This is a genomic window from Neobacillus sp. NRS-1170 (assembly GCF_050468025.1).
Genome location: NZ_JBITPF010000027.1, coordinates 57,672 through 115,342, shown reverse-complemented (window position 1 = coordinate 115,342; position 57,671 = coordinate 57,672). Strand labels below are relative to the sequence as shown.

Below are 57,671 nucleotides of genomic sequence, written 5' to 3'. Positions count from 1 at the left end.
CCGTAAAGTTTTACGGATTTCATCCTTTTTTCCTTCTTTTATGCACTCCAAAACTTTCCTTTCCACCAGTGGATTGCGATAAGTTCTTGAATTTTGTCGTCTTTCAGAGACAATGACCTCTGGATGTTCGAGCTCGAGCTTTACCTTGTTCTGCTGGATATCAACCAAGTCTAATTTTTCCTGATAAAGCATGTAATAGAGGAGCATGCTCATATTGATAAAATTTAAATTGCTTATGACAGGGAGAGATTGATAGTACTGAATCATTTCATCCTGTTTTACTTTGAGCTGCAAATCGTTGATGAGCCCTCGAATCGATTCCTCCTGCAGCCTTGAGGTAAGAACAGGGCCGACAATCAGGCTCCCGTTAAATTGTTCAGCAGACCGGAGGCTGATTGAGAAAAAGGTTTCAAGCAGGACAGTCGTTCGAAATACTGGAAACGGATGGGGGTCATCTTTAAAAAATAGCTTGCCTACCAAATCCTTTTTTGAGGGATATAACGGATTAGGCTGACTATTATGTGAGATTTCAAATAACCAGTCCCCCTTGTCATCTACGTAATAGATGGGGATTTTATATGTGTCAAAAATTAGCTTACTAACAAATTCTAAATCTTCCACTACAAATTCCTCGCTTTTTATCTGTATTTTTTTAATTTTTCTGAAAACAAATCTAGTATTTTTACTATTTTTCTACAAAATATACCATAATTTTTAAAAAATAAAAAATATAATAAATGGAAGAAAACGCTATCTAACACGAAGATGATAAGCATGAAAAGGACTTGAAGAACATTCGTGAAATACACGTAGAAAATCGTATTGGAGGACATAGTTATTTATGAATAATGAAACAGGAACCGAAATTCCATGGTACAAGCGCACTTTCCGCTGGGTTCAAACAAATCTTTCAGAAATGGATCCCATCCATTGTGACCTGAACTGGTGGAAAGAGTATTGGCATAAAACGAGAGCGCAAGGAGTCATTATTAATGCTGGCGGGATCGTAGCTTATTATCCTAGTTCTATTAAACTTCAGTATCAAGCGAAGGGGTTAGGCGATAAGGACTTGTTCGGTAAATTTGTTACGGAAGCTAGAAAAGAAGGGTTGACTGTTTTAGCCAGAATGGATAGTAGCAGTGCAATGCAGGAGTTTTATAACGCTCATCCCGACTGGTTTGTAGTGAAGGCTGACGGTGAACCAGTCAAAGCAGGCGGACGCTATATCACCTGTGTCAACGGTGCTTACTATAAAGAGTATATACCTCAAGTACTCAAAGAAATTATAAGAACCTATCAACCAGACGGTTTTACGGATAATAACTGGACTGGAGCCCCCTATAAGATCGTTTGCCATTGTGAAAACTGCAAAAGGAAATTTAAGAAGGATTCTGGCTTCGATCTTCCAGCATCTACAGACTGGAATGATCACATTTATCAGAAATGGATCAAGTGGAGCTATGCTTGCCGTATGGAGAACTGGGACCTGTTTAATCAAGTTACACAGGATTTCGGCGGCCCTGATTGTTTATGGTTGGGAATGTTCAATGCCAATGCAATCATGCAAGCAAACTCCTTCTGTGACCTGAAAGTAGTCGGAGAACGGGCAAAAATGATCATTTGTGACCATCAAGCTAGGAGAGATAATGTAGGTTTTGAGCAGAACGGTCTTAATGGCCATCTTTTGCATGGTGTTGCAGGGTGGAATATCGTCATTCCCGAATGCACGGCTAATTATGTTTTACGTGGAGAACGGGTGTTTCGACAAGGCAGCAACCCTCCAGAAGAAACTAGGTTATGGATGATAGAAGGAATTGCCGGTGGGATCTCTCCTTGTTTACATCACATTGGCGGAGTTCAAGAGGACAGACGACAGTTTGACAATGCACCTCCCGTCATGCAATGGCAGGAGAAGAATGAAGCCTATTTGTATAATAGACTACCAGTCGCGAATATTGGACTGGTTTGGTCTCAGGAGAATACGGAGTTTTATGGACGTGATGATGTAGAGGAAAAAGTTTCACTCCCTTGGAAAGGCTTTGTCAGGGCATTGACTCGTGCGAGGATACCTTTTATCCCAGTACATGCTGACCACATTACAAGAGATGCGAAACACCTGGATGTCTTAATTTTACCTGATCTGGCGGCAATGACCGATTCTCAGTGCCAGGCAGTCCGGCAATTTGTAGAATCCGGCGGCAGTTTGCTCTTTACCGGGGCTACAGCTACACGAGACGAGTGGGGAAATGCTAGAGATCAATTCCCGCTGCAATCGATTACCGGTATCAACCATCTAAACAGTGTCGTTGGAGCCGTTGGTAAGCATACTTTTAGTTTGGAAACTTTAGAAAACTTTGAAGCACACAATTATTTCAGACTTCCTCATGATCGCCATTCTGTTTTAAGCGGGTTTGAAAATACAGATATTCTCCCATTTGGAGGAAATGTCCATAGAGTACATGCAAACGAACAGATGAAAACAATCGCCACCTATATTCCGTCATATCCAATCTATCCGCCGGAATTCAGCTGGATGAGGGAGCCACAGACGGATATCCCAGTTATGTTTGCGGGAGAACACGCTTCAGGTGGACGTATTTTTTACTTTGCCGGGGATGTGGACCGTTGTTATGGACGCACACATTTGCCGGATCTTGGTGATTTGCTGGCGAATGCAGTAAAGTGGGCAGCTGATGATAATTTGCCTTTTCGAGTTGAAGGACCAGGATACTTAGACTGTAAACTATATCGTCAAAACGGGAGACTGATTTTCCACCTGATTAATCTCAGTGGGTGCAATCAGAATCCAGGCTATTTAGAGGAATATCTGCCGGTAGGTCCTATTACCATTTCTTTGAAAGTTGATGAGTTTGTTCCGACATATGCCCGTATGAAAGTTAGTGGCGTGGAAGTAAAACCTGAAATCAAAAATTCCTTGATAACGATTCGTATCGATAAACTACATGACCATGAATTAATCGTACTAGAGTAGAGAGACTCCGTTCCTACAAAAGCATTTCGCCAAAGGCGTCATGCTAGGTTTGGTCAAAGGGTTATTTCAATATAAAAGGGGAGTAACAAAATGAAAAGTAAAGCATCGAACCTATGGTGGCAAAAACCGCTGCGTACCATACAAATGAATCTTCAGGTAAAAGATACTGCCTTAATCAATCCGGAAAAGCTGGCCGACCAGGTGAAGGAAATGGGGGGCAACTCGCTCGTCTTTAATGTCGGAGGCATTTATGCCTGGTACCGCTCCGAAGTGGCTTACCATCATGTGAATGAGTTTTTGCCCGAATATGATCTTCTTGCCCGTGTAATTGAAGCTTGTCATGAGCGGGATATCAAATTTATAGCCAGATTTGATTTCTTTATGGCCGACGACCGTATATATCTCGAGCGTCCTCAATGGTTTGCGCGGAACCCGCAAAAGGAGCCGGTCTCTCTCGGCTCCAAACGCACCGGGCAATGGTCTCAACTGATGCTTACCTGTGTCAACGGCGCCTATCGCAATGAAGCAGTCGCAATGCCGGTGCTTGATGAAGTTATATCGAAATACAACATCGACGGCATTTTTTTAAATGCTCCGTTGTATGTTCCTTGTAACTGCGAAGTCTGCCAAATAAAATACCGCCAAACCTATAACAAAGAGCTTCCGACGAATCCAGCAGACCATGAGGAATCGTGGGAGTCGCTTTGCGTGACTGATCACATGGAAAATATTTATAGTCTAATCAAGCAAAAAAACAAAGACTTACCGCTTATCCTTTATTATATTCCCAAAACAGTCACAGGAATTGCCGGGTCCTTGCTTGGCTATGTTACACACGAGAATCTGCTTGAGCGGGAACGAACGGCCGATATGCTGTGTACTGAGTACCAGAACGCTCTTTCGAAAGGGCACAAGAACATTATGGAAAATTGGTATCCTGCCGTAAGTATTAAATTGGCCAGATCCTTGCCGCATAAGCCTGCTCCATATGGCATAGTTCATTCAAGTCCTGGTATGGACTGGCGCCATACCGGCCTTCCTTCAGCAGAATATCTGTTCTGGTTAAGCCAAGTCCCAGCTCACGGAGGCAATATCTTGCATTCGCTTACAGGGATTCCGGATACGATCTTAGACAAGCGCATCTTGAAAACCATATCGGCTGTAAATCACATGGTCGCAAAAGTCGAAGATATGTTGGAAGAAGCGGAATCCGCGTCCCAGGTAGTGCTCATGTGGAATTCTGACCAGCCAGGGGAGGGATGGGCGGACGGATTGCTCAATAATCAAGTACCGTTTGACGTCCTGCTTAAGGAGCAGGCTACTGTGGACAGACTGAAAGGCTTTAAAGTGGTCGTAATTCCGGACAAATTCGCGTTTACCGAATCGTTTGTCCAACATTTAAGCGAATATGTGCGGCAGGGCGGGAATGTAATTGTTGAAGGAAGCGTACCAGGCGAGTTCAGCGAGCTGTACGATCTCCTCGGGATTAATCGCGATGTGATAACAAGCGAGGCCTTGGCCGCATCCTATTTGCGGTTTGAAGGAAGCGAAAATCCGCTGCAGAGAAATCTGGAGGAAACGGAGCTGATCGCCCATCGCGGCAGTGTCGCTTACTGTAGTACTCGGGATGGAGCAACGGTGCTGGCTACCCTTGTTCCTCCGTTTTCGCCGCTGGATGGCGTAGGGACTCCTCCGGAAAGAGCCTCTATCCCTGTGACTCATACCAATCTTCCGCTTTGTATCGTTAACAGCTATGGACAGGGTAAAGCGATCTATCTGACATTTTCCCTTAGCCGTTTAATCACCGAATTCAGGATGGAAGATCACTACAAATTAATGAAGAATACGATTGATTTTCTGTTGGGCGAGGACAAGTTTATTGAGGTTTCTAGCTATCAGGGATTACAACTGGCCGTTTTCAGAAAGCATGACAAAATACTAGTCAATTTGGTTAACGGTGTTGGACACAGACCGCTGTCTGTAAATGTTCCGCTTCATCAAATCAACATCGCGGTCAGGCTGAAGCCGGAAGAAACGGTACAAGGGGTTCGGCTGCTTCAATCGGAGCAAAAGCTAGAATTCACACAAACCGGCAGGGACCTGACCATAACGCTTCCAGAATTGAAAGTATGGGAAGCGCTGCTGATTGAGTTGGAGCAATAATGCAAATTTTTTTATAAGCGAATTTTTAGGAGAGGTAAACGTTATGAAAATCGGATTTATTGGTCTCGGCATTATGGGCAAGCCGATGGCGAAAAATTTGCTCAAGGCCGGATTCGAGCTGATCGTATACAATCGCAGCCGTCCGTCTATGGACGAGCTCGTGCTGCTTGGTGCTCAAACGGCGAGCGGACCGAAAGGCGTCGCAGAAGCGGCGGATGTGATCATCACGATGCTCCCCGATTCACCACAGGTGGAAGAAGTGTTAGCAGGCAGCGGAGGTGTGCTCGAAGGTATTCGTGCGGGAACAATTGTGATTGAAATGAGTTCGATCAATCCGGTAGTCATTCGCCGACTGTCTCTGCAGCTAGCTGAAAAAGGCTGCGCTATGCTTGATGCGCCCGTCAGCGGCGGTGAAATCGGGGCAATCGAAGGGAAACTCGCGATTATGGTCGGCGGTTCAGCGGACATCTTCGAGCGTATGAAACCAATCTTAGATAAGATAGGCGCGACAATCACCCGAGTCGGTGAAATCGGCGCAGGTAACACGGTGAAGCTGATTAATCAAATCATGGTCGCGGTCAACATCGCCTCCGTTTCGGAAGCGCTTGCCTTCGGCAAAGAAGCAGGCATAGATCCACGTATTGCTTACGAAGCGATCAAGAGCGGTCTCGCTGCCAGCCGTGTTCTAGATAACAAGATCAACAACATGGCGGATGGAACGTTCATACCCGGGTTCAGAGTTGATCTGCATAAGAAGGATTTGAATAACGCATTGCTGCTCGCAGAAGAAATCGGAATTCCTCTTAGTTTGACCTGGCAGATGGCCGATCGCTTCGACAAGCTCATTGAGCTCGGCTTTGGCAGGGAAGATCACAGCGCTTTATATCGATTAGCTAATGGAGGTGAAATAGCATGAAGACATTTGCCGTATTTCTACGCATGAAGGATCCGGAGTTAAGTCAGAAGTTTCGGCCCGAGCATCTGGAGTATCTAGCGAAGCGCAGGTCGGAAGGGACCGTTTTCGCCAACGGCCGATTCGTGGACGGTGCCGGCGGTCTCGTCATTTACAAAGGCGAGAATCAGGCACAGGTGGAAGAAATGGTCATGCAAGATCCGTATATTATGTTGGGGGCCCGAGAATACGAAATCCATGAGTGGGAGATCGTACTAGCTTCTGAAGGCAATTAATGCTCCCCATAATTAAGAGTGCTTCCAAATACTAAAGTGATCTTGGACAGGTTGCTTATACATCTCAATACAACGAATTTGCAGAAATAAAAATTGATTAGTAAAGGGTGTTAGATCAATGGATACATCAAAAATTAGATTTAAAGAAAGAGTTGGATATGGACTGGGGGATTTTGCCTCTACCCTCATATTTACGGCGATGACTACGTTTTTGACTTACTTTTATACTGATGTTGCAGGAATAGCAGCTGCAACCATTGGTACAGTTTTATTCGCTTCACGTATCTTAGACGGTCTGATTGATCTTGGGATAGGTGCAGTCGTTGATAAAACCAAATCGAGACATGGCAAAGCACGTCCTTGGATTAAATGGATGGCCATTCCGTTCGCTGCTTCTGCCGTACTATTATTCTCCGTTCCTGAAATGGGGAGTACAGCGACAATTGTTTACGTCTTCATAACCTATAACTTAGTCAACATTATTTACTCGGCTATTAATGTTCCGTACGGTGCCCTGACTTCATTAATGACACAGGATCAACACCAACGCACACTACTGAACATTTTCCGGGTGCTATTCTCTATCGCAGGAACCCTTTTAGTTAGTACTGCAACGATACGCATTGTTGAAGCATTTGGAGGTGGAGGACTTGGGTGGCAGCTCACTTTCCTTTTTTATGGCGTATTGGGGGCTTTGTTGTTCTATGTGACATTTTACTCAGTTAAAGAGCGTGTTAAACCGGTGGATGAAACTAAAAACGTTCCAATCAAGGACGGAGTTCAAGCCCTGTTTAAAAATAAATATGGGGGTATTCTAGTATTAACTTTTATTTTAGTAACTTTATATCAAACTATTACAGTCGGTTCCACCATTTATTATGCCCAATATGTCTTTCACAATAAAGATTTGGTAGGATTGCTTACCATTGTCAAGCTTGTGCCGGTGCTAATTGGGATATTCCTTTCTGCTCCATTATTCAAAAAATTCGGAAAACGAAACGTAGCCCGAGCCGGTTTAGTTCTTGCGGTAATTGGATCTATTATCATGTTGATTAATCCGAATAGTCTTAATTTCATTATCGTAGGTGCCGCTTGCAGAGGTCTGGGGTATTCTGCAATTGCCGCTTCGGCATATGCAATGTTTGCTGATACCATTGAATACGGAGAATGGAAGACTGGACTTCGAACTGAAGGTTTGACGTACAGTGCGACTAGCTTTGGTTCAAAAGTCGGAGCGGGCATCGGAGCAGCACTTATTGGCTGGGTATTGGCATGGGGAGGTTATGCCGGAAATCAGGCTGTTCAATCGGACGCCGCAATTACATCCATTAAGACATTGTATATTTACATCCCACTTGCGTTGACGAGTATTCAGATTATTCTACTTTCGTTCTATAAATTGGATAAGGAATTTCCTCAGATTTTACGTGATTTGCAGGAAAGGAATTTTTTGAATATTAATAAAATTAAAAACGAAGGTGCATCATCAACAAATATTAATGAAGGATTCTAAGGGATGACAGAGATGATAATGAATGATTAAGCACTATGGAGGAAATTGAATGAAAGATCTAACGTCAAAAAAACTAGAAGGGCTCTATGAGTCACAACTAGCCGCATCCTTAGCTAAAGCTAACTTTCTACAGCATCCGGGAGCAGGGAAAACATATAATAAATTTGGACATGAACTAGTATGAGTAAAATCATTCCGCTGATTAAAGGGGTTCCGGTAATGGGCAGCGACGGGGCCCTCGGATGGTCCAGCGTGACGTACGTGGAGGAACAGGATCTAAGAATCCTGGTTGATACCGGATTTTACGGAAATCGCCACTTGGTCATGAAAGCTCTACGGGATCATGGTATTCAACAGGAGGATGTTAACCTCCTTTTTTTAACTCATTTGCACTTCGATCATTGCCAAAATGTTGACTTATTTCCGAATGCACAAATTGTCCTTAGTCAAGCAGAATTTGATTATGCAGTTCAAGGCCAAGCAGCTGCTGTAGGTGATGAATTCATTCCTGAGTACATTACGGAACGATTGCAACAGCGGGAACTCACTCTTTTTAAGGAGGAAATGGCCCTGAACGAAAACATCAAGGTGGTTCTGACTCCAGGTCATACCCCCGGGAGTGCCACTCTTTTACTCAAAGAAAATGAAGAAACACTGACTGCCGTTTGCGGTGATTTGTTGAAATACGCATGGGAAGTTTATCCCGGAACGACAGCTCCAAAAGGAACGTTTGGGGGAGAGGAGCAGCTAAAATCGAGCCAGCATAAGATTTTGAAGTCAGGGGTAACTAGAATCATTCCCGGCCATGACCGTCCATTTCGGATGGTGAATCACAAAATACATTATGAATCGTCTGGTGAAGTTCAATTCTCATTTTATTTGAACCGGATGAAAGCGGAAGAAACCCATTTTCGGATTACATTACCAGATTAGAAGGATATTATGGCGAAGAGTGTGGGTCCGATATATTTGATCAATAGTTGAATTCCGAAAATCGAAGAATAGTTCATTATATACGGTCCAGTTCAGCCGACATCGCTTAATAGGTTATTTAGGCTATAAAAGTGTTAACAAAACAAAAATGGTTCCATTAAAAGAGGCCGATTTCAGCAGAGATTAAATATTTATTATTCATCATTGGCAGTAACGCCTTGAGACTTCAAGGTATTATTGCTATTTTAAGCCAATCTTGTTTTACAATCATTCACGGGTGCGTTAGTTGTGCGAAATGTTCCTAGTTTAAATGGAGGATGGTTACATTACTCTGATAAAGCCTAGGCAGTTCCTTTCGGAACTGAAGGGTTATATCGAAGAATCAAATGATGGGGTAACGCCCTGAAGGGTTCTATCTTAGTCGAATAGCACTGGATTTAGTAAGAATAATAGTGTTATAAGCTCGGCGAAAAGGCGTGAGAAACTACCGTAGCAGTTAGGCTGCCGAAATCCAACTCCAGGGAGTGGTGTAGTTCATGATGCTTGAGTTGATTGAATATGGTGAGGATGCAGATACTCCTAAAAGAAAAAGGTTAAGCTGACGAACTTCTGAATGTACGGGTCTATACGCACAATACACAGAAATGTGTATATCACCAAATTGTGAGGTTAGCCGTGGGTGAGTAAGAATAACTAATATAAAAATCCATGATACGTTACAGGCGTATGAGTGCTAACAGGCTTACAGGAAGCACCTAAGTTCCTTCTATAATAGATATAACTCAACGTTGTAAGCTGATAACGTGGATGGCTTACTCCCAGTGAAACGTTGGTAAGGAAAGCAGTGGCGAGAATAACCGCTGTATAACTTATCTTAATATCAGTGAAAGTGGTGGCACAGTACCAATGAAATGTCTAATCAACATGGAGGGATAGCCACTAGACTAATGAAGATTCATTCAACCATGTAAGACAGATCTTTATCGATTAATAAGGTTCTTGTGAGACTAAAAGAGGTTTAACTCCGTAAGGAGTTGCCGACTTATTGAAACGGAAGAAGCTGAGGCACAATGAGTATTACAACTTACAGGAGTGCTTTGACGCTCTATATGCTCAAAGTGTCAGTGGTAAAAAGTTTTATGGATTAATAGAATTGATGAGTTCTAATGAAAATATTCGTCTTGCCTACCGAAACATCAAAAGGAATACAGGTAGTAAAACGGCAGGTACGGATAATCTTATGATTAAAGATCTTTGTCATTTATCTGTGGAAGATGTAATAAACACGGTTCATATTATGTTTAAAAACTACAAACCTCAAACGGTTAGACGAGTGTTTATTGAAAAAGGGAATGGAAAATTTAGACCCTTAGGGATTCCAACCATTTGGGATAGAATTTTCCAACAGTGCATTCTACAAGTTTTGGAGCCCATTTGTGAAGCCAAATTCCATAAACATAGCTATGGATTTCGACCAAATAGAAGCACCCATCATGCCAAAGCAAGGTTCGAATTCCTTGTCAATCAAGCTGGGCTTCATCATTGTGTCGATGTCGATATAAAGGGTTTCTTTGATAATGTGAATCACGGACAGCTTTTGAAACAGCTTTGGTCATTGGGGATTAGGGATAAATTATTACTCTCTATTATCTCAAGATTATTAAAAGCGGAGATTGATGGAGAAGGAATACCAGCCAAAGGAACACCGCAAGGTGGAATTTTATCACCCATATTATCAAATGTAGTTCTCAATGAACTTGATTGGTGGATAAGTAATCAGTGGGAAACGTTCGAAAGCAACTTAATATAAGACGAGTGGAATCAAGTATCAAGGACTTAAAAAATCTGGATTAAAAGAATGTTTTATTGTCCGCTATGCGGACGATTTTAAAGTTTTGTGCAGAACTCGTTCTCAAGCAATAAGAATGAATTATGCCATAAAAGACTTTTTGAAAACAAGATTACACCTTGAAACCAGCGATGAAAAATCAAAGGTAATTAACCTAAAGAAAAACTCTTCCGAGTTTCTCGGCTTTACTTTTAAAGTAATAAGGAAGGGAAAAACTAGGTTTGGCCATGTAGTCCATTCACATATGTCTAGAAAAGCTAAGAGTAATGTTTCTAATAAAATTAAAGAAGCAATTAAGGCTATCCAGAAGAACCCTTGTGTAGAAAAGGTCTGGCATTTCAACACAGTTGTAATGGGAATCCAAAACTACTATTCCGCAGCCACCCAAATTACAACAAATTTGAATGAGTTAAACTTCTATCTAAGAAAAACACTTTATAATCGTTTAAAGATTTTTAGAACAGATGCGAATTTTCATGAGATGACAACAACTCTACAAAAAAGGTACAAAGGTTATAAATCGAAACTATACAAAATACAAAGTATGGTATTTGTGCCCATATATGCCCAGAAGCATAAAACAAACTTATGCTTTTCGCAGGAATCATGTAATTATACTGCCGAAGGTAGAGATAAAATCCACAAAAGTCTAAAGGCTGTTAACAAAAGGGTTTTATTTTCAATTATGAAAAACTATATTCCAAATCGGTCAATCGAATACAATGACAATCGAATAAGTAAGTTTATTGCTCAATATGGGAAATGTGCGGTAACAGGAGTGGAGCTTGGCGTCAGTGATTGGCACTGCCATCATAAGAATCCGTATCATCTATCAAAAGATGATACATTTTCAAATTTAGTGATACTCCATGAAACAGTTCATCGACTAGTCCATCTTAAGGACAGTGAAAAGATTAAGAAGTTATTCAAAGTCATGAAACTCAACAATAAGCAAAAAGAAAAGCTAAACAAACTTCGATTAAAATGTAAAAATGAAGCCATATGATTGCGGAATAAAGTAGCATCAATCTAAACAATACATAGAATTGAATGAATTGGATTAGTTGGAACGCCGTATGCGGTGAAAGTCGCACGTACTGGTGTGAACAGGGGGAAAAGGTGGCGATAATTTCAAAGCTTTACCTATCTGTATGAAGAAGCTCCGAGGTTTAATTATGAAGTAGCTCAGTTCATATCGCACTGGACTATTAACAAAAAGCACCGAATTTTGCGGTGCAATTTCATATGCATTTTACTTTACATTTTTGGGTGTAATTCACATTTTGCGATAGGTAATGGAACCCGTTAGAACATGGGCGCTCTTTTTTTGTTACAATATGAATAAAATGATAGGAATGATCAGTGGATGACGAAATGGATTAAAGAACATAGTACTTGGAAACTGGACAATGGCAAAGAGTATGTTCGAATCACTTGCCGTTTATATGGCCGGTATAATCTCCAATTTTACAACTCACTCAACACCATCAATTTGGAAAAAGAATACACCACTTCTGACTTAGCAAAAGCTCTGCGTAAAGGCAGGGAATGGTTAGGTTTATAAGTCTCCTAATACGCCAAATAACCAGCACGAAAAGTATTCCGCCATGAATGATAATACTGGTAAAACTGAAAAAGCCACGGAAGATTAAACGATAACCATTGCGTCACCTTAACTGGTGGCGTTTTTATGTACGAAAAAAGAAAAAGCGCCATAAGACGCTCTTGTAAATGCTTACTTTAATCATTGGATATTAATATATTATGAGGGTTGTCTTATAAAGACATGGACAAACATGGAGCTTATATAAAAAACCACCCTTGAATTAAAAGGATGGTTTCATATGGAGGATTCCTAATATTGTTTCTTATATACCTTTATGTATACATATAGAACATAAGTTCGTGTATAATATTAAGAAAGGAGGCGATTATATGGTGATACGCGACCGCGGGATGATGAAATGGCAAGCAGCATTTCAATTGCCAGAATTAGCGAAGACTCAGAAGGATTTTTGGCGTGATACTGAGCGGCAAAGGAAGCCAATCATTGACGAGCATGAAGCAGAAGAGTTCGACTTACGCATTATTTACGCTAAGGATTACGGTCATTCTGTAAAACTTACTGTATGGAATGACGGATTTACACATAACATTAATGGCCGAGTTCATTATGTGGAACCTAATAGGCATGAGCTTCTCATTGAAGTGAAGCCTGGTGAATTCGAGCGGGTTGCATTCGAAAGTGTTGTCGGAGTAAAGGTAGTGGACTAAACGAATATTAAGAATAACGTCAGCCTTAGATGAGGTTGGCGTATTTTTATTTAACTAGACACCGAATTCGCTTCCGTTATAGAGGCAGATTAGTTTGCCGCGAAAGATTCAATTCAAGGTGAAACTATCATAATCATTAATTCGGCTTTGGAGAAATATCAACTGCGACTGTATGTATTAAAGATTCCATGCTTATTACCGGCAATACCGTTGCTAGTTTTCCAAATTTATGCCAGCAATACGAATAGTAATACCGTTATTACTGGCTTAATCCATTAAGATAGTAAATTAATATCTCATACCTTCACATCGTATTCATCAATATATTCCACTACTTTCATTATTAGGCTGATTGCGTATTCTTTATCTGATAAGTTATCGGCAATCAGCTCGCCAGCTAAATCGAGCAGTTGAACCTTAATGCGCGCTATTGTTAGTTTTGCTGCAAGTAAATCGTTCAAGGTACCACCTCCTAATATTTTGAAACTATTCTAGTACTTGGCCCTTCGCTTAATTGTGTGGGTTTTTTTTGCGTTCATATAGATCATCTACCTTTACTTCTAATAAATCAGCTAATTTAAATGCTTTTTCTATTGTAGGAAACGAACGGCCACTTATCCAATTTGAAATCTGGTTAGGTGTTACTTCCAATTGTTTTGCTATATATTTTTTTCTGTATCCCTTTTCTTCAATCCAAAAACCTATTTTACTTTTCATATCGAACACCTCAATATAGATATTCGCTTGTTGTGTACAAATTCCTTGTAAAAATAATTTGTATTTTTATTTAAAAAAAATTTACAGTACAGGCATAGCGGACAACCTCAACGTAATACCTTTTAACATACCCGATTAATATCTCCTTTGCTAGCTTGGTCGGGAATATTCAAAATACACATTTATTAATGATTTAAGGCGTTATTTTTTTTATGCCGATTCCAAGGGATAACTTACTATGTAAGTTCCAATGATGTGGCGTTGGAAGGAGGAGGATTCAAATATGATTTTCGAAGTGGTCTCGACAACAATTTTTGGAGCAATTTCTTTGAAAGCTTATTTATCAAAAAACCGGGCAGGGAACGATTCAAAAAAACTCAATAAGATTTTTACTTTGAGCGGACTAAATGTAAAAGACGGTAATCGGACCCTAACCACTCAATTGTTGAAAAAGAAAAATTTTGAGTGGGGCACAGAATATCGTTACCGCATCCCATTAGGTAGAAGTTTTGAAGATTACCAGGCAAAGCAAAAAGTCATAGAAGCTGGCGTTAACACTCGTTCAGTAAAGATTGAGCTTAAGGACCTTAGAGGGCTGACATTAGACCGAAACATCATCAACAGTATCAAAGGTCTTTACACAAAGAAACTAACCGACAGGAAGGAAATAGAGCTTTCTTACGATGGAGTGTTATTCATCCGAGTTTACAATGATCCATTGCCGGAAAAAGTTGAATTTGTTGAAGGGAAAGGCTGGACCGTTGTTTTTGGAGCGACAAGGGATAGAAACAAATTGATTTTCCATGACTTTGAAAAGGTTCCTCATTTATGCCTTGGTGGTGCGACACGTTACGGCAAATCAAATCTCATTAACTGCATTATCAATTCACTCCTTAGACAGCAGCCAGACAACGTGAGACTACACCTAATCGACCTAAAAGGCGGTGTTGAACTATGCGACTATGAAAAAATCAAACAGACAGAATCAATCGCCTACGAGCCAGAGGAAGCCTTGGAAACACTTGAAAATGCATATAACATCATGAGAGAAAAGCAAGAAATTTTAAGGAAAGCCGGCAAGAAAAAGGTAGAGGATGCCGGAATCACTGAACGCCATTTCGTCATCATTGATGAAGTCGGAGAATTAAATCCTGATGAAGCGGTCAGCAAGGAAGAGAAGCTGTATAAACACCAATGTCAAAAATATATGAGCCAGATCGCACGCTTAGGAGCTGGATTAGGGTTTAGACTTATTTTGGCGACTCAATATCCTACTGGTGACGTTATCCCACGTCAATGCAAACAAAATATTGATGCTAAGCTTTGCTTTAGAGTACAATCCGGTACAGCTTCCAGAGTCGTATTAGATAGTGATGGTGCAGAGAATCTTCCAGAAATCAAAGGCAGAGCTATCTATCAAATGGCCGATAAACGAATCATTATTCAAACCCCACATATTACACAGGACATTATCCAAGAAACCATTACTCCAATCATCATTCCGACTAAAGGAGGAAAACCCCTTGAAAAGATTGAGCGAGAGACAAGAAAGAATGTTGTTAAGTTTGAAGAAACTGGATTTTCTTAATCGGGATCAAATAAGCACTATTCACAGGCTAGGGACAAAACGAAACACTAATCGCATCCTCAAAGAACTTTCTCCTTTCCTATCATCATTCCGAGAAGAAAATTCCACCATTTATTTTTTGAATAAAGATGGCCGGGAATATGTTAATTCCAAAAAAGAACGCAAAAAGAATAAATTCGTCAATCATGTCCTTATGAGAAACGATTTCTATATTTTCGCAGGGTATCCTCATGAATGGAAAAATGAAATGAAAATTCGTGATGATAAATTTACTGTGGTATGTGATGCCTGGTTTAAATCGAATGGAAAATATCACTTTTTAGAGGTCGACTCACTTCAAAAAATGAAGGCAAACAGAGCGAAGATTACGCAGTACAAAGGGTTATTTGAAAATGGAGCGATTACAGAGCATTTGGGATATTTCCCTCTTTTGATTTGGCTTACGACTTCGGAATTTAGGAAAAGGCAGCTTATAGAATTATGTGAAGGATTGCCTAGTAGGGTTTACACCATTAACGACATTCGATAAGGAGTGATCCACATGAAGAAGATTAAGTTCAATGATTTCATGTCTGGTGAGTATAAAGCGAAGGAGAAAGAAGCCAAAAAGAAAAGGAGGGGCATGACGATAAGACTTGCAAGTTCTGCCATTCTTCCTATAGCTACTTTTGGCTCTGTTGGCACTCTTGGATTCATTGCAACCACGACTAAAGTTTTCGCTAATCCAAACGCTCCTGTCATTGTGGCAGTACCAGCAACAGCCGGAGAATGGATGGGAGAGCATTCATTATCAGCGCTCGCTCATGTTCTGGACCCGGTAGTTGATATATTAGTTGCATTAAGTTTCCCGATTGCTTCTGTCATTATCGTGGGCTCCTGTTTTCAATTCATGTTTAATCGGGCCGATAAAGGATGGCAAATGATTCAGAATGCAGGGTTAGGCTATGTATTAATCCAGGTATCCCCTCTTATCTTAAACGTGCTGAAACAGGTAGGAAATGCAGTTTAAGATGAGGGTATATATAAATAAATTTAAGGAGGAAAAAGGATGGGTGTAAAAATCAAAATCGATGGTGTGAAATATAGGCTGTGCCAAAATTGCGGGGTTTATCACAAAACATCAAAAGGAAAGAAAAACAAAAGAAAAGTAGTTTGTGTTAAAAATGTTGTCGTTAAGTAACAAGCTTATTCCAAACGGCTCTGCAAATATTTTTAGAAAAGAGGGAGGCGACCAAGATGGCACTACGCAAGAGAAACCCTTTAAAATTAAGTAATAAAGACTACCTTAACAGCCGCGATTCATACAGTATGACTTACGAAGAATGGCTGAAGAAAAACGAATGGGAAGACACCGACAATTGCGATCAATGCGGAACCTATAAAGGATCAGCGTATATTTGTCCAGAATGTAGATTATAAAGGAAAACTCACGAAGGAATATCCTTTGCTCGTTATAAGCAGCTAGAGAATGAAATTGTTCCTGCTAGAACTTCAACAGGTACCTGGGTAACGAACCCGATAATAACAATAGATTGAATTGCATTGTTTTGTTGCCCAGGAGAAACCCTTTGTAGAGAGTTGGTGGGAAATGGCTTATCTGGCCGATATGTCACTCTTTCCTGTCAAACGTGCCGGAAGTTAAAGAAGCATCGAGAAGTGGAACTAAATCTTACCAGTGTACGAAATGTAAGAGGCATGTAGATTTGCGGTAAGTTGTTGTGATATTAATCTGTTCGCGTCTTTCCATTTGGAGGGGCGCTTATTTTTTTACTCCACGCTATCCATTCAGTTGTTTTCGAAATATTGAACATTAAATAATACACTAACCCAATGTTTCAGTACCTAGATTTATTTCAATAATTATTCTAATAAAATTAATATTTTACAAGTTTTGAGAGACAGGCTTTATCTTGTCCCGTTTGTAGCAGTCAACAAGTTTGTCGAAAAAAAGTTGATATAATTATTTTTAATTTCTATATACTCATTATCGGGAACAAAACGTTCCAAATAATGAACATCGGAGGGGTGCACTTGTTTAAACGTAAGTGGTTAGCAGGATTAGGTGTATTAGGTTTAAGTCTTAGTATTTTAAGTCCAGCTTTTGCTGAGGATAGAGCTGGGGATATTATTACTAAGAATCAGAAGGTTGCATTCGCATCAGCAACTTCAACAGGGCTATCAACGACAAGCCTTTCCCCTAGTCTAACGCCAGAACAACTGGTTCAAAATCTGCTCGGTGGAGGAGTGACTGTCCAAAATGTAAGTTTTAATGGAGCTGCTACTGCGACAGGTACTTTTACCGGCGGTGATGGAATCATCGGGTTTAACGACGGGATTATTTTAAGTTCTGGAAACATCTCGAATGTGATTGGCCCAAATAATTTTGACGGGATTACTGCAGATAATGGCACTCCAGGCGATACTGATCTCAATTCTCTTATTCCCGGATACAGTACCCAAGATGCGACAGTCCTGGAATTTGACTTTATTCCAAACAATGATATTATCTCTTTCGAATATGTGTTTTCTTCAGATGAATATAACGAGTACGTTAATAGTGTTTATAATGATGTATTTGGTTTCTTCATTAACGGTGTAAATGCAGCGCTGATCCCGGGCACGACAATACCTGTATCCATTAACAATGTCAATGGCGGGTCACATTCTGAATTCTACCTCAATAATGATTTAACTGATGGCGGCGGTTCAATCAATACAGAAATGGATGGATTGACTAAAGTGCTGTTTGTGGAGGTACCAGTGAATAAAGGTGTAGTTAATCACATTAAAATGGCCATAGCTGATGCGGGAGATAGAATTTTGGATTCCAATGTATTTATTAAAGCTGGAAGTTTCAAGGATGAACCAATATCCAATCTTCCGCCAGTTATCGGAGCTGACAACTCTGATGTTGTGGTTAATGAAGGGCAAACAGCAATTAATACCGGTACTTGGTCTGATGCAGATGCTGATGATACAGTCAATTTAAGTGCAGCACCGGGATCTGTAACATCAAATTCAAACGGTACTTGGAATTGGTCTTTTAATACAACTGACGATCTAAATCAACCGGTAACAATCACAGCCGATGATGGTACTGTCAGTACATCTGCTTCCTTTAATTTGATTGTGAACAATGTGGCTCCAAAAGTAGATCCGATATCGGTTCCTCTTGACCCGGTACCTGTTAACACCTCCATTACTGCTTCTGCTTCTTTTACAGACCCGGGTATTCTCGATACACACAATGCAGAATGGAACTGGGGAGATGGTACCACTACATCGGGTACGGTTAAAGAATCTAATGGTTCTGGCTCAGTTAACGATCAACATACCTATGCAACACCCGGAATTTACAAAGTTCAATTGAAAGTGACCGATGACGACGGCGGTTCAGCCTCAGTTATTGCAGTACAATATGTTGTCGTTTACGACCCAAGTGCTGGATTTGTAACTGGTGGCGGATGGATCAACTCTCCGATTGGAGCTTATACTGCCGATCCATCGATGACAGGAAAAGCCAACTTTGGCTTTGTATCGAAATACAAAAAAGGTGCGACATCCCCTGATGGTCAAACCGAATTCCAGTTTAAGGCTGGTAATTTGAACTTCCATAGCAGCAGTTATGATTGGTTGGTCATTGCAGGGGCAAAAGCACAATATAAAGGTAAAGGTACAATCAACGGATCTGGTGATTACGGCTTTATGCTTTCCGCGGTCGATGGAAAGTTAAGTGGTGACGGCAAGGATAAATTTAGGATTAAAATCTGGAATAGAACCACCAATGAAGTTGTCTATGACAACCAAATCGGAGCAGGCGATGATGCAAATCCAACAACTTCCCTTGAGTCTGGTAGCATAGTTATTCATAAATAAATTCGAACTTTAGATAAAGCAGTATCATAATAATGGCAAGGGGCTGACGCTTTAGTCAGCCTCTTATGTTTTCACTATCTTAGCCATCCTCTTTTAATAATTCCAACCACCAGCACCCATGTGTTGCCATATCCGCTCTGGATAAGTTGTTGGTATGGCAATCGTTATAAATCCAGCTATCATTAGTTCGTTCCTCCTCTTTTATATAAGGTGGTTTTGTTTTAAAGTTTGTCCTCTTTTTTGTCCTCCTGTCATTTTTTTTTTAGCAACCATTAAAAGTAACCTTGGATAAACAGTGATAAAATTCGCCATGTTTAAGATCATTTTTCCCTATTTTATAACCAAAAGAATGGGCGGCATGATGTAATAAGGAAAAAACTCTGCAACATCTGCGCTTTAGAATCAATAGTATGAAAAGGTCTTTCATCAACCGATGGAGGGTCTTTTCTGTATAAAAAAACCAACAGACTTAAAGTCTGTTGGCATTTTACTAATCCCTATTCCCATTCAATGGTCATAGTATTAGCTTCTAAATGCATATTTACTTTGACCGAGCCTGCTGTGACAGACTCCTTTTTGCTTATAGTTTGATCGACCAAATCCGTTAATGTTTCTTTATCCATCGGACAACCGATAGCCAGGGCGGAGTCGACGATCAAATTGGCATACTTGCTGTCAGCTCTTCCTGTAATATGGTTCAAAGGAAAGTCTGCTCCTTTGGCAGGTAAGCTGGAGTAATACCAAAGTGCATCCACCCCATCCTTGTAAATAGCTAACCAGAGCGAATCACTGAGTTGGCCTTCCCTCCAGGGGGAATTGCAGTCGATATTTATTGTTGCCCCATTTTCGGCAGCTACTTGTTTAAGACCACTGGGAACCCCTTAATAAACCTCTATTAATATTCAACAATAAACTCCTTTGTAGACCTTCGCTGTTCCTAGGGCAGGCAAGCCAGCTTCATAGGCGACTGGCAGAAGAACAGCTCCGATGAGGGCAACGGCAGGGGATGGCCAGAAGAACCAGGATATGACCATCATCAGAATCCCAATGGTCCAATAAGCAAGGGTTGGGTTGCGAATTAATTTTCTAAAAGGTGAAATCATGACAGCATTAATACCTGTCGAGGTTAAGGTGTTACTCATCGCAACAATAATGGAAATAACGAGAATAGTAGACAATAATTCTGTAATAGCATAACTAAAACTGTTGAAAATACTGCTAATGGAATGACTTATACTGCCAGTGGCAGTAATGGCGATTATGAAGATCCCAGCAATACAAACAATGGTTGTATCCCTTCTCATCACCATGAATCCGATAATTAGTGCAATAAAGACTACATAAATCCAATGGAGAGCGGTAAGCTCAACAATCATTTAATTACCCCCCTTCTTTTTATCCACTGGGCTAATGCCCTGTTGGATGTAATACAGAATATGAAAAACACCCAAAGTGGTGAAAGGGGTTTAAAAAAAATCTATCTTATGATTTAAACAATTTTTTTAACGTAAAAAACGACTTTTTTTTGACAGATATGCTCGTTATCTATACAGAAATAGGTTTAATAGATATAGTGGATACAGTCTATATATTAGAAAGTTTTTAAATTCCTCCGTTATATATTAAAATGGAAAACAGACATGTCTTTGAAAGGTGGACTTTTTTTTATGACCAGACCGATTAATGAAACATTTTTAAAAGCTGCAAAGGGGGAGAAAACCGACTACGTTCCAGTTTGGTATATGCGGCAGGCAGGGAGATCGCAGCCAGAATATCGAGAAATAAAAGAAAAGTATTCGCTATTTGAAATTACCCATCAGCCAGAGCTTTGTGCGTATGTAACACGTTTGCCGGTTGAGCAATATAACGTCGATGCAGCAATTCTATATAAAGATATCATGACACCTCTTCCGGCGATAGGAATGCAGGTAGAAATTAAGGGGGGAATTGGACCAGTTATTGACAATCCAATCCGTTCCTTAGCCGATGTAGAAAAACTAGGCGAAATAAATCCTGAGGAAGACGTTCCCTATGTGCTCGAAACCATCAAATTATTGACTACTGAACAATTATCCGTGCCGTTAATTGGTTTTTCCGGTGCGCCATTCACCCTAGCCAGCTATATGATTGAAGGCGGCCCATCGAAAAACTATAACAAAACAAAAGCATTTATGTACACGGAGCCAAAAGCTTGGTTTGCGTTAATGGATAAGTTAGCTGATATGACCATAACATATGTGAAGTCGCAAATAAAAGCGGGTGCAAAAGCAATCCAAATATTCGATTCATGGGTAGGTGCCCTGAATGTAGAGGATTACCGTTACTTCATCAAACCGGTAATGAACAGAATCTTTACTTCTTTAAAAGAAGAAAATGTTCCATTAATCATGTTTGGTGTCGGGGCAAGTCATTTGGCATTAGAATGGAATGATCTTCCTCTCGATGTTGTTGGTTTAGATTGGCGCTTGCCGATCGGGCAGGCTAGAGAGCTGGGTATCCAGAAAACTGTACAAGGAAATCTTGACCCTGCGATTTTGCTGGCTCCATGGGAAGTCATTGAGGAAAGAGCTAAAGCAATCGTAGACCAAGGTATGGCTCAGAATGGATATATCTTTAATTTAGGACATGGAGTTTTCCCTTCTGTTAACCCGGAAACATTGAAAAAATTAACTTCATTTATCCATGAGTATTCAGCATCAAAATTAGGTCTATAGGTCTCACAGTTAAGTGTTAAAATTGGTAAGGCGTCCAATTTTTTGGCACAATAAAGTGATACCTCCATCACCGGAGAAAGTGAAAAAGACTTTAAAATGAGGTGCGAACATGACAAAAAAGAAAATGGGTTTGCTCGTAATGGCATACGGTACCCCATATAAATTAGATGATTTAGAGAGATATTATACCCATATTCGACATGGCCGGAAACCAACCGATGCAATGATTGAAGACCTTCGCAATCGGTATGAAGCAATTGGAGGGATCTCTCCATTAGCAAAAATAACTCTAGAACAAGCGGAGAAACTTGAAGCGCATTTAAATAAAATCCAGGATGAAATCGAATTTAAAATGTATCTCGGATTAAAGCATATTGATCCATTTATTGAGGATGCTGTCAAACTAATGCATAAGGATGGGATTGAAGAGGCGGTTAGTATGGTCCTTGCCCCGCATTTTTCAACCTTCAGTGTGAAATCATACAATGGACGTGCCGTTGAGGAAGCAGCAAAATTGGGAAACCTTAAAATTAAAACAATAGAAAGCTGGTACCAGGAACCCAAATTTATCGACTATTGGGCAGATAAGATAACAAAAGTATTTGAATCCATGCCCGAGGAAGAAAAAGATGAAGCGATACTAATCGTTTCTGCACACAGTCTGCCAGAGAAAATTTTGCAATTTGGTGACCCATATCCAAAACAACTGCAAGAAACAGCGGATTTAATTGCGAAACGTGCTGGAGTAAAAAATTATGTGATTGGCTGGCAAAGTGCCGGAAATACCCCGGAACCATGGCTGGGGCCTGATGTCCAGGATTTAACAAGGGAATTATTTAATGAGCATCAATATAAAGCATTCGTATTTGCTCCTGTCGGGTTTGTGTGTGATCACCTTGAGGTGCTTTACGATAACGATATCGAATGCAAAGCAGTTACTGACGAATTAGGAGTCAGCTACTATCGTGCTGAAATGCCAAATTCTAAAGAAGAGTTTATTGATGCTGTTTCCAGCGTCGTCCTTAAAGAATTGGAGCGGTAAGATAGGAAATATAATGGAAGAAGGTGAGGTCCGTGGAGGAAGAAAAACAAAAGGTTGTCATTATCGGGGGAGGAATAGCGGGGCTTACGTCAGCATTTTACCTTCAAAAAGCAGCTAAGGAGCTTACACTTCCTATCGAAATTAAACTAGTTGAAGCATCCCACCGTCTCGGAGGTAAGATGCAAACGGTTGTCAGAGATGGATTTACGATTGAAAGAGGTCCAGATTCCTTTTTAGCAAGAAAGACCAGTATGGTAAGGCTGGCAAAAGAAGTGGGGATGGATGATCAATTAGTTCATAATTCCACAGGAAAATCCTATGTTTTAGTCAACGAAAAGCTTCATTCCATGCCGGGAGGTTCAATTATGGGAATCCCAACAGAAATTGGACCTTTTATCACATCCGGTTTATTTTCTCTTCCTGGCAAATTAAGAGCTGCAGCTGATTTTGTTCTCCCTCGGTCTGAAAGCGGGAAAGACCAATCTTTAGGAGAGTTTTTTAGAAGAAGGCTCGGTGATGAGGTGGTTGAGAATTTAATTGAGCCATTATTATCGGGTATATACGCCGGCGATATTGATCAATTAAGCTTAATGTCAACTTTTCCACAATTTTATGAAGTAGAGCAAAAATACAGAAGCCTAATCCTGGGGATGAAAAAATCAACTCCCGCTCAACAAAAAAAGCCTGTAAGTACAGAAAAAACAAAAGGGGCATTTTTAACTTTTGTCAGCGGTCTTCAATCGTTTGCTGAAGCGATTGAAGCGAAATTAGACCCTTCTTCAATTTTAAAAGGGCATCGTGTTGATAAAATCACGAAAACTGACAATGAATATGAAATTTATTTAAATAATGGGGAAACCATGTATGCAGATAGCATTATTGCGGCCACACCTCACCAAGTAACGCAAATGATGTTTTCACAATATAACTTTTTTGATCCTTTTAAATCAGTGCCTTCCACATCGGTTGCAACTGTAGCTCTGGCCTTTCCGGAAGAGGCTGTTAAGCAGGATATCGATGGAACAGGGTTTGTTGTTTCAAGAAATGGTGACTATTCTATAACAGCCTGCACGTGGACCCATAAAAAATGGGCCCATTCCACTCCGAAAGGAAAAGTACTGCTCCGTTGTTACGTAGGCAGAGCAGGGGACGAAACAATTGTTGACCTTTCAGATGACCAAATTACTAAGATTGTTCTTGACGATTTAAATAAGACGATGAAGATAACGATGAAGCCCGACTTCGCGATTGTTTCCCGTTGGAAAGACTCAATGCCGCAATACACTGTCGGCCATAAACAGCGCCTTGAAACCATTCTTGCTCATGTGAAAGAAGAGCTTCCAGGAGTATTTTTGGCAGGTGCATCCTATGGCGGTGTAGGAGTTCCGGATTGCATAGACCAAGGAGAAGCCGCAGTAAAATCCGTTTTGGATTATGTAAAATGGAAGGGATTATCTAAGGAAGCTGTTCATTGATAACAGCTTTCTTTTTTACATTTTTCTACCAATGACGTATTCAGTTCAAGGCTTTAAGGCTGTGATTTCAAGTGGTGACTATAGCTTCATGTGGCAAAATTTCATGATTTGGTGAGCTTCTTATTTGTATTCACACTTGGAACAATTGGTTATTTCACCATGAGACATAAATCTCAATACAAAAACATCGTCAGTGAATAAGGTCTGATTTAGACCAGCCGAATCTATGATCCGGTTGGTTTTTCTGTTTATGAAAGGTTGGTGTATAGTATAGTTAATCAGTTTAATTTGATGGAGGAGTTCGTAATGAAACTAACAGTAATTGGATATTGGGGCGGTTATCCGAAGACGAATGGGGCAAGCTCTGGATATTTACTTGAACACGAAGGTTTTCATTTATTAATCGATTGTGGAAGCGGTGTTCTCGCAAAATTGCAAAATGTTTTAGAGCCGGAAGACCTTAATGCGGTCATCATTTCTCATTACCATCCTGACCATACAGCGGATATCGGTGTTCTGCAGCATGCCAGATTAATTCAAGGTTTCTTAGGCAAAGATTTTCCAACCCTTCCGATATACGGACACCATTATGATCAATATGAATTTACCAAGCTTACCTATAAAAACATAACAAAAGGGATCCCATATGATCCAGCTGAAAGTCTTGCAGTTGGACCCTTCCAAATCTCCTTTTTAAAGACCGAACATCCGGCCCCATGCTATGCGATGAGAATAGAGGCAGCCGGAAAGGTAATTGTTTACACGGCGGACAGTGCTTTTAAAGAAGAGTTTATTCAATTTAGCCAAAGTGCCGATGTTTTATTGTGTGAGTGTAATTTTTATGGCCATCAAAATGGAAAGTCAGCCGGACATATGAATAGTCTAGAGGCTGGCAGCCTCGCGGCCAATGCCGGTGTTAAGCAATTAATACTTACACACCTGCCGCATTACGGAAAATTATCTGAATTACTTAGGGAAGCATCTGGTGAATTTGCTGGTATAATTAAACTTGCAGAAGAATTCCAAACTATTTCACTATAAGGGGGCCCCTTCTTGTATGTTATTTATCGATAATAAAGGTATCACAGATCCACGCATTAATCTTGCAATTGAAGAGTATGCGCTGAAAAATCTTGATATCAATGAGACATACCTACTATTTTACATAAATGAACCCTCCATCATTATTGGAAAGAATCAAAACACCATTGAAGAAATTAATACCGAGTATGTTGAGGGTAATGGTATTCATGTTGTACGACGTTTATCGGGCGGCGGTGCAGTGTACCATGATCTTGGAAACTTGAATTTTAGTTTTATAACGAAGGATGATGGGGAAAGCTTTCATAATTTCCGTAAATTTACCGAGCCTGTTATAAAGGCACTGCAAAAATTAGGGGTAAATGCGGAGCTAAGCGGCAGAAATGATATTGAAGTCCAAGGCAGAAAGATTTCTGGAAATGCACAATTTTCAACAAAGGGCAGGATGTTCAGTCATGGAACACTATTATTTGATTCAGAAATGGACCATGTCGTCTCTGCTCTGAAGGTGAAGAAAGATAAGATTGAATCAAAGGGAATTAAATCTGTCCGCAGCCGTGTGGCCAATATATCTGAATATCTAACTGAAAAAATTACGATTGAGGAATTTCGCTCCTTGATTCTAAAATATATTTTTGAAGGAAAAGGCGAAATTTCCGAATATGTGCTTACTGTAGAGGATTGGGAGAAAATTCACCAGCTTTCTAGGGAACGCTACCAAAATTGGGAATGGAACTACGGGAAATCGCCAAAATTCAACCTGCAGCATTCCCACCGCTTTCCTGTGGGTTCCATCGATGTCCGTTTGGAAGTCAATAAAGGAACGATTGAAAATTGCAAAATCTATGGTGACTTTTTTGGTGTTGGTGATGTTAGTGAGCTAGAAAACAAGTTAAAAGGTGTTAGATATGAAAAAGGTGAAATCGATAAAGTTCTCATAGATATCGATACTACCTACTATTTTGGCAAAATTTCAAAAGATGAATTTATCAATTTGATTTATTAAGAATGAAACGCGATGGTTTTAGCATCGCGTTTTTATATTTTTCTGCATGTTATACTTGAATACATAAAATTCTTTAAATATAATATATTTAGAAAATTTTTACGATTAAATGAATGAGTGCTCATTCAATAAAAGGGGAGAATTATGGATCTATCATCACAGCTTCTTCAAACAGCTAAGGCCTATGCGAAAAAAACAGCCTATTATTTTATGGGCCAGTCCAGTACCTATGCCGAATTGGATGGTGCGATTACTAAGTTTGCATCTGGGTTAGAAAAATTGGGGGTCAAGCAAGGGGATCATATTGCTTTATTGTTGGGGAATTCTCCGCATTTTGTCATCAGCTTATATGGGGCATTACGTCTGGGGGCAACCGTTATTCCCGTTAATCCAATTTATACAGCGGAGGAAATTGGCTATATCTTAAATAATGGCGATGTTAAAGCAGTTGTAGCCCTTGACTTAGCGATTCCTTTGGCCGAAAAAGTGCATACCCTGATGCCAAAAGTTGAACATTACGTATTTTGTGAAACGAAGCCAAATGGTATGGTTCAGTCAGAATTGGAAAATCTATCGGTGTTCTCAAAATTGAAATCGTTTACAGATGTAGTGGCGCTCGGTGATTTTAGTTTTAAAGGGCCTGAGCTGGATGAAGATGATACAGCCATCATTCTCTATACTTCAGGAACAACAGGGAAACCAAAGGGAGCCATGCTGACCCATAAGAATTTATATAGCAATGCTAAGGATGTTGGAGAATATTTAAAAATGAACAACGATGACCGGATTATCACAACTCTGCCAATGTTCCATGTTTTTTGCTTAACAGTAGCCTTGAATGCACCATTATTGAGCGGTGCGACATTGTTGATTGCCCCAAGGTTCAGCCCTAAGGAAGTCTTTGGACTTGCAAAAGAATATGAAGCAACTGTTTTGGCAGGCGTCCCAACCATGTATAATTTCCTTTATCAATTTCCAGAGGGGAATCCAGAAGATTTAAAAACATTACGTTTATGCATTTCTGGTGGTGCATCACTTCCAGATGCCCTTTTAAAGAATTTTGAGCAGAAATTTAATGTTTTAGTTTCTGAAGGATACGGCTTATCTGAGGCCTCCCCAGTAACATGCTTTAACCCACTTGATCGTCCACGGAAGCCTAGTTCGATTGGAACTACTATTGTTAATGTAGAAAACAAAGTGGTGAACGAGCTGGGGGAAGAAGTGCCTTTTGGAGAGGCTGGGGAGTTAATCGTTCGTGGTCCAAATGTGATGAAAGGCTATTATAAAATGCCTGAGGAAACTGCAGCTACAATTAAGGATGGGTGGCTTTATACTGGCGATATAGCTAGAAGGGATGAAGATGGCTATTTTTATATTGTCGATCGAAAAAAAGATTTAATTATCGTTGGCGGATATAATGTTTATCCGCGTGAGGTAGAGGAAGTCATCTACAATCACAAAGATGTTGTAGAAGTGGCGGTTCTTGGTGTTCCTGATCCTAATCAAGGAGAAACCCTAAAAGCTTTTGTTGTTAGTAAAAATCCTGAGCTGACAGCTGAACGATTACTTGAGTATTGTATAGAACACCTGGCTAAATATAAAGTTCCATCATTAATTGAATTTTTAGATGAGCTTCCAAAGAATACGACCGGGAAAATATTAAGACGTGCATTAAAAACACAACTAACGGAAACGGCAGTAAAATAATATATTTTTTTTAAATAAGGCAGGCTTTTGGCTTGCCTTTTTCGAATTTTTAAAGAGGATTAAAAAGGGGTGGAAATCATGGAGCAAATTTTAGTAAATTTAGAGAATCATATTGCAGTTGTTACGATTAATCGTGCAGAATCACTAAATGCTTTTAATTATGAAACTTTACTTGAGCTGCAAAGGAAGGTAGAAGACATTCGTATTAATCAAGAAATCCGCGCTGTTATTTTTAGTGGAGCGGGTGAAAAAGCCTTTAGTGTGGGGGCTGATTTAAAAGAGAGAAAAAACCTTACCGATGAACAAGTGAAACGAAATTTATACAAAATTAATGAGGTATTTAATGCAATTGATCAACTGCCGCAGCCGACTGTAGCTGCTATTAACGGCTTTGCCTTTGGCGGCGGAATGGAACTCGCCCTTGCCTGCGATTTTCGCATTGCTGCAAATGTTGCAGTAATGGGATTAACTGAGACAAGTCTTGGGATTATACCCGGTGCAGGAGGGACTCAGCGCCTGCCAAGATTAATCGGCCAAGACAAAGCGTTAGAGCTTATTTTAACCGCACGCAGGCTTACTGCTGACGAGGCGTTTAGTTACGGGATTTTGACAAAGGTTGTTGATCGTAAACAGCTCCTCTCAGAAAGTATCGCTTTTTGTTCCGGGCTGCTTGCAAATGGCCCAGTAGCTTTACAGCAAGCGAAATTTGCTATCAAAAATGGAATGAATACTGATTTAACCACTGGTCTGCAAATCGAGCGAAAAGCCTATGAGGTGACGCTTCCTACTGAAGATCGGATTGAAGCTTTGCAGGCCTTCGCTGAGAAAAGAAAACCAGTATTTAAAGGGAAATGAACATGGCTGCCCGCCATGTTTTTTTATGAATTATTGTGGACAAAGAAAGCCTCAAACTAAGGTCACGAGTCCACAATAAGGGTTATAGAGGACTCGAAAAGCCCCAAACCAAGGTCACGAGTCCACAATAAGGGCGATTGAGGACGGGGCAAGCTCCAAACCAAAGTACCGAGTCCGCAATAAGGGCTATAGAGGACACGACAAGTCTCAAACCAAGGTCACGAGTCCGCGTGACCGCTTTTTTATTTCATTCTATCTGAAAATTTGCTAAAATTTATTCTTAATTGTGTATATGAAACAAGGGGGGAATAAGGTTGTCAGAATTGGCATTAGAAAAAGAGTCATCAGAATTTAAAAAAGGATTGCAAGCAGGAATAAGCATCGGGATTGGCTATTTTCCGATTGCACTGACTTTTGGTCTCCTCGCAAAAACTTCGGGGCTTTCAATTTATGAAACAATATTAATGAGTCTTATTGTGTTTGCCGGCGCATCGCAATATATTTCATTAAGTTTAATTGCCTACGGGACAGGGATTTTTGAGATTATCTTAACAACTTTCATCGTAAACATTCGTCATTTTTTAATGAGTACATCCTTAAATGAAAAATGTGAAGAAGACCATTTAATTAATAAGGTAATCTATTCTTTCGGCATAACGGATGAAACCTTTTCTGTCGTGGCCACTAAAGAGGGCACTGCATCTACAGGCTTTCTATTTGGGGTTATATCGGTTTCCTATACAAGCTGGGTTGTTTTTTCTGGCCTAGGTCATTTGATTGGAGCAAACCTTCCTCAAACCTTGCAAGAAAGTATGGCAGTGGCTTTGTATGCGATGTTTATTGGTCTTTTGGTTCCTTCGATGAAAAATAACGTTAAAGTTATTTTTTTGGCGGTCTTCGGGGCCATTTTTAATTCTATTTTTACTATTGGCCACATTATGGCACAAGGGTGGGCTATTGTGACGGCAACCCTTTTATCCGCCATAATAATTGAGTCAGCAGAAGTCATCAAAGCTAAATACAGAGGTGCTGGACATGAGAAGTGAAATCATTTGGATGATTATCGGAATGGGAATGGTTACCTATATTCCCCGCATGCTGCCCTTCGTTCTCTTTAAGGGGAAAGAGCTTCCCCCTTATATTCAAGGGGTATTAAAAAATGTGCCGTATGCAACACTAGGTGCATTAATTTTCCCTGCGATTATTTTTATTCAAAAAGATGATATTTGGTATGGTATTTTAGGTGCTGCCGCCGCCTTTATTGCCGCTTTTTTAGGTGCTAATGTCATGTTTGTTGTGCTTGGTTCTATAGCAGTTCTTGCCATATATTCTTATCTATTGTAGCCAGTCTTTTGCTGGCTTTTTTTAATGTCCAGTTCTAAATCAACGATTTTTATCTACACTATGTATAGAGAGGTTGTACACAAAGGGGGACAAAATCATGGTCAGAAAAATGGGGTTCTATGCGGTTTTGGCCTTTTGCCTATATGGGTTGTTTTTTTATTGGTATTTATTCCATCTTGCCGACCCAAAGCTGCCATTTGAATATCAAGGAACTAAAGCGGATCCTGCAACTTTTTTAAATGGCAGAGAGCTTATGTTGAGCGAGGAGTATTCAAAGATAAGAAATTTATTATTTTTCCTATCAACGCCTTTTGAATGGCTATTCTATTTTCTAATTTTATTATTTGGCTTTTCTAAGGCCTTTAAGCGGTGGGGAGAAAACTCTGCTAAGTACAAATTCTTGCAAACTCCCATCTATTTGATTTGGTTATCATTTTTTGCCTTCCTGGCCACTTTACCTTTGAATTATATAAGTTATTCTTTATCCAAAACCTATCATATTTCTACCCAGACCTTCCCATCATGGATGAAGGATGAACTAATTGACTTTTGGCTTAATTACGGAACATGGTTGATTATTGTGCCGGTTTTATACTGGCTGATGAAAAAAAGCCAAAAGCGCTGGTGGCTTTATGGCTGGCTGTTATCCATACCTTTTACCTTATTTATGATGTTCCTGCAGCCAGTTGTCATTGATCCGCTCTACAATGATTTTTATCCTTTAAAAAATAAAGAATTAGAAACGAAAATATTAGCACTCGCTGATAAGGCTCACATTCCTGCCCAACATGTGTTTGAAGTGAATATGGCGGATAAAACGAACTCATTAAATGCCTATGTTACGGGGATTGGCTCAAACGCAAGGATTGTTCTCTGGGATACGACTCTAAATAAGCTGACAGACGACCAAATCTTATTTATTATGGCACATGAAATGTGTCATTATGTTGAAAAGCATATTTATTGGGGGATAGCAGGGTACTTATTAATTTCACTATTGGGTTTATATCTGACCTATAGATTTATGAATTGGATAGTTAATCGCTGGGGAAAAGAATTGAAAATCTCAGATGTCAGAGATATAAGGTCTCTCCCGTTATTTTTTATGATCATTTCCATGCTGTTATTTGCAGCAAGTCCGCTGACAAATTTGGCTTCACGGTATCAGGAAACACGGGCAGATCGGTATGCTATTGAGATGACCAAAAACCCTGAAGCTGCCATTACTTCCTTTCAGGAATTGACCCGATCAGGTTTAAGCCAAGTAAACCCTCCGTTCTTTGTGAAAATTTTTAGATATACCCATCCTTCCATGCTTGACCGGATTTCAATGCTGGAAGAATATCAAATAAAGCATGAAAAGTAACAGTGTAAAATACAGGCTGATGACGAACACTTTGTCATCAGCCTATTTATGTTAATTTAGGCAAATAAATAGATATTTTCACTAGACAAGCTTTTTAATCCTTTCATCTAATATAGAAACGGAACGAAAGGGGGTGCTAATAGTGAATAATCAACCAGACATTGTGTTCATTATTTGGGAAAGAAACGCTGATGACAGAAGAGCCCCTCGCAGAATTGTCCAAGCAACGGTTTTCGGCAGTGCTAATCCGTGTCGGAATCTTTTAGACCGTAACGATCGTTTTTCACGCGCTCAAAGATGCTTATTAGAAAACGGCTTTGTGAGAGAATTCCAAGAAGTATTTGGAAATTTCGGAGTTTCCGTATTTGTTCGTAGATCATAAAATGTTATACAATCAAAAAAATGCCAGCCTGTCACGTTAGCTGAGAGGCTGGCACTTTTTATTAACCCGATAGTCTAAGTTCCAAATCGTTTATTAATTTCTTTAAGCTGTCCTGAGAGATGGAGGAATGACTTTTTGTCCCGATGATCAATAGCAAAGTCGATTTTTCGTAATAATTTTTCCTTTTCAACTGTTAGCTGGATTTCTGATAAGAGCATATCAATGTATAAATCCTGGACGAAATTTTCCTTCAGCCGATTTCGTTTCATGGCACCAAGTTTCATTAATTCCGTGTATGATTTTTCACTCATGAAAATCACCTCTGATGCTTTTTTTTATTATATGGGTTTTTTTGAATAATATCATTAAATTATTTTAATTTTCAGAAACATTTTTACTTGACACAATAAATTGTGAATAATTAATAACAATTCAGAAAAGTAGAGGAATTGGAAAAATAAAAATGATAAGATATGGTGGAATTAGGAGTATGAAAAGGAGTGGAATGGATTGAAAGAGCAGCAAATTGAAGAATATGAGATTAATTCATGCACCATGTTTTTGAAGCCTGTTGTTTATGGAAGTAAAATTTATTCCCAGATTTATGAAGTCGAGGATCGTTTCTTGTCTCCGTTTAAACCATTAGATATTATAAAAAATAGCTGTGATTACTTTGGCGTTGATTACGAAAGCCGGAAAAGGGGAACGCGAAAATTAACTGGTTATAATCGCAAAAACCCAATTGCTATTGAACCGGCCAATCACATTTTCTTTTTCCCAACTGCATCACCTAGCAGTCCTGAATGTATTTGGCTCTCACAGGAGCATATTAAAGACTACCGTCGAGCAGGGGCAAACCAAACGCTGATAACTTTCCATAATAAACAATCTTATCTTTTTCCTGTTTCATGCTCTACAATTGAAACTCAAATATTAAGAACGGCATTATTAAAATCAACCATTTTACAAAGAATTGACCATAAGGGGAGAAAGTTAACTTACTTGCTGCACGTTCCCAAGTCGTTACAAGCCTCAGAAAGTACCAATGAATATGCTGGTGAATTCTCGAAGGGCGAAGAGTAAACCGGTTCATTATTATCCTCTAACGGGACAGGTGTTTTTTTAATAAATATAGTTCCATTAATTCTTGAACTTTATTGCGAATTCTAGGATTAAAATAATTATGGTTTTCTTCATATCCTTTATAAATAAACATGAACATTGTAAAGGCATCGTCCCGTTTTGTTTCAATTACCTGAAGATTGTTCTTTTTCATATATTGTTTTACCTCAGAGAGTTCCCTCTGGATTTCTTTCATTGTTTCCTCAATTAAATTCAAATAAGGTTTTTTTAATTTGAAGGGGCTTTTTTCCACAACCTCTAAGTCCCGATTTAAGACGATTAAAACCATCGGTAAATAGATGGCTTTTTCCATGATGTCGCGATCATTCTCTGGAATCCTGGTCAATTACCACCACACCTTTCTACCTAAAGAGAACAAACGTTCTTATTTTATTTTACATAAAAGCTTCATTAAAAGCAATACTGCATTCCTTTTTAGAAAACTCGCTTAAAAGCGAGCTTTTTTATTGCAAATTTTCTCATTTTCGTGAGAAAGTTTTTATTAATAGAAGGATATCTGATAGGGGAAAATGAATTAAAGAAGAAACCTTGAAAAAGAAAATAAGGCTTTAGATAGATGAACAGAAAATACATGGACGAGATAGGTGATAACATTGAGGTCTGAAAAACATCAAAAAAAGAAAAAGAGAAGATGGACGTCCATTTTGCTTATATTCTTATTATTAATTGGCGGTGTGGCAGGATATGCTTATTATCAATTTAACCAAGGAGTTAATCAATCTTTAAAAAAAATAAATAAAGAACAGAAGGAAACGAAGGTTGTTTATACATTTGAAGGCAAGAAGGATCAGTATGGCGACACCAATATCTTATTGCTTGGAAGTGATGCACGGGGAAAAGAAAAAGCCAGGGCAGATACGATAATGATTGCTCATTATAACGAAGATAAAGGCACTTTTAAGCTTACCTCGATTATGCGTGACAGTTATGTGGAGATTCCGGACCATGGAAAGCATAAAATAAATTCTGCCTTTGCCCGTGGAGGTCCTGAATTAATGAGACAAACAATCAAACAAAATTTTGATATTGACTTGCAATATTATGCGATTGTTGATTTTCAAGGCTTTGTGCAGCTCATTGATGAAGCTTTCCCTAATGGGGTAGAAATTGATGTAGAGAAAAAAATGGAAAAGAATATTTACATGACCCTAGAACCTGGTCTGCAACGATTAAATGGCACACAGATGCTGGGGTATGTTCGATTTCGACATGATGCCATGGGGGATTTTGGACGAGTAGAGCGGCAGCAAAAGGCAGTAAAAGCGATTAGAGACCAATTAAGCGGATTCCAAACAATTACAAAACTCCCAAAACTAGTTGGAGTCGTTGCTCCGTACGTTAATACAAATATGAAAACTTCGGACATGATTTTTATGGCAAAAGATTTCTTTTCCGATAAAAGAGGAAATGTAGAGACATTAAGAATTCCTGTCGAAAATAGCTTTACGGAACCACGTATAGAAGGAGAGGGAGCGGTATTAGATATTGATATCGAAAAAAATAAAGAAGCGCTTCACCAATTTATTACAAAATAAGCCCCAAAAGACTAACTTAAATAATGGAAAAAGAATAAGGAGAAGCGGATGGATTTCGAATCGATTAGAGCATGGTTTACCATTGAGAATTTGATGAATCTTATCCAGGAATACCGAGCCCTTGGTCCCATTCCTGTCATATTGCTTATTGTTATTGAAGCCTTTTTGCCGTTTCTCCCTCTATTTTTGTTTGTAATGGCTAATGCCAGTGCTTTTGGGCTTTGGCTGGGTTTTTTATATTCTTGGCTTGGTGCTTGCATTGGCGCATTACTGGTATTTTCTTTAATCCGAAAATATGGACAAAAAAGGCTATTGTCTTTTTTACCTAATCACCCGAAGGTTCGTAAATTAATGGACTGGGTTGACAGGCATGGCTTCGGTCCTCTCTTCATATTACTATGTTTTCCCTTTACACCCTCGGCTGTCGTGAATATTGTCGCCGGACTTTCGAAAATCAGGATTGCTCAATATATGCTTGCGGTATGTATTGGAAAACTGGTGATGATTTTCACTCTAAGCTTTGTGGGTTATGACATTCATTCCTTGATAACACAGCCGTATCGAACGGTTATTGTATTAATTGTTATTTTCATCCTGTGGTATGTAGGTAAACGAATCGAGATTAGATTGAATAAACCTTTAGAAAATGTCCATACTGGAGAAATAGATAGAATGAAAGAACAGGAGAAACGGAGGAGGAATGTCGGTGAAGATTGAATGGAAACAAGAAGGAATGGAATGGGTGAAGGCTTTTGCCATTGGAATCATCATTTTTGCTTTTATTCGAACCTTTTTCTTTTCAAATTATGTAGTTGAAGGCGAGTCTATGATGCCAACTCTTCAGGACGGGAATAAGCTGGTAGTGAACAAGCTTGGATACCAAGTCGGAGAATTACATCGTTTTGACGTGATTGTTTTTCACGCAAATGAAAAAGAAGATTTTGTGAAACGAATTATTGGATTGCCTGGCGATAAAATTGAATATCGTGATGATACCCTATACATTAACGGGCATAAGTATGATGAGCCATTTTTGAATGTGTATAAACAAAAATCACCCGGTGTGAAAATAACAGGCGATTTCAGTTTAAAAGAAATTACCGGTGTAGAATCGGTGCCTAACGGAAAATTATTTGTACTCGGGGACAACCGACTAGGCAGCTGGGACAGCCGACATTTTGGCTTTATTTCTGCACACCAGGTTGTCGGTAAAGTGGATCTACGCTACTGGCCATTAAACGAAATGGACGTGCACTTTTAAGTGAATATTGATCGAATAACTCTGTTGATTGGAGCGGAAATCAACAGACATATAATAGGAAAACACGATTTTGCAATCGTGTTTTTTTATTACCAATTTTGGTATGAATCTGTTTGCAGCAAACCAAACGTTTGTACTCATATTATGTTAGAATGAAAGATACAGAGTTTTGAAGGGATAGGGAAGGAGAGGTTAATGCATGTCATTAAGAATGGTAATTGGGCGATCAGGAAGCGGAAAAACGACGATGTTTTTTGACGAAATTCATAATCAACTATTGGAAGACCCGAAAGGGAATCCCATTATTTATATTGTTCCAGAACAGATGACCTTTTTGTCTGAATACCGTTTGGCCGTAAATCCAGAGATTGGCGGAATGATCCGGGCCCAGGTGTTTAGCTTTTCTCGCTTGGCATGGCGCATACTCCAAGAGACTGGCGGAATAAGCCGGGTTCATCTAAGTAGTGTCGGGATGAGTATGCTAATCCGGAAAATAATTGAAGAACAAAAGGATCAATTAAGATTGTTCCACCGGGCGGCAGATAAGAGTGGCTTTGTCCAGCAGCTAGAACAAATGATTACAGAATTTAAGCGTTATTGTATTCGTCCAGAAGAGCTAATTCAAGATTCACTAAAGTCCGAGGGGTCCTCAAAAGCCCTGCAGGATAAGTTGAATGATTTAGAGCTTATTTATCATAAATTTGAGGACGAGGTTTTTGGAAAGTACATTGATTCGGAAGATTATTTTCGACTTCTTGCTGAGAAAGTACAAGCCTCAGATTATCTAAAAGAGGCTGAAATCTATATAGACGGCTTTTATAACTTTTCACCACAGGAATATCAGGTTATTCAGGAATTAATGAAGCATTGTAAACGCGTTTCGGTCGCCTTGACAACCGATCGGATATTGTTGGATTCTGTGCCGGACGAATTGGAATTGTTCCGTTTATCTAGTGATGCCTGCTTTTCCATTTATGAAATAGCAAAAGCCGGCAGAATCGAAATCGAACGACCTATCGTCCTAAAAGAACAAAAAAAATGGCAAACGAAGTCATTAGCTCATTTAGAGGAAAAATTTGATGTCCGACCAGCGGAAGCTTTTGATGGGGAACCAACGATTACAATTTTTCAGGCAGTAAATCGACGCGCTGAAATAGAGGGAATTGCAAGAGAAATTCGCCAATTAGTTCGAACAAAGGGCTACCGCTATCGAGATATTGCGGTATTAATAAGAAATGGTGCAGATTATCATGAGACAGTTGAACCCGTTTTCGCTGATTATCAGATTCCTTATTTTATCGACCAGAAAAGGACAATGCTAAACCACCCTCTTATTGAACTAATTCGTTCAAGCCTGGAAGTAATTAATTCTTTTTGGCGCTACGAGTCTGTTTTCAGGGTAATAAAAACCGAATTAATCTACCCTTTGCAAGATAGTCCCGCAAAAATGCGAGAGAAGCTTGATAAATTGGAAAACTATGTATTAGCTTATGGGATAAACGGCAGTAAGTGGACGAAAAAGGATCGATGGAGTTATCGGCGAATAAGAGCATTGGAAATGGAAAAGAATGTTCAAACAGATGCAGAAAAAGAAATGGAGCAGGAATTAAATGAGCTAAAACTTATGATAACTGCTCCAATACTGCGCCTTACCCGCCGTTTGAAAAAGGCAGATACAGGAAGAAAGCTATGTGAAGCCGTTTATTTATTTTTAGAGGAGTTAGATATTCCTGCGAAGCTGGAAAACTGGAAAATAGCGGCTGAAGAGCAAGGGAATTTAGTAAGAGCAAGAGAACACGAACAGGTGTGGAATTCTGTAATTGATTTACTTGATCAATATGTTGAAATATTGGGAGAAGAGCCTGTTTCTTTAAAAACGTTTGCTTCCATTTTAGAAACAGGTTTTGAATCGATGCGTTTTTCTCTAATTCCACCTGCACTCGACCAAGTAATAATTGGAGATTTGGAGAAATCACGCTTGACTGAAATCAAGGTGGTTTTTGTAGTGGGCGTTAATGAAGGCGTCTTACCTGGTAAAATTTCTGATGATGGAATTTTAGCAGACGAAGATAGAGAAATGCTATTTAACGCAGGCATTAAGGTGGCTCCTAGCAGCCGGACACGGCTGCTGGATGAGAACTTCTTGGCCTATAAAGCTTTTACGGCACCCTCCGAAATCTTATACGTTAGTTATCCCTTAGCAAATGATGAAGGAAAAGCTTTGATTCCCTCTTCGTATATTAAAAGAATAAAAGATATGTTTCCAGACGTCCGAGAGGATTTCTATGTTACAGACCCTGCTGAATTAACGGAGGAGGGGCAATTAGGCTTTGTATCTAATGTAACAACTGCCTTATCCTATCTTAATTCTCAGCTGCAATTGAACAAACGTCATTATCCGATTTCTGATTTATGGTGGGATGTTTATAACTTTTACATGAATAGCAAGTGGAAGGGACAGGCTTTTAAAGTATTCTCAAGTCTTTTTTACACCAATCAGACTGTGAAACTTTCAGAAGAAGTAGCTGATGAACTATATGGTGAAGCAATCCAGGCAAGTGTTTCCAGAATGGAACTTTATAATGGTTGTGCTTTCTCACATTTCGCCCAGCATGGGCTAAAACTTCGTGAGCGGCAGGTATTCCGTTTAGAGGCACCCGACATTGGGGAATTATTTCATGCTGCTTTAAAGCAGATTGCGGATATCGTCAATGAGCAAAATTTAACATGGGCGCAGTTAACGCGACAGCAATGTGAGGAACTTTCAAAAGAAGCAGTTAAGACATTGGCACCTAAGCTTCAAAATGAAATCCTTCTCAGTTCGGAGCGCCATCTTTATATCAAGCGGAAATTGGAGCAAATTATTACTCGTGCTTCTCTTGTTTTAAGCGAGCACGCAAAAGTCAGCGGATTCTCGCCAATCGGCTTAGAATTAGCCTTTGGTCCGAATGGGAAACTGCCACCGTTGTCCTTTACATTGAAAAATGGGAAAAGGATGGAATTGGCGGGGAGGATTGACCGGGTTGACCAAGCAAAAGGTGAAGCTGACCAAGTCTTTTTACGAGTAATTGATTACAAATCCAGCGAAAAGGATGTCAATTTAACGGAAGTGTATTATGGCCTTGCGCTGCAAATGTTAACCTATCTTGATATTGTTATGACACATTCAAAAGAGTTGGTAGAGATGCAAGCAAGTCCAGCTGGAGTTCTCTATTTTCATGTTCATAATCCATTCATTAATACTACCAAAATGCTGACAATCGATGAAATTGAAAATCAAATCTTGAAAAAATTTAAAATGAATGGGTTAATGCTGAGTGATGAAAAGGTCATCCGCTTGATGGACCAAACCCTTGAATCCGGAGATTCGCAAATAATTGCTGCTGGCATTAAGAAGGACGGCAATTTGTCCAAAAAATCTAAGGTTGCGAGTTTAAATGAATTCAACAATCTCAAAGAGCATGTCCGTAAGTTATATCAAAAAACAGGAAATGCCATTATCGATGGCGAGATTGGCATCACACCTTACAAACTTAAGGATAAAACACCTTGTACATTTTGCGCCTATAAATCAGTATGTCAATTTGATGAATCGATTGAAAACAATCAATACAGAATTCTAACACCATATTCGAAGGAAGAGGTATTTGGATTAATACGGAAGGAGGTTGATTCAAATGAGTAATTTTGTTATTCCGCCAAAGCCGGAAAACGTGACATGGACTGATGACCAGTGGAAAGCAATTATGGCGAGAGATAAAGATATTCTTGTCGCCGCAGCGGCAGGGTCAGGAAAAACTGCTGTTTTAGTCGAGAGAATCATTCGAAAAATTCTTTCTGAGGAGAATCCTATCGATGTTGATGAATTATTAGTCGTGACATTTACAAATGCTTCGGCTGCTGAGATGCGCCACCGGATTGGTGAAGCATTGGAAAAAGCAATCGATGCTGATCCAGGTTCTCGACATTTACGAAAACAACTCAGCTTATTAAATAAAGCCTCCATTTCAACACTTCATTCTTTTTGCATGGAGGTAATCCGGAAATACTATTATTTAATCGATGTAGACCCAGGATTTAGAATCGCGGATGAAACTGAAGCGCAATTAATCAGGGATGAAGTAATGGACGAGTTGTTCGAAGAAGAATATGGAAAAGGCGAGAATGAAGTGTTTTTTAATTTGGTCGATTCATTTACGAGTGATCGGAGTGATTCGGCATTAATGGATATTGTTCGGTCCATTTATGATTTTGCCAGGTCCAATCCCCTCCCTGATGAATACCTGCATGGTATTGTTTCCATGTATGATGTTGGCGGGATTACCAATATCGAAGAACTTCCTTTTATCCATGCGCTTCTTTTTGATATTGAATTACAGTTAGAAGCTGCCAAGGAAATGATTAAAAAGGGATTGGAACTGACAAAACTGCCAGGAGGTCCCTTCCCTAGGGCAGAAAATTTTATTGATGATTTACAGGTCATTGATACGCTTATTTTAGCTAAACAAGATTCATGGGCAGTTCTATATCAGGCAATGCAGAACTGGTCATTTTCTACTGCCAAAAGGCTGAAAAAGGGCGAATATGATGAAAGAATGACAGAAAAGGCACAAAAGCTCCGGGAAAAGGCAAAGAAGAAAATTCAGGATATTAAAGAAGAACTTTTTTCCCGAAAGCCGGAATGTTTTTTACGTGATATGGTGGAAATGCTGCCTCTAATTGAAACACTTGTCCATCTCGTTAAAGAATTTTCCGTGCGGTTTGAAAAAGCAAAAAAAGTGAAAGGACTGGTGGATTATGCGGATTTGGAGCATTATTGCCTAGATATTTTAACTGGTCATATTTCTCCAGAAGGAGAATTTTTCCCCTCAGAAGCAGCCCTCGCTTTTCGAAATCATTTTAAAGAGGTCTATTGTGATGAATATCAGGACACGAATATGGTCCAGGAAACGATTTTAAAGCTAGTTGCTAAGCCGGAGGAGGAAAACGGCAACCTATTTATGGTCGGGGATGTTAAGCAATCGATTTACCGCTTTCGCTTAGCTGAGCCAAATTTGTTTTTAGGAAAATACAATCGATTCCGGCTTGATGGTGACTTGACAGGTCTTAAAATCGATTTAGCCCAGAATTTCCGCAGCCGAAAAGAAGTCCTCGATGCCACCAATTATTTATTTAAACAAATTATGGGTGTTAAGGTCGGGGAAATTGCATATGACGAAGCTGCAGAATTAAAAAATGGTGCACCGTATCCCGAGGAAGTTCCCTTTCCAGTAGAGGTTATGATTATTGACCAAACAGCAGAAACAGTGGAATCGACTTCAGGCAGCGAAGATGAATTCAATGCTGAGGCGCCTGAATTTGATCAGGCAGATCTTGAGCAGTCTCAGCTGGAGGCGAGAGTAATCGCCGCCAAAATAAAGGAATTAGTTGCAGAAGGAGCACCAGTTTATAATACCAAAACGAAATCGGAACGGCCTATAATGTATCGGGATATCGTCATTCTCCTCCGTTCCATGACGTGGGCACCCCAAATTATGGAGGAATTCAAGCAACAAGGAATTCCAATTTACGCCAATTTATCCACCGGCTATTTTGAAGCTACCGAAGTGGCAATAATGCTTTCGCTGCTCCGAGTTATTGATAATCCTTACCAGGACATTCCTTTAGCGTCCGTGCTGCGTTCGCCAATCGTTGGTTTAAATGAAGAAGAGTTATCAAAGATTTGCATTCATCAGAAAAGAGGATCTTTTTGGGAGGCTGTTTCTGCTTTTTGCCGGAGTAGGGCGGCCGAAAGCAATGAAGCTTTTTATGAAAAAGTGCGTCTGTTTTATGACTATTTAAAAGTTTGGCGGGAATTAGCACGTCAAGGCTCGCTTTCCGAATTAATCTGGCAGCTTTATCGGGACACCCAGTTTTATGATTTTGTTGGGGGCCTCCCAGGAGGAAAACAGAGGCAGGCGAATTTGCGGGCCTTTTATGACAGAGCGCGCGGTTATGAACAAACCTCCTTTCGCGGATTGTTCCGCTTTTTACGATTCGTAGAACGAATGATGGAAAGAGGGGATGACCTAGGTGCAGCAAGAGCACTTGGGGAGCAGGAGGATGTTGTGAGGATCATGACGATTCACAGCAGTAAAGGATTGGAATTTCCAGTGGTGTTTATGGCTGGTATGGCACGAAATTTTAATATGATGGATATACGAAAACCATATATGCTTGATAAGGAATTCGGATTTGCCGCAAAGTATGTTAATGCTGAAAAAAGAATTTCCTATCCGTCTCTGCCGCAAATTGCTTTTAAGCGAAAAAAGAAAATGGAAATGCTTGCAGAAGAAATGCGGGTGTTATATGTAGCGATGACAAGAGCGAAGGAAAAGCTTTATATGACAGCCACATTAAAAGAAGCGATAAAAAAGATTGAACAATGGATAGACATGTCCATGAATCAAGATTGGCTGTTAAAGGATTATGAGCGTGCAAGCAGCACGAGTTATATTGACTGGATAGGACCCGCCTTGATCCGTCATCAGAACGGTCAGGTATTAAGCCCTTCCGCTGAGGCAAGAGGGTTTATACCGGAGGAAATTACACATCATCCCTCCTGTTGGAAAATTTCCATCATGTCTGCGGAAGATATAAGAAAACAGGAATTAACTTTGGAAATGGAAGAGGATCATTACTTAGAATTGGTTCAAAAGGGAAATGACGTTCCGGTAACTTCTGCTTATTCAGAAGAAATTAGCTTGAGATTAGCGTGGGAATATTTATACCCAAATGCGGCATCTCATCGCTCTAAGCAAACCGTCTCCGAAATGAAACGCCAGCGGGAGATAGCTGACGAGCAAAGTGGTACAGACCTTGTTCGCCGGATTAAAAAGCCAATTTTAAAACGGCCTAAATTTATGCAGGAAAAGTCATTGAGTCCTGCTGAGCGCGGTACTGCCATGCACATGGTGATGCAGCACGTGGATTTGACAAAGCCTATAACGAATGAGTCCGTTCACAATCAGCTAGTCTGGATGGTTCAAAATGAATTATTAACGGAGGAGCAAGCGGGAATTATCGACACCAATTTAATTTGTCAATTTTTTAAAACAGAGTTGGGACAAAAATATTTTTCTGCTAAGTCTATATATAGAGAAATTCCGTTTACACTTTCACTGCCAGCACATGAAGTTTATCCAGATTGGAAGGACGAGAATGAATCTGTGTTTGTCCAAGGGATTATCGACTGCATCCTTGAAGATGAGCGTGGTCTAATCTTAATTGATTATAAATCCGATGGAATTAATGACAGATATAAGGGCGGTTTTGATCAGGCTAAACCAATTCTTGAAAAAAGATACAGGCTGCAAATTGACATTTATTCAAAAGCTATTGAACAAATTTGGCGAAGAAAGGTTTCGCAGAGGTATTTATTTTTCTTCGACGGGGCTCATATTTTAAGACTTGATTAAAATACAAAAAATGACATAGACCAATGTATTGGTTTATGTCATTTTTTAATTATTCCCCGCAATTGGCTGGTCAATTAAATTGGTATCAAGTACATTTGTACCACTAAGCCCGTTATTGGTTATAATGATTCCACCAGTATTAAATGCTCCCGAGCCGGCTGCGGTTTTGGAACCGGATTTAGGTGAAATGTAGACGGTGTCCCCGAATTGTACAATTCCGCCGGCGACATTCACAATTTGGACTGGGCCAATAATGGCTGGCATGATATACATCCTTTTTAATTAAGATATAAGATAACATATGCGTATCTCATAGATCCTGTTCATGGCCAAACAGAAGTTCATGTCGTATGTGTTTAACCCTGGCCTCCAATGATACATTTTTAGTATTGCCAACATGTAAAATGGATGAATTGGAAAAACCGATTATATCCATGTTTTGAACTTTTATCAGAGGATTGGTATTATGGGCGGTAAAGTAAAGTGCTTCATTTATTGGCAGGAATGGAATAGGTTTGGTAGATATACTATAGGAAGACATATTGCCCTCATTCCCAAAAAATATTTCAGCTTCCCTTTGAACAGCAAGAGCGCGGGAAAATCCATTAATAATACAGGAATCGCCAAGCTGAAGAATTGAGGAGAAAGATGCAATCATTACTTTAAGGTGATCAACACTAGATAGTCGCTGTAGCATAGCCAGGTGTCACATCCGCCGCCAATGGAACAAAAGGTCCAATGATTAATGATTCTGCCGGTGTGTCAAATGCAGATGCTAACTGGATGGTCTCGGTATCACCTACCATGACTAACGAGGAACTGGAGACGCCGGTAATTTTAATGTCTCCGACACAAAGATTCCGGTTATAGACTTCAAATATCATTCGTTTTTCATTCCTTTCACATTTTCTGGGATATTACTTAGAAAAATAAATACCCCGTTTTGGATCTCCTGCTTTAATAATTCAATGATTTGGTCGTCGTGTAACTGATTATTTTCAGAGTTCTCTTTCGACCTCATATTTTTTAAATGATAATCTATTCTGTTAGGAAGTTGTTTTAAAATATCTTCTTTGATAAAGGAAAGATAGGATTCATTTGGTGGGATGGCTAATTTATTTTGAGTATTTTCAATTATTTGTGGTAAATCCAACTCCAAATATTGATAAATAGCTTCCTCAATTTTAATGGACCTCTGCATTTTTGATTGTGGAGATAATGGAGTGTTTAAAGATTGATTTTGAACAGCAAAGTCCTCAATTCCCGCTAAATCATTAGGATTTAAGCCAATGTTTAATGTACCTTCGAGAGTTTCTACCTTTAATTGATCGAATTTATATTCAATTTTATCGACATGGATGGATTGTTTTTCATTTAATTTTTTTATTTCATCCCGCATCATTAAAATCGTTTGTTCTAATGCCGTGATTCGATTTTCTTGAGCCTGAATACATTTTTGCAGCCATTGAAGATATTGGTAATAATCTTGATACATTAAATCACCTCGCTATAACTCCTTATTCAATACTTCCTAACCGTACTGGTGCTTGCAGCGGCACAGAGGGAGCAAGTAGTAATTGTGAGGATGGTGCCCCGCTTGTAATTTCACCAGGTTTAATAGTAGGCGGTGCTGGTTTGGTGAATCCTCCTGTATTAGATAAATAAGCTGCTGATTTAATAATTCCGGCACTCCCTATTTGCAGGACGGAGGAATTGGTAATGCCGCCAATTTTGATAAAATTAATCTGGATATTCTGCTGAATATAAAAGTTCATCAATACCCCCCCAATTATTACAGGTTAAAGGAAATTGGCTGGTCAATCGTATCTGGATCATAGGTATTTGTTGTACTTAATTGGTTATTAACATCTAATATATCGCCTGTATTAAAAGAGCCTGCGCCGGAGAATGTTTTGGCTGCAGCAAATGGCATGATTTTATAGACATCTCCAATATGGAAAACAGAGCTGCTTCCAAGTGTTATGACCTGTGCAACTCCAACAATTGCTGGCATGTTCAACACCCTTTTTTTTTTTATATCTTTACATTCTATGATTGGGCGGGTGTAATGTGATTCTTTCGCCCAAATAAAGTTTTTTATCAAAGGCTCTTTTCGTAAAAAATGTTGCTTTTGGGGCTTAATTAAGGGTATTTACTAAGTTGTTAGGCCATTTTCGCAAAAGTTCTTACGGAAAGATTCCACGAAGAATCTAGTTATACCGGTTGATGAACTTTTACGAAAAACAACAATCTTTTTGAAAATAGCCTTTTCAAAAAAACAATAAAATGAGTCAAAATGACTATTGTTTAAAGTTATAAATGATAGATTAGTAGGATATTATATGAGGTAAATTTCTACTATGATGATTATTAGAACAGTCGAAAATAAATTTACTGATTCTCGATAAAGGCAAAACTGATGAAAATCAGTGACGCAAAGCTAAAGGGGCTAAAGTGCATCAGCACTATGCCAGCCAGTTCCCGAAAGAGGAGGTCGACTGAATGGGCCTATTACTGCGCATTCAAGAACAAAGTAATCAAACCGATGGAGGATTGAAAAAAGAGATTTCTTCCTCTGGAAATCAAACATCTACTCCAAAGCTCAAGATGCTAACACCTTTTCATGCATTTGGGCCAATTAAATCACTTTTAATGGATACGGATGTTACAGAAGTTTTGGTGAATGGACCAAACGAAGTGTACTGTGAACGGAATGGTAAAATATTATTAACTCCTATTCAATTCCGTAATAACGATCATTTATTAAGCGTAGTAAAAAAAATTGGCACCACTTTCGGAAGAAAAATCGACGAAAGTTCACCTGTTATTGATTTTATGCTGCCGAATGAGGGACATGTTATTGCTATGATTCCACCAATTGTTTCAAACGGGCCAATGATAACAATAAAAAAACTCAAAAAAATTTCTGACATGAGTTAGTAACAATTTCATATTAATTATCTTTATTAGAACATACTTTTTTCGATTTTTGGAACTCCCTATGGTATGATAGTTTCGGAATAAATGAAATGAACATACATAAGGAGGCAATTCAATGATTCACGCTCATATTACTTCATGGGTTTTAGCTCTAATATTATTTTTCGTGGCTCTTTCCTTACATAAAGGAGGAAAAGCAAAAGGTGCTAAAATCGTTCAAATGATTTTAAGGGTACTGTACTTACTCATTATAGCAACAGGAATTGGGCTTCTAGCCAAATTAAATGGGGTTGGAAATATTACACCAATGTATTGGTTAAAAGCAATCGCTGGTCTTTGGGTAATTGGTTTATTTGAAATGATTCTTGGCAGAGTTGCTAGCCAAAGGAGAGTTTCTGTATTTTGGATTCAGTTTGTAGTGGCATTTTTGCTAGTATTATATTTAGGCTTTGTTCAACTGCCAATGTCCTTTTTAAATCCATAATATTTATACAAGTAGTGGCTGTCTAAAAAAGACAGCCTTTTTATTTATGCTTTTTTTACGAAATTTTTCCTAATTTATATAATGAAATTGGAAACTAAAAAAGGCTGGGAAAATCCCTGCCTTTTTAGATTCATGAAATCATTTTTTCGATGATAAGCCTTTTTCCGGTATTTAAAGTGAATTCGAAGCGGTCGTTGACCTTTTCAAAGTAGAAAAAATGATGCTGAACATTGCAAATTTGCTCTTGATTATCAAAAACCATAAAATTTACGCCATCTTTACGGTGTTCATCCGATAAAAATGAGAGATGATTGTAGCAATAAATACAATCGTAAATGGAAAAGTTTAACGAGTTTAGTGTGGTAACAAATTGGAAGAAGGCGTCATCATTAACTCCTTCTAAAAGCCTTTCAAGAGAGTAGACTAAATGCTTCCGGATTCTCACCAAGTCATGGTCACGAAGCATGGTCGCTTCTTTCCCGATTCGAATTTTCCCTGATTCATACAAAATCCCTTTTTTCCATCGATTCATCCGGAAAACTTCAATTTCCTGCTGTAGGTAATCCTCCAGCATAGCAGCTTCTTCCGTCTCCTCATCAAAAAATATCCACTGATCATTAATTTGTTCGACTGTGCCCTCGGTATAGGCTCTTTGTTGAATATCGTATAGATTCATTCGTTGTTGTCGATTCATAATTAACCTCCGTACCAGATGCTTTCATCTTCCTTTTTAGACATCTTCCTGAAATTTTATAACTAGGTAATTTTTTTAATTAAGTATTATTATTTAAACCCCTTTTGGTATACCAAATATGTGATTCTGATAATGGACAATTAACCAAAAATAATGGGCTGAATACAATAAACCATAAATTGGATGTACAGTAGTTCGATTGACAGAAAGGAGATACGTACATGTGTGGAATTACTGGATGGATTAATTATGGTATGGACGTAAGAAACCAAACAGATATAATTGAAAAAATGACCAAAACCCTGGCGAAGAGAGGCCCTGATGAAACGAACATCTGGACTGAGACACATGTAGGCTTTGGGCATAAACGTCTTATTGTTGTCGACCCTGAAGGGGGCAGGCAGCCCATGTCCAAACAAAAGGAAAGCGCAAAATTCACCATTTGTTATAATGGGGAATTATATAACACTGAAGATATCCGCAAAATTCTCCTTACTAAAGGATATTCCTTTAAAGGTCATTCTGATACAGAAGTTCTGTTAACTGCCTATATAGAATGGGCGGAAGAGTGTGTAAATTATCTAAATGGAATCTACGCCTTTGCAATCTGGGACAGTAAAAACGAAAAACTCTTTATTGGACGAGATAGATTAGGTGTAAAACCGTTATTTTTCACGGAACATCATAAAGGGCTTTTATTTGCTTCGGAAATTAAGGCAATCCTAGCTCACCCGGAAATGAAAACCGAAGTAACCCAAGAAGGGCTTGCCGAGATTTTTGGAGCAGGTCCATCAAGATCACCTGGATCAGGTGTGTTTAAAGGAATTCAGGAACTTAGGCCTGCACATGCGTTAACTTTTTCTAAAGAGGGCTTAAAGATCTGGCGTTATTGGAATGTAAAAAGCCAAGAACATAAGGATAATACAGAGGAAACGGCTGAAAAGGTACGTTTTTTAGTAAGTGATGCTGTGACCAGGCAGCTTGTGTCCGATGTACCTTTATGTACCTTTTTATCAGGAGGTCTGGATTCAAGTATTATTACTGCCATTGCTGCTAAAGGCTTCGCAGATCAAAATAAAGGGAAGCTTCATACTTATTCGATTGACTATGAAGGAAATGACCAATATTTTTCATCGAATGAGTTTCAGCCGGATGCGGACGGGAAATATATTCAAATGATAACAGACAATTTTCAAACCAAGCACCATAACAAGGTCATTTCCCAGCAGCAATTAGTTAGTGATTTAATCGAAGCGGTTCATGTAAGAGACTTACCAGGGATGGCAGACATTGATTCCTCACTGCTCTGGTTTTGTAAAGAAATCAAAAAAGATTTTGTTGTAAGTCTATCAGGAGAATGTGCTGATGAAATTTTTGGCGGTTACCCATGGTTCCATCGTAAACAGGACTTGGAGCGGCCTGGCTTCCCCTGGATGCGTTCAGTGTCAGAGCGGGAAAATTTATTAAAGCCTCATTGGCAGGAAAAATTACAATTACAGGAATATTGTTTGGAGCAATATCGAAAGGCGATTGCGGAAACTCCAAAATTAGATGGGGAAAGCTTAGAAGAAGCCAAACGCCGTGAATTATTCTATATAAATATGACTTGGTTTATGACCACCTTGCTCGACAGGAAAGATCGGATGAGTATGGGGGCAAGTCTTGAAGTCAGAGTCCCATTTGCAGATCACCGGGTGGTCGAATATGTTTGGAATATCCCATGGGAGATGAAGATGTATCGAGGAAGAGAAAAAGGACTGTTACGGAAGGCATTTGAAGGAATCCTTCCTGAAGAAGTTCTTTACCGGAAAAAAAGCCCTTACCCAAAAACCCATAACCCACAGTATACAATGGCCGTCCAGAAAATCTTAAAAAATGTGCTGTTGGATAAATCCTCGGCCTTACATGAATTCTTTAATAAGGAGAAGCTTGAGGCAATTGTTGATTCTGGAGGGAAATCCTTTCAAGAACCATGGTTTGGCCAGTTGATGACAGGACCACAATTATTGGCTTACCTTGTGCAGCTGCACACATGGTTTAAAGATTACAATATCAATATAGTGAATTAATACAATAAACAATAGATTAAATTTGGAATAAAACCTTTATTCGATTAAAATGAGTGTAGGGTGGGGAACACTCCCCCCTCTTTTTTATGAGGAGGATATTATTTATGAAAAGATTGACACTCATTTTAATCACCATTTTTTTATTTTCTTCCGTTCCGGTTAGTGCTAAGGTGCAAAAAGAAAAACGGTTATGGCAGGATGAAACGGTATATTCAATCATGGTCGACCGCTTTAATGACGGTGACACAAGCAATGATATTGATACAAATACAAATGATCCGTTAACCTTTAACGGCGGTGATATTCAAGGTATAATCGATAAATTGGATTACATACAGGATATGGGCTTTACCGTCATACGTATAACCCCGATCTTTGACAATGCCAAGAATGGATACCATGGCTATTGGGTAAATGATTTTTATAAAGTGGACGAGCATTTTGGTACGCTGCAAACATTCCAAAAGCTTGTTAGTGAAGCACACAATCGGAAAATGAAGGTCATTCTTGATTTTGTCACTAATAATGTTGCGGCATCGAACCAATGGGTAAACGACCAAACCAAACAGGATTGGTTTCATCCAAAACAGGAAATTGCCGATTGGAATAATCAGGAGCAAATTGAAAATGGGTGGGTAAATGGTTTGCCCGACCTAAATCAAGATAATCCTGAAGTAAAAAAATATTTAATTGATGCTGCTAAATGGTGGATTAAAAAGACAGAGGTGGACGGTTTTGGTCTGCCAGAAGTAAATCATGTTCCATTAAGTTTTTTGAAGGATTTTTCAAAAGAAGTTAAAAAAGAGAAAAAGGACTTCTTCCTAGTAGGAATTCCGTCAGAAAATACTTCAATTGATATAAATAAATTCCAAAGCGCTGGTATCGATAGTTTGTTTGATTATAATCAAAGTGAGTTTTTACGCAAAGCCTTTGCGAATACGGATCAATCCTTACATACAGTCGCATCGAATACTGAAAACGATCATCCAGCTTTTCAAAATGGAACATTTTTTGATAATGAATACACTGTCAGATTTACGAGTGACATTGTGGACCAGAAACAGTTCCCAGGCTCGCGCTGGAAAACGGCTTTGACCTATCTCTATACGACTCCAGGAATGCCGAATGTCTATTATGGTACCGAAATTGCTTTAAATGGAGGAGAAATTCCGGATAATCGCCGGCAAATGAGTTTCAGAGCGGAAAAGGAGCTAATCGACTATATTACAAAGCTGGGTGAATTAAGAAATCAGCTGCCTTCATTAACAAGAGGAACAATGGAGATGCTCTATAACCGGGACGGAATGTCTGTTTATCAGCGTGTCTATAAAGGGGAAACCTCAATTATTGCAATCAATAATACACGAAAATCCCAAAAGGTTACTTTGACAAAAAAACAGCTTGAAGGCGGGAAAGAGCTGCGTGGTTTACTTGGAGGAGACCTTGTTCGAAGCCATGATAATCAATATAATCTAATTATCGATCGGGATGAATCAGAAATATATGTATTGACAAAGAAAAGCGGACTCAATATTCCTCATATTGCATCGTTAATAGTCGTTTATTTATTGGTTTTCTTATTTCTTATTTTAATTCTTAAAAGAAGAAGAATAACGAATTAAAAACGCATCGGGGGCTATACTCCCGATGCGTTTTTCTTACCCATTTACAATTGTTCCACCATTTACGTGTATCATTTGACCGCTAACATAGGAAGAGTCGTCTGATGCCAGGAAAACATAGCTGGGTGCAAGTTCGCAAGGCTGCCCTGCTCTTCCCATTGGCGTCGTCGAACCAAAGGTTGCGACTTGGTCGGAAGGAAAGGTGGAAGGAATTAGCGGAGTCCAGATTGGTCCGGGGGCAACGCCGTTAACACGGATTCCTTGAGGTGCAAGCGATTTTGCCAGTGAGCGCGTAAAGGTAACAATGGCACCTTTAGTAGCAGAGTAATCCAGCAATTGTTCATTCCCTTCGTAGGCAGTGATGGAAGCGGTATTGATAATCGATGCCCCATTCTTTAAATAAGGCAGGGCCATTTTCGTCATGTAAAAGTAAGAGAAAATATTTGTCCGGAACGTTTTTTCTAATTGAGCAGAGGTAATATTCAGCAAGCTTTTTTGCGGATGCTGCTCTGCAGCGTTGTTAACGAGAATGTCGAGCTTACCAAATTCAGAAATGATTTTATGAACGATATCCTTACAAAAATCTTCATTGCCGATATCTCCTGCATATAGGAGGCAGCGTTGGCCCTCCGCTTCAATTAACTGCTTTGTTTCTTCAGCATCCCCATGCTCTTCCAAGTAAACAATTGCGACATCAGCGCCTTCTTTTGCAAAATATATGGCCACAGATTTCCCAATGCCGCTGTCACCGCCGGTAATTATCGCTGCTTTTCCTGCTAACTTCCCACCTGGCTTAAAATTGGGATTAATCGAAACAGGCAATGGATCCATTATGCTTTCAATCCCTGGCTGATGATTCTGATGCTGAGGCGGGAAGATGACTTTTTGTTGATTTTGTTTGTTGCTCATGTGTAAAAACCTCCAAGTGATCATTTCACTTGTTAGTTTTCGAGAAAAGCTAAAGATGAATACAATAAAAAAGGCGTCAGGATAAAAATCCTTCCGCCGTGATTTTAACGGTAATTAATAAATTGAACATCAACAGTTAGATCTGCTTCACGAACCAAGGAAATTATTTTTTGTAAATCGTCACGGTTTTTGCCGCTAACACGTATCTGGTCATCTTGAACCTGACTTTTTACCTTAACTCCACTATTTTTAATGATGGTATTAATCTTTTTGGCATTTTCTTTGTCAATGCCCTGAACTAGCTTGGCTCTTTGACGGACTGTGCCTCCTGAAGCTTTTTCGATTTTCCCGTAATCAAGATTTCTTACTGGAACACCTCTTTTAATTAATTTTCCAAGTAATACATCTTTCAACTGATCCATTTTATATTCATCATCGGAAACGAGAACAAGTTCTTCTTTGTCGAGCGAAACCTCACTCTTGCTGCCTTTAAAATCGTAGCGGGTGCTAATTTCCTTCATCGTTTGCGTGATGGCATTGGTAACTTCAGAAAATTCAACTTTGGATACAATATCAAATGAGCTGTCTTTAGACATTACAAAACCTCCATTTATTTATGTAAAAATGTTTCCCTGCAAAAGTTTCCCTTTATGGCTACATTATAGTAAAATATAGCAGGTTATTACAACTTAAATAAAAGCTCCAAAAAGAAAAGGGGAGTAATATATGTCATTAAATGAACTAATTGGTCAAACAACAACATTATCCGTAGCTAGACAAGCTGCATTTGGTTATTTTTTAACTGATGGAACTGAAGATGTGTTATTACATAAAAATGAAGCTCATCAAGAATTTGAGGAAGGCGATCAAGTTGAGGTTTTTCTTTACGTTGACGCAGCAGGAAGAATATCTGCTTCAACAAACATTCCGGAAATCGCTGTTGGCAAATATGCATGGGTTAAGGTAACAGATACCAACCCCGATCTTGGCGTTTTCCTTAACATTGGTCTTCAAAAGGATATCCTGCTTGGAAGAGATGATCTCCCTTCATATAGATCGGTATGGCCAAAGGAAGGAGATTTAGTCTATATCACCTTAAGAGTTACTCGAAATTTCCTTTTGTATGCAAAGCTTGCAAGTGATCAGGTTATTCAAACTATATCGGCAAAAGCAACGAGAAATGATTTTAACAAAAATATACAGGGACACATATACCGGACAGCGAAAGTTGGAAGCTGGGTCTACACTTTGGAAGGCTTCAAGGGATTTATTCATGAGTCGCAGCGAAAGCAGGAGCCGCGTTTAGGTGAAAAAGTAGAAGGGCGAATCATCGATATTAAGGAAGACGGAACGATTAACGTTTCCTTGCTTGCCAGAAAAGAAGAATCGCAGGACTTAGATGCGGAAAGGATTTATGAATACTTGATGAGCAGAAATGGTGCAATGCCTTTCAACGATAAAAGTATGCCGGAAGATATACAAGAACGTTTTCAATTAAGCAAGGGTGCATTCAAACGGGCGCTGGGAAAGTTAATGAAAGAGGGCAGGGTATATCAGGAAGGCAGCTGGACATACGCCAAGAAAGAATAATAAGTCGATTACATATCTTTTTCAAATTAACAGAAACTACAGGTGAAGTAATTTGAAAGGGGTAAGAAAAAAATGCCGCATACATCAGATAATGATAAAAAAGCAAAAGATAATAATGCACTTCATCATGAAAAAAATATGATGCGCGAAAAAAACCGCCAGGCCGGGAAAAATCAATACTCGAAAACGACAGATCACAAATAAAAAACAGAGCGATTCTGCTCTGTTTTTTATGGAAGCTGATTTAAAAAGAATATGGCGATGGTACCTGCACCAGTATGAGCTCCTATAGCTGAACCTATTGAAGAAATGTAAACTTCTTTTGGATGGAATGCTTCCTCAATCATAGTTTTTACTTCTAAGGCAGTTTCTTCATTATCAGCGTGACTGATCCCGATAATTTGTTCCTGCATATTCGAACCGCGTTCTTCCATGAGCTCAATTAAACGCCGAAATACTTTTTTCTTTCCCCGTAATTTTTCAATCGGAACAAGTTTTCCGTCCTCTACATTTAGTATAGGCTTAATATTCAGTAATCCACCGAGAAAGGCTGATGCTTTAGAGACCCGGCCTCCCTTTGCCAAATAATCCAAATCTTCAACAGTAAAAAGATGCTCCATATGCTGACTTCTAAACTGAATTTCTTTTAAAATGCTTTCTTTGGCTGCATTTTCAGCAGCTAGTTTTGTTGCTTCCTTGACGATTAAGCCCTGTCCAAGCGAGGCGCATTTCGTATCGACTATAGTTAAATTAAAATTTGGATATTTTTCTTTCACTTGGTCAAGAATCATAACAGCGGTGGAATATGTTCCTGACAATTCGGAAGAAAAGGCTATGTAAATTCCATCTTCATTATTTTCTGCCATTTGTGTAAAAATCTCCTCAAACATTAGGGGAGAGGCTTGTGATGTTTTGGGAACCGCTCCTCCTCGAATGGCATCATAAACAGTTTTTGGGTCAATCGATTTAACATCTTCATATTCCTCATCATTAATATGGACCTTCAAGGGAATTAATGTGACATTATTATCTTGGTAGAAACTTAGAGGTAAATCGCATGCGCTGTCAGCCAGTATTTTTACTTGCATGAAGCTCACCTGCTTTCAAGCTATTATATTTAGTTTCAGTTTATCGGTTTCACCTTAAAAATACAATTATCAAAATTGAAATGTGTGAACAATAAAGGAGGGCGTTGTCTTGCTTTGGCTCCAAACTCAAAAAATCATCATTGTCGTTGCAGGGGCATTTTTAAATGCTTTAGGAATGAATTTATTTCTTATACCTGCGAATATATACTCCAGTGGGGTGGCAGGTATTGCTCAGTTACTTTCAAAGGTATTAAGTGATCATACACCTATCCACGTATCGATGGGATTATTACTTTTGTTATTGAATATTCCAGTTGCAATTCTTGGATGGATGAAAGTGGGAAGGTCATTTACTGTTTACAGCTTCCTTAGTGTTGCGCTTTCATCTTTATTTTTAGAGCTAATACCTGTTAAACAAGTATCGCACGATATTTTATTAAATGCCGTTTTTGGTGGTGTCATCGTAGCGGCAGGTGTTGGTATAACATTAAAATGGGGAGCTTCCACTGGAGGTCTCGATATCATTGCAATGGTTTTATCAAGATTAAAAGACAAACCAATTGGACCATATATGTTTGTGTTAAATAGCATTATCATTGTAACGGCAGGATTTCTTTATGGTGCCGAAAAAGCTCTTTATACCCTTGTCTTCTTATACACATCAACAAGAGTAGTCGATGCTATCCATACACGGCATGCAAAGCTTACAGCTTTTATCATTACCAAAAAAGCAGACGAAATGAAAAAAGCGATTCATGCCAAACTTGTAAGGGGTATTACCATGATTCAGGGGAAAGGAGCCTTTACAAATGAATCTCGGGAAATCATGATGATTGTCATTACTCGCTATGAACTGTTTGATTTAGAAAGAATTATTAAGGATGTTGACCCCAAAGCTTTCACCAATATCATTCAGACAACTGGAGTATACGGATTTTTTCGAAGAGAATAAAGGAAAAAGGAGCCCAACATGCGAATTCTTCTATGTATAATCCTGCTTTTCTTTTCACTAGCAATGAATACAAATGCGAACGGGGTGAATGATTTCAATTATTCATTTTATCTAATACCAATAGCAGGCCCTGAAAATGTTTTATTTGAAATAGTCATCAAAAATGAAGGAGACATACCGCTCCATTTTGAATTTCCTACCTCGCAAATGATTGAAATAACGATTACTGACGAAACTGGAGCGGAAGTATATGTTTATTCAAAAGGGAAGTATTTCCTTCAGGCATTTCAAACCATTGTTGTAGAGCCGCATCAATCGGTAAAAAGATATGAGAAATGGAACTATCAATTCAAAGGTAAAAGGGTACCTTCAGGTGTTTACAAGGTTAATGCCTTGCTTAAGCCAATAAGTCTTAATGATGAACCTATTAAAAATCGGGCGAAGCTATACCATAGTCAAAAGCTAAAGGTTCCTGAAGAAAACCCTGCATTTAGGTTTGTAAAAGTGTCAGGCACAAAAGGGGATTATGTTGTTACAGGAGAAGTGAAACCAGCAAGCAGGGGATTCTTTTATTCGGTTGAGGATGGCCATTTGGAATATATAAAGGAAAAAGAAATTGTTTTAACAGGGAAGGAAGAGTGGGAGCCGTTTAAGCTTCATATTCAACTTCCAATCGATAAACTTCCTGCTAATGGTTCATTGATGTTGAATCTTTATGAACGAAAAAAAGATGGAAATATAATTAACCTATACCCAATAATTTTAAAAATTACACAATAAGAAAAGCGGAAGTTCCAAATAGGGAGCTTCCGCTTTTCTTATTTTTAATTTAAGTAATCTGTTCAAGCTCTTGTTGCATTTGTTGGAGCTGTGCTTGCTCTGCAACAGTCGAATTAGCGAACGCTGAACTTAGGGCGTTCTTGGCTTTCGCTACTGCAGAGTCAACATCAGCAGGGCTGGCAGACTTCGCCATTTCAACAAATCTCCTTGCTTCCTGGAACAATAGGTTTCCCATCCTATGCTCCTCCAATCGAGGAATCGTGCACATTGGCCATTTTCTGAGCTTCCGCTTCAGCGTAGGTCATGTGATAAGGAATACGTTCGTCATGTTTGCTGACGGTATCCTTTCCTTGCTGGACAAAGCGTTTTGATTTGTTTCGTTTACCCATTCGAATCCCTCCAATATGCTCATAGCCCAAATTGAAGCAGCAATGCTGCCTCATAAAATAGTATGCACCAATCAAGATTCGTTCATTTAGGTAAACAATGGTGATTTGCGATTAAACTTTTAAATTTAACAAATTTGCCAAATATTGTGCAACTCCATCCTCTTCATTTGAAAGGGTAACATCATTGGCAATATTCTTTACTTTATCAATTGCATTTCCCATCGCAATCCCGTGACCAGCATATTCAAGCATTTCGAGGTCATTATCTTCATCCCCAAAAGCAATAATTCGTTCTGAAGGGATACCAAAGTAATCGGCAGCCTTTTTCAATCCAACAGCTTTACTTAAACCTACCTTAATGATTTCTATTACATGCCATGGTGCTGCCCAACTCCGATGATCAACAACTTCAGCATGAACTGCTGATAAATGGTCACGTATCGTTTTTAATTGATCTTCTTCAGTATGAATCAGCAAACTAGTAGGAGAATCCTGTAAAAAGTTTGCTAAATCTCCTGTTGTGATTTTTGGATTTCCAAAGTTAAAAATATCGATAAGCTTTTCATCATGGTAATGGAAGTAAACATCATCCATTACTTCAGCGATTATATTATGAAAATGAAAGCTTCTGCAGGCTTCAACAATTTCCTTAGCCACTTTGACATCCAACGGTTCATGGAAAAAGCCCCATTTTGGATTTCGCGGATGATGCATAAATGCACCATTAAAATTT

Annotated in this window: 59 protein-coding genes, 2 pseudogenes and 1 riboswitch (2 of these 62 cut by a window edge); of the genes and pseudogenes, 41 read left to right on the top strand and 20 right to left on the bottom strand. The window is 39.2% G+C overall.

Features of this window, described 5'->3' with window-relative positions; genetic code table 11:
• A protein-coding gene (locus ACIFOT_RS13060; RefSeq protein ID WP_430065104.1) for a helix-turn-helix domain-containing protein crosses the window boundary here: on the bottom strand, nt 1-621 show its 5' portion. The gene continues 591 nt to the left of window position 1, outside the view; 621 of the gene's 1,212 nt are visible here — the first part of the coding sequence; its start codon is at nt 619-621; its stop codon lies beyond the left edge, outside the window.
• Nucleotides 622-841: 220 nt separating this feature from the next.
• Between ACIFOT_RS13060 and ACIFOT_RS13055 the strand changes: the two genes are divergently transcribed.
• The 10 genes and pseudogenes from ACIFOT_RS13055 to ACIFOT_RS13010 all read left to right on the top strand — a co-directional run bounded on the left by ACIFOT_RS13055 (nt 842) and on the right by ACIFOT_RS13010 (nt 12,912).
• The gene (locus ACIFOT_RS13055; protein WP_430065102.1) at nt 842-2,992 is read left to right on the top strand and encodes an alpha-amylase family protein; all 2,151 of its coding nucleotides are present in this window, start codon (nt 842-844) and stop codon (nt 2,990-2,992) included.
• 90 nt (nt 2,993-3,082) lie between these two features.
• The gene (locus ACIFOT_RS13050; RefSeq protein WP_430065100.1) at nt 3,083-5,155 is read left to right on the top strand and encodes a family 10 glycosylhydrolase; all 2,073 of its coding nucleotides are present in this window, start codon (nt 3,083-3,085) and stop codon (nt 5,153-5,155) included.
• Between the two features lie 43 nt (nt 5,156-5,198).
• Complete coding sequence (locus tag ACIFOT_RS13045) at nt 5,199-6,071, top strand: 2-hydroxy-3-oxopropionate reductase (protein WP_430065098.1); 873 nt, start codon at nt 5,199-5,201, stop codon at nt 6,069-6,071.
• Complete coding sequence (locus ACIFOT_RS13040) at nt 6,068-6,343, top strand: YciI family protein (RefSeq protein ID WP_430065096.1); 276 nt, start codon at nt 6,068-6,070, stop codon at nt 6,341-6,343. The genes ACIFOT_RS13045 and ACIFOT_RS13040 overlap by 4 nt, the downstream gene beginning before the upstream one ends.
• A gap of 118 nt (nt 6,344-6,461) precedes the next feature.
• Nucleotides 6,462-7,856 (top strand): MFS transporter, encoded by a 1,395-nt coding sequence (locus ACIFOT_RS13035; RefSeq protein ID WP_430065094.1) that lies wholly within the window; start codon nt 6,462-6,464, stop codon nt 7,854-7,856.
• A gap of 49 nt (nt 7,857-7,905) precedes the next feature.
• Complete coding sequence (locus tag ACIFOT_RS13030; protein ID WP_430065092.1) at nt 7,906-8,040, top strand: hypothetical protein; 135 nt, start codon at nt 7,906-7,908, stop codon at nt 8,038-8,040.
• Nucleotides 8,037-8,789 carry an MBL fold metallo-hydrolase gene (locus ACIFOT_RS13025; RefSeq protein WP_430065090.1) on the top strand — a complete coding sequence of 251 codons (753 nt, stop codon included), beginning with the start codon at nt 8,037-8,039 and terminating at the stop codon, nt 8,787-8,789. The genes ACIFOT_RS13030 and ACIFOT_RS13025 overlap by 4 nt, the downstream gene beginning before the upstream one ends.
• 1,045 nt (nt 8,790-9,834) lie before the next feature.
• Nucleotides 9,835-11,644, top strand: a pseudogene (ltrA, locus tag ACIFOT_RS13020) (group II intron reverse transcriptase/maturase).
• A 360-nt stretch (nt 11,645-12,004) separates the two neighbouring features.
• On the top strand, nt 12,005-12,202 hold the full coding sequence (locus ACIFOT_RS13015; RefSeq protein WP_430065088.1) for a hypothetical protein: 198 nt from the start codon (nt 12,005-12,007) through the stop codon (nt 12,200-12,202).
• A 371-nt stretch (nt 12,203-12,573) separates the two neighbouring features.
• Nucleotides 12,574-12,912 carry a YolD-like family protein gene (locus ACIFOT_RS13010; protein ID WP_430065086.1) on the top strand — a complete coding sequence of 113 codons (339 nt, stop codon included), beginning with the start codon at nt 12,574-12,576 and terminating at the stop codon, nt 12,910-12,912.
• Nucleotides 12,913-13,208: 296 nt separating this feature from the next.
• Here ACIFOT_RS13010 and ACIFOT_RS13005 read toward each other — a convergent pair whose 3' ends face one another.
• Both ACIFOT_RS13005 and ACIFOT_RS13000 read right to left on the bottom strand, forming a co-directional pair.
• Nucleotides 13,209-13,373: a hypothetical protein gene (locus ACIFOT_RS13005; protein ID WP_430065084.1), complete on the bottom strand. Its 165-nt coding sequence runs from the start codon at nt 13,371-13,373 to the stop codon at nt 13,209-13,211.
• A gap of 49 nt (nt 13,374-13,422) precedes the next feature.
• Nucleotides 13,423-13,629 carry a helix-turn-helix transcriptional regulator gene (locus tag ACIFOT_RS13000; RefSeq protein ID WP_430065083.1) on the bottom strand — a complete coding sequence of 69 codons (207 nt, stop codon included), beginning with the start codon at nt 13,627-13,629 and terminating at the stop codon, nt 13,423-13,425.
• Nucleotides 13,630-13,912: 283 nt separating this feature from the next.
• Here ACIFOT_RS13000 and ACIFOT_RS12995 point away from each other — a divergent pair, with 283 nt between their 5' ends.
• The 6 genes from ACIFOT_RS12995 (at nt 13,913) to ACIFOT_RS12970 (ending at nt 19,093) form a co-directional block, all read left to right on the top strand.
• Nucleotides 13,913-15,217 (top strand): FtsK/SpoIIIE domain-containing protein, encoded by a 1,305-nt coding sequence (locus tag ACIFOT_RS12995; protein WP_430065081.1) that lies wholly within the window; start codon nt 13,913-13,915, stop codon nt 15,215-15,217.
• Nucleotides 15,153-15,746 (top strand): replication-relaxation family protein, encoded by a 594-nt coding sequence (locus tag ACIFOT_RS12990; protein WP_430065079.1) that lies wholly within the window; start codon nt 15,153-15,155, stop codon nt 15,744-15,746. The genes ACIFOT_RS12995 and ACIFOT_RS12990 overlap by 65 nt, the downstream gene beginning before the upstream one ends.
• Nucleotides 15,747-15,758: 12 nt before the next feature.
• Nucleotides 15,759-16,226, top strand: coding sequence for a hypothetical protein (locus ACIFOT_RS12985; RefSeq protein WP_430065077.1), 468 nt, complete (start codon nt 15,759-15,761; stop codon nt 16,224-16,226).
• Nucleotides 16,227-16,265: 39 nt separating this feature from the next.
• Entirely contained in the window at nt 16,266-16,397 is a 132-nt protein-coding gene (locus tag ACIFOT_RS12980) for a hypothetical protein (protein ID WP_430065075.1), read from the top strand.
• Between the two features lie 56 nt (nt 16,398-16,453).
• Nucleotides 16,454-16,636, top strand: a complete 183-nt coding sequence (locus tag ACIFOT_RS12975; RefSeq protein WP_430065073.1) for a hypothetical protein — start codon at nt 16,454-16,456, stop codon at nt 16,634-16,636.
• Nucleotides 16,637-17,248: 612 nt separating this feature from the next.
• A complete protein-coding gene (locus tag ACIFOT_RS12970; protein WP_430065071.1) occupies nt 17,249-19,093 on the top strand; it encodes a choice-of-anchor L domain-containing protein in 1,845 nt (614 codons plus the stop codon).
• 497 nt (nt 19,094-19,590) lie between these two features.
• Here ACIFOT_RS12970 and ACIFOT_RS12965 read toward each other — a convergent pair whose 3' ends face one another.
• Nucleotides 19,591-19,794 carry a hypothetical protein gene (locus tag ACIFOT_RS12965; protein WP_430065069.1) on the bottom strand — a complete coding sequence of 68 codons (204 nt, stop codon included), beginning with the start codon at nt 19,792-19,794 and terminating at the stop codon, nt 19,591-19,593.
• Nucleotides 19,795-20,022: 228 nt separating this feature from the next.
• Nucleotides 20,023-20,469, bottom strand: a pseudogene (locus ACIFOT_RS12960) (hypothetical protein); the annotation flags it as partial.
• A gap of 291 nt (nt 20,470-20,760) precedes the next feature.
• Between ACIFOT_RS12960 and hemE the strand changes: the two are divergent.
• From hemE to ACIFOT_RS12905, 11 genes are all read left to right on the top strand, one after another.
• Nucleotides 20,761-21,807 carry a uroporphyrinogen decarboxylase gene (hemE, locus tag ACIFOT_RS12955; RefSeq protein ID WP_430065067.1) on the top strand — a complete coding sequence of 349 codons (1,047 nt, stop codon included), beginning with the start codon at nt 20,761-20,763 and terminating at the stop codon, nt 21,805-21,807.
• A 109-nt stretch (nt 21,808-21,916) separates the two neighbouring features.
• Nucleotides 21,917-22,849: a ferrochelatase gene (hemH, locus tag ACIFOT_RS12950; RefSeq protein ID WP_430065065.1), complete on the top strand. Its 933-nt coding sequence runs from the start codon at nt 21,917-21,919 to the stop codon at nt 22,847-22,849.
• Between the two features lie 32 nt (nt 22,850-22,881).
• Complete coding sequence (gene hemY, locus ACIFOT_RS12945; RefSeq protein ID WP_430065063.1) at nt 22,882-24,324, top strand: protoporphyrinogen oxidase; 1,443 nt, start codon at nt 22,882-22,884, stop codon at nt 24,322-24,324.
• A 306-nt stretch (nt 24,325-24,630) separates the two neighbouring features.
• Nucleotides 24,631-25,365 carry an MBL fold metallo-hydrolase gene (locus ACIFOT_RS12940; RefSeq protein WP_430065061.1) on the top strand — a complete coding sequence of 245 codons (735 nt, stop codon included), beginning with the start codon at nt 24,631-24,633 and terminating at the stop codon, nt 25,363-25,365.
• Between the two features lie 16 nt (nt 25,366-25,381).
• Nucleotides 25,382-26,371 carry a lipoate--protein ligase gene (locus ACIFOT_RS12935; RefSeq protein WP_430065059.1) on the top strand — a complete coding sequence of 330 codons (990 nt, stop codon included), beginning with the start codon at nt 25,382-25,384 and terminating at the stop codon, nt 26,369-26,371.
• Between the two features lie 144 nt (nt 26,372-26,515).
• Nucleotides 26,516-28,078 (top strand): fatty acid--CoA ligase family protein, encoded by a 1,563-nt coding sequence (locus ACIFOT_RS12930; RefSeq protein ID WP_430065057.1) that lies wholly within the window; start codon nt 26,516-26,518, stop codon nt 28,076-28,078.
• A 78-nt stretch (nt 28,079-28,156) separates the two neighbouring features.
• Nucleotides 28,157-28,933, top strand: a complete 777-nt coding sequence (locus tag ACIFOT_RS12925) for an enoyl-CoA hydratase-related protein (protein WP_430065055.1) — start codon at nt 28,157-28,159, stop codon at nt 28,931-28,933.
• Nucleotides 28,934-29,247: 314 nt separating this feature from the next.
• Nucleotides 29,248-29,979: an AzlC family ABC transporter permease gene (locus ACIFOT_RS12920; protein ID WP_430065053.1), complete on the top strand. Its 732-nt coding sequence runs from the start codon at nt 29,248-29,250 to the stop codon at nt 29,977-29,979.
• Nucleotides 29,969-30,277 carry an AzlD domain-containing protein gene (locus ACIFOT_RS12915; RefSeq protein WP_430065051.1) on the top strand — a complete coding sequence of 103 codons (309 nt, stop codon included), beginning with the start codon at nt 29,969-29,971 and terminating at the stop codon, nt 30,275-30,277. Before ACIFOT_RS12920 ends, ACIFOT_RS12915 begins: the two co-directional genes overlap by 11 nt.
• A 97-nt stretch (nt 30,278-30,374) precedes the next feature.
• Nucleotides 30,375-31,643: a M48 family metallopeptidase gene (locus ACIFOT_RS12910; protein ID WP_430065049.1), complete on the top strand. Its 1,269-nt coding sequence runs from the start codon at nt 30,375-30,377 to the stop codon at nt 31,641-31,643.
• Between the two features lie 142 nt (nt 31,644-31,785).
• Entirely contained in the window at nt 31,786-32,025 is a 240-nt protein-coding gene (locus tag ACIFOT_RS12905; RefSeq protein WP_430065047.1) for a hypothetical protein, read from the top strand.
• Nucleotides 32,026-32,099: 74 nt separating this feature from the next.
• Here the strand turns inward: ACIFOT_RS12905 and ACIFOT_RS12900 are convergent, their stop codons facing one another.
• Nucleotides 32,100-32,336, bottom strand: coding sequence for an IDEAL domain-containing protein (locus tag ACIFOT_RS12900; protein ID WP_430065045.1), 237 nt, complete (start codon nt 32,334-32,336; stop codon nt 32,100-32,102).
• 199 nt (nt 32,337-32,535) lie between these two features.
• Between ACIFOT_RS12900 and ACIFOT_RS12895 the strand changes: the two genes are divergently transcribed.
• Nucleotides 32,536-33,108, top strand: a complete 573-nt coding sequence (locus tag ACIFOT_RS12895) for a competence protein ComK (protein WP_430065043.1) — start codon at nt 32,536-32,538, stop codon at nt 33,106-33,108.
• A 19-nt stretch (nt 33,109-33,127) separates the two neighbouring features.
• On the opposite strand, the gene ACIFOT_RS12890 is transcribed toward ACIFOT_RS12895, so the two are convergent.
• Complete coding sequence (locus ACIFOT_RS12890) at nt 33,128-33,493, bottom strand: hypothetical protein (protein WP_430065041.1); 366 nt, start codon at nt 33,491-33,493, stop codon at nt 33,128-33,130.
• A 268-nt stretch (nt 33,494-33,761) separates the two neighbouring features.
• Between ACIFOT_RS12890 and ACIFOT_RS12885 the strand changes: the two genes are divergently transcribed.
• The 5 genes from ACIFOT_RS12885 (at nt 33,762) to addA (ending at nt 43,421) form a co-directional block, all read left to right on the top strand.
• Nucleotides 33,762-34,703: an LCP family protein gene (locus ACIFOT_RS12885; protein WP_430065039.1), complete on the top strand. Its 942-nt coding sequence runs from the start codon at nt 33,762-33,764 to the stop codon at nt 34,701-34,703.
• Between the two features lie 48 nt (nt 34,704-34,751).
• Nucleotides 34,752-35,420, top strand: a complete 669-nt coding sequence (locus tag ACIFOT_RS12880) for a TVP38/TMEM64 family protein (protein ID WP_430065037.1) — start codon at nt 34,752-34,754, stop codon at nt 35,418-35,420.
• Nucleotides 35,410-35,964 carry a signal peptidase I gene (lepB, locus tag ACIFOT_RS12875; protein ID WP_430065035.1) on the top strand — a complete coding sequence of 185 codons (555 nt, stop codon included), beginning with the start codon at nt 35,410-35,412 and terminating at the stop codon, nt 35,962-35,964. The genes ACIFOT_RS12880 and lepB overlap by 11 nt, the downstream gene beginning before the upstream one ends.
• Nucleotides 35,965-36,163: 199 nt before the next feature.
• On the top strand, nt 36,164-39,649 hold the full coding sequence (addB, locus tag ACIFOT_RS12870) for a helicase-exonuclease AddAB subunit AddB (RefSeq protein WP_430065033.1): 3,486 nt from the start codon (nt 36,164-36,166) through the stop codon (nt 39,647-39,649).
• A complete protein-coding gene (addA, locus tag ACIFOT_RS12865) occupies nt 39,642-43,421 on the top strand; it encodes a helicase-exonuclease AddAB subunit AddA (RefSeq protein WP_430065031.1) in 3,780 nt (1,259 codons plus the stop codon). Before addB ends, addA begins: the two co-directional genes overlap by 8 nt.
• 45 nt (nt 43,422-43,466) lie before the next feature.
• On the opposite strand, the gene ACIFOT_RS12860 is transcribed toward addA, so the two are convergent.
• Genes ACIFOT_RS12860 through ACIFOT_RS12835 form a run of 6 tightly spaced genes read right to left on the bottom strand, consistent with a single transcriptional unit; the run spans nt 43,467 to nt 45,435 of the window.
• Complete coding sequence (locus ACIFOT_RS12860) at nt 43,467-43,685, bottom strand: spore germination protein (RefSeq protein ID WP_430065029.1); 219 nt, start codon at nt 43,683-43,685, stop codon at nt 43,467-43,469.
• 46 nt (nt 43,686-43,731) lie between these two features.
• Nucleotides 43,732-44,118: a spore germination protein GerPE gene (locus tag ACIFOT_RS12855; RefSeq protein ID WP_430065027.1), complete on the bottom strand. Its 387-nt coding sequence runs from the start codon at nt 44,116-44,118 to the stop codon at nt 43,732-43,734.
• Nucleotides 44,099-44,305 (bottom strand): spore gernimation protein GerPD, encoded by a 207-nt coding sequence (locus ACIFOT_RS12850; protein WP_430065025.1) that lies wholly within the window; start codon nt 44,303-44,305, stop codon nt 44,099-44,101. The genes ACIFOT_RS12855 and ACIFOT_RS12850 overlap by 20 nt, the downstream gene beginning before the upstream one ends.
• Nucleotides 44,302-44,916: a spore germination protein GerPC gene (gene gerPC / locus ACIFOT_RS12845; RefSeq protein ID WP_430065023.1), complete on the bottom strand. Its 615-nt coding sequence runs from the start codon at nt 44,914-44,916 to the stop codon at nt 44,302-44,304. Before gerPC ends, ACIFOT_RS12850 begins: the two co-directional genes overlap by 4 nt.
• A gap of 22 nt (nt 44,917-44,938) precedes the next feature.
• The gene (locus ACIFOT_RS12840) at nt 44,939-45,196 is read right to left on the bottom strand and encodes a spore germination protein GerPB (RefSeq protein ID WP_430065021.1); all 258 of its coding nucleotides are present in this window, start codon (nt 45,194-45,196) and stop codon (nt 44,939-44,941) included.
• 17 nt (nt 45,197-45,213) lie between these two features.
• Nucleotides 45,214-45,435, bottom strand: a complete 222-nt coding sequence (locus ACIFOT_RS12835) for a spore germination protein (protein WP_430065019.1) — start codon at nt 45,433-45,435, stop codon at nt 45,214-45,216.
• A 385-nt stretch (nt 45,436-45,820) separates the two neighbouring features.
• Nucleotides 45,821-45,907, top strand: a riboswitch (cyclic di-GMP riboswitch).
• Between the two features lie 16 nt (nt 45,908-45,923).
• Here ACIFOT_RS12835 and ACIFOT_RS12830 point away from each other — a divergent pair.
• Together ACIFOT_RS12830 and ACIFOT_RS12825 are read left to right on the top strand one after the other, a co-directional pair.
• A complete protein-coding gene (locus tag ACIFOT_RS12830) occupies nt 45,924-46,361 on the top strand; it encodes a hypothetical protein (RefSeq protein ID WP_430065017.1) in 438 nt (145 codons plus the stop codon).
• Nucleotides 46,362-46,476: 115 nt separating this feature from the next.
• Nucleotides 46,477-46,845, top strand: coding sequence for a YisL family protein (locus ACIFOT_RS12825; RefSeq protein WP_430065015.1), 369 nt, complete (start codon nt 46,477-46,479; stop codon nt 46,843-46,845).
• Between the two features lie 130 nt (nt 46,846-46,975).
• On the opposite strand, the gene ACIFOT_RS12820 is transcribed toward ACIFOT_RS12825, so the two are convergent.
• The gene (locus tag ACIFOT_RS12820) at nt 46,976-47,539 is read right to left on the bottom strand and encodes a DUF2777 domain-containing protein (protein WP_430065014.1); all 564 of its coding nucleotides are present in this window, start codon (nt 47,537-47,539) and stop codon (nt 46,976-46,978) included.
• Nucleotides 47,540-47,760: 221 nt separating this feature from the next.
• On the opposite strand from ACIFOT_RS12820, the gene asnB reads away from it, so the two are divergent.
• Nucleotides 47,761-49,608, top strand: a complete 1,848-nt coding sequence (gene asnB / locus ACIFOT_RS12815; RefSeq protein WP_430065012.1) for an asparagine synthase (glutamine-hydrolyzing) — start codon at nt 47,761-47,763, stop codon at nt 49,606-49,608.
• A gap of 104 nt (nt 49,609-49,712) precedes the next feature.
• Nucleotides 49,713-51,230: an alpha-amylase family glycosyl hydrolase gene (locus tag ACIFOT_RS12810; RefSeq protein WP_430065010.1), complete on the top strand. Its 1,518-nt coding sequence runs from the start codon at nt 49,713-49,715 to the stop codon at nt 51,228-51,230.
• A 36-nt stretch (nt 51,231-51,266) separates the two neighbouring features.
• Here ACIFOT_RS12810 and ACIFOT_RS12805 read toward each other — a convergent pair whose 3' ends face one another.
• Nucleotides 51,267-52,139, bottom strand: a complete 873-nt coding sequence (locus tag ACIFOT_RS12805; protein ID WP_430065008.1) for an SDR family oxidoreductase — start codon at nt 52,137-52,139, stop codon at nt 51,267-51,269.
• Nucleotides 52,140-52,243: 104 nt separating this feature from the next.
• Nucleotides 52,244-52,735: a YajQ family cyclic di-GMP-binding protein gene (locus ACIFOT_RS12800; RefSeq protein WP_430065006.1), complete on the bottom strand. Its 492-nt coding sequence runs from the start codon at nt 52,733-52,735 to the stop codon at nt 52,244-52,246.
• 130 nt (nt 52,736-52,865) lie between these two features.
• Between ACIFOT_RS12800 and ACIFOT_RS12795 the strand changes: the two genes are divergently transcribed.
• Together ACIFOT_RS12795 and ACIFOT_RS12790 are read left to right on the top strand one after the other, a co-directional pair.
• On the top strand, nt 52,866-53,729 hold the full coding sequence (locus tag ACIFOT_RS12795; protein ID WP_430065004.1) for a CvfB family protein: 864 nt from the start codon (nt 52,866-52,868) through the stop codon (nt 53,727-53,729).
• Between the two features lie 72 nt (nt 53,730-53,801).
• Entirely contained in the window at nt 53,802-53,933 is a 132-nt protein-coding gene (locus ACIFOT_RS12790; protein ID WP_430065002.1) for a DUF3941 domain-containing protein, read from the top strand.
• Nucleotides 53,934-53,959: 26 nt separating this feature from the next.
• Here the strand turns inward: ACIFOT_RS12790 and ACIFOT_RS12785 are convergent, their stop codons facing one another.
• The gene (locus tag ACIFOT_RS12785; RefSeq protein ID WP_430065000.1) at nt 53,960-54,817 is read right to left on the bottom strand and encodes a DegV family protein; all 858 of its coding nucleotides are present in this window, start codon (nt 54,815-54,817) and stop codon (nt 53,960-53,962) included.
• A 109-nt stretch (nt 54,818-54,926) separates the two neighbouring features.
• Between ACIFOT_RS12785 and ACIFOT_RS12780 the strand changes: the two genes are divergently transcribed.
• Both ACIFOT_RS12780 and ACIFOT_RS12775 read left to right on the top strand, forming a co-directional pair.
• Entirely contained in the window at nt 54,927-55,769 is an 843-nt protein-coding gene (locus ACIFOT_RS12780; RefSeq protein WP_430064998.1) for a YitT family protein, read from the top strand.
• 18 nt (nt 55,770-55,787) lie between these two features.
• Nucleotides 55,788-56,549 (top strand): BsuPI-related putative proteinase inhibitor, encoded by a 762-nt coding sequence (locus tag ACIFOT_RS12775; RefSeq protein WP_430064996.1) that lies wholly within the window; start codon nt 55,788-55,790, stop codon nt 56,547-56,549.
• Nucleotides 56,550-56,598: 49 nt separating this feature from the next.
• On the opposite strand, the gene ACIFOT_RS12770 is transcribed toward ACIFOT_RS12775, so the two are convergent.
• From ACIFOT_RS12770 to ACIFOT_RS12760, 3 genes are all read right to left on the bottom strand, one after another.
• On the bottom strand, nt 56,599-56,784 hold the full coding sequence (locus ACIFOT_RS12770) for a DUF3813 domain-containing protein (RefSeq protein ID WP_430064994.1): 186 nt from the start codon (nt 56,782-56,784) through the stop codon (nt 56,599-56,601).
• A gap of 1 nt (nt 56,785) precedes the next feature.
• On the bottom strand, nt 56,786-56,938 hold the full coding sequence (locus ACIFOT_RS12765; protein ID WP_430064992.1) for a hypothetical protein: 153 nt from the start codon (nt 56,936-56,938) through the stop codon (nt 56,786-56,788).
• A gap of 111 nt (nt 56,939-57,049) precedes the next feature.
• On the bottom strand, nt 57,050-57,671 hold the 3' portion of the coding sequence (locus tag ACIFOT_RS12760; protein WP_430064990.1) for a Cof-type HAD-IIB family hydrolase. The gene runs 194 nt beyond the window's last position; the window shows 622 of its 816 coding nt (coding positions 195-816); its start codon lies beyond the right edge, outside the window; the stop codon is at nt 57,050-57,052.

Bases quoted from the DNA above. Each gene is read 5' to 3' on its own strand.
- ACIFOT_RS12840 (WP_430065021.1), bottom strand. From the start codon at position 45,196: ATGAACTTTTATATTCAGCAGAATATCCAGATTAATTTTATCAAAATT.
- ACIFOT_RS12915 (WP_430065051.1), top strand. From the start codon at position 29,969: ATGAGAAGTGAAATCATTTGGATGATTATCGGAATGGGAATGGTTACC.
- ACIFOT_RS12860 (WP_430065029.1), bottom strand. From the start codon at position 43,685: ATGCCAGCCATTATTGGCCCAGTCCAAATTGTGAATGTCGCCGGCGGA.
- ACIFOT_RS12980 (WP_430065075.1), top strand. From the start codon at position 16,266: ATGGGTGTAAAAATCAAAATCGATGGTGTGAAATATAGGCTGTGCCAA.
- hemE (WP_430065067.1), top strand. From the start codon at position 20,761: ATGACCAGACCGATTAATGAAACATTTTTAAAAGCTGCAAAGGGGGAG.
- ACIFOT_RS12765 (WP_430064992.1), bottom strand. From the start codon at position 56,938: ATGGGTAAACGAAACAAATCAAAACGCTTTGTCCAGCAAGGAAAGGAT.
- ACIFOT_RS13025 (WP_430065090.1), top strand. From the start codon at position 8,037: ATGAGTAAAATCATTCCGCTGATTAAAGGGGTTCCGGTAATGGGCAGC.
- ACIFOT_RS12800 (WP_430065006.1), bottom strand. From the start codon at position 52,735: ATGTCTAAAGACAGCTCATTTGATATTGTATCCAAAGTTGAATTTTCT.
- ACIFOT_RS12810 (WP_430065010.1), top strand. From the start codon at position 49,713: ATGAAAAGATTGACACTCATTTTAATCACCATTTTTTTATTTTCTTCC.
- hemH (WP_430065065.1), top strand. From the start codon at position 21,917: ATGACAAAAAAGAAAATGGGTTTGCTCGTAATGGCATACGGTACCCCA.
- ACIFOT_RS12925 (WP_430065055.1), top strand. From the start codon at position 28,157: ATGGAGCAAATTTTAGTAAATTTAGAGAATCATATTGCAGTTGTTACG.
- asnB (WP_430065012.1), top strand. From the start codon at position 47,761: ATGTGTGGAATTACTGGATGGATTAATTATGGTATGGACGTAAGAAAC.
- ACIFOT_RS12775 (WP_430064996.1), top strand. From the start codon at position 55,788: ATGCGAATTCTTCTATGTATAATCCTGCTTTTCTTTTCACTAGCAATG.
- ACIFOT_RS13030 (WP_430065092.1), top strand. From the start codon at position 7,906: ATGAAAGATCTAACGTCAAAAAAACTAGAAGGGCTCTATGAGTCACAA.
- ACIFOT_RS12900 (WP_430065045.1), bottom strand. From the start codon at position 32,336: ATGAGTGAAAAATCATACACGGAATTAATGAAACTTGGTGCCATGAAA.
- ACIFOT_RS12935 (WP_430065059.1), top strand. From the start codon at position 25,382: ATGTTATTTATCGATAATAAAGGTATCACAGATCCACGCATTAATCTT.
- ACIFOT_RS12830 (WP_430065017.1), top strand. From the start codon at position 45,924: ATGGGCCTATTACTGCGCATTCAAGAACAAAGTAATCAAACCGATGGA.
- ACIFOT_RS12790 (WP_430065002.1), top strand. From the start codon at position 53,802: ATGCCGCATACATCAGATAATGATAAAAAAGCAAAAGATAATAATGCA.
- ACIFOT_RS12805 (WP_430065008.1), bottom strand. From the start codon at position 52,139: ATGAGCAACAAACAAAATCAACAAAAAGTCATCTTCCCGCCTCAGCAT.
- ACIFOT_RS13000 (WP_430065083.1), bottom strand. From the start codon at position 13,629: ATGAAAAGTAAAATAGGTTTTTGGATTGAAGAAAAGGGATACAGAAAA.
- ACIFOT_RS12820 (WP_430065014.1), bottom strand. From the start codon at position 47,539: ATGAATCGACAACAACGAATGAATCTATACGATATTCAACAAAGAGCC.
- addA (WP_430065031.1), top strand. From the start codon at position 39,642: ATGAGTAATTTTGTTATTCCGCCAAAGCCGGAAAACGTGACATGGACT.
- ACIFOT_RS12910 (WP_430065049.1), top strand. From the start codon at position 30,375: ATGGTCAGAAAAATGGGGTTCTATGCGGTTTTGGCCTTTTGCCTATAT.
- ACIFOT_RS13035 (WP_430065094.1), top strand. From the start codon at position 6,462: ATGGATACATCAAAAATTAGATTTAAAGAAAGAGTTGGATATGGACTG.
- ACIFOT_RS12795 (WP_430065004.1), top strand. From the start codon at position 52,866: ATGTCATTAAATGAACTAATTGGTCAAACAACAACATTATCCGTAGCT.
- ACIFOT_RS13050 (WP_430065100.1), top strand. From the start codon at position 3,083: ATGAAAAGTAAAGCATCGAACCTATGGTGGCAAAAACCGCTGCGTACC.
- gerPC (WP_430065023.1), bottom strand. From the start codon at position 44,916: ATGTATCAAGATTATTACCAATATCTTCAATGGCTGCAAAAATGTATT.
- ACIFOT_RS12975 (WP_430065073.1), top strand. From the start codon at position 16,454: ATGGCACTACGCAAGAGAAACCCTTTAAAATTAAGTAATAAAGACTAC.
- ACIFOT_RS12880 (WP_430065037.1), top strand. From the start codon at position 34,752: ATGGATTTCGAATCGATTAGAGCATGGTTTACCATTGAGAATTTGATG.
- ACIFOT_RS13045 (WP_430065098.1), top strand. From the start codon at position 5,199: ATGAAAATCGGATTTATTGGTCTCGGCATTATGGGCAAGCCGATGGCG.
- ACIFOT_RS12855 (WP_430065027.1), bottom strand. From the start codon at position 44,118: ATGCTACAGCGACTATCTAGTGTTGATCACCTTAAAGTAATGATTGCA.
- addB (WP_430065033.1), top strand. From the start codon at position 36,164: ATGTCATTAAGAATGGTAATTGGGCGATCAGGAAGCGGAAAAACGACG.
- ACIFOT_RS12940 (WP_430065061.1), top strand. From the start codon at position 24,631: ATGAAACTAACAGTAATTGGATATTGGGGCGGTTATCCGAAGACGAAT.
- ACIFOT_RS12850 (WP_430065025.1), bottom strand. From the start codon at position 44,305: ATGATATTTGAAGTCTATAACCGGAATCTTTGTGTCGGAGACATTAAA.
- ACIFOT_RS13055 (WP_430065102.1), top strand. From the start codon at position 842: ATGAATAATGAAACAGGAACCGAAATTCCATGGTACAAGCGCACTTTC.
- ACIFOT_RS12785 (WP_430065000.1), bottom strand. From the start codon at position 54,817: ATGCAAGTAAAAATACTGGCTGACAGCGCATGCGATTTACCTCTAAGT.
- ACIFOT_RS12770 (WP_430064994.1), bottom strand. From the start codon at position 56,784: ATGGGAAACCTATTGTTCCAGGAAGCAAGGAGATTTGTTGAAATGGCG.
- ACIFOT_RS13015 (WP_430065088.1), top strand. From the start codon at position 12,005: ATGACGAAATGGATTAAAGAACATAGTACTTGGAAACTGGACAATGGC.
- ACIFOT_RS12995 (WP_430065081.1), top strand. From the start codon at position 13,913: ATGATTTTCGAAGTGGTCTCGACAACAATTTTTGGAGCAATTTCTTTG.
- ACIFOT_RS12835 (WP_430065019.1), bottom strand. From the start codon at position 45,435: ATGCCAGCAATTGTTGGAGTTGCACAGGTCATAACACTTGGAAGCAGC.
- ACIFOT_RS13040 (WP_430065096.1), top strand. From the start codon at position 6,068: ATGAAGACATTTGCCGTATTTCTACGCATGAAGGATCCGGAGTTAAGT.
- ACIFOT_RS12825 (WP_430065015.1), top strand. From the start codon at position 46,477: ATGATTCACGCTCATATTACTTCATGGGTTTTAGCTCTAATATTATTT.
- ACIFOT_RS12930 (WP_430065057.1), top strand. From the start codon at position 26,516: ATGGATCTATCATCACAGCTTCTTCAAACAGCTAAGGCCTATGCGAAA.
- ACIFOT_RS12985 (WP_430065077.1), top strand. From the start codon at position 15,759: ATGAAGAAGATTAAGTTCAATGATTTCATGTCTGGTGAGTATAAAGCG.
- ACIFOT_RS13010 (WP_430065086.1), top strand. From the start codon at position 12,574: ATGGTGATACGCGACCGCGGGATGATGAAATGGCAAGCAGCATTTCAA.